Below are 53494 nucleotides of genomic sequence, written 5' to 3'. Positions count from 1 at the left end.
TACGCAATACATCGGAATTGGTCAAGTCGTTAATATGAAAAAGAACATTGCTTTACAAAAAGCTTTTTTACGAACAAAAATGAAAAACACTGCCAAACTCGACCAACTTGATTTTGTCCATGAACCAACTAAAGCCAGTCTCAAATTAACTAAAATGATTGTAGCTTATGGCGGCTCAATCTACGGCGCTAAAAACTACCGTAAATTAATTGGTCCTTTTATATCTGCAATTGGTCCTTTTATATCTGCTAAAGATTATTCTTTTAAAGACTTAATTCATCGTTTGCAAGGCTCGAAGCAATCAATTTAATATTTTTGGGAGGAACTGATGGACGTTAATTTTGAAAATATCCTGCATTTTGCCGTTCCCATCACTTTCTGTGAGGGCAGGCATGACCACCATGTGTCCTCGCAATTGACTGCAGAATATGCTGCTAAAATTACTAGTCCGTGCAATATAATTTGGTTTGACCATTCCGGTCATTTCCCGCAGTGGGAGGAGTCAACTAAATTTAATCAGGAAATTATTGGACTTTTAGAGCCACAAGCAAACTAAAAAACTGGTAAATCACGTTATTCATCACGTAGATTTACCAGTTTTTTTATATTCAATTAGACCTTATTAATTATTCTGAAAATTACTCAAAAACTTGACGGTTTTTTCATTTTGCGGGTGATTGAATAATTGATCTGGCGTGCCTTGTTCAGTGATTACGCCATCGCTGATGAAAAACATTTGATCGGAAATCTCCTTCGCAAACGCCATTTCGTGGGTAACGATAATCATCGTTAAACCAGTAGTAGCCAGATTCTTCATGACGCTTAAAACTTCACCGACCATTTCTGGATCCAAAGCACTAGTAGGCTCATCAAATAACAGAATTTCAGGGTCCATGGAGATAGCACGGGCAATCGCGACCCGTTGTTGCTGTCCACCTGAAAGCTGGCTGGGGCGAGCATTAACATATTGCTCCATACCCACCTTTTTCAAATTTGTCATAGCAATTTTGCGGGCCTCGTCTTTTGACCGTTTTAATACCAATTCCTGACCTACCATGCAATTAGCTAAAACGTTCTTATTTTCAAACAAGTCAAATTGTTGGAAAACCATGCCGACTTTAGCACGGTAGATATTACGATTATAATTTGGTGCCAGGACATTTTTACCATGAAAATCAACCTCGCCAGCGGTAGGCTCCTCAAGCAGATTGATGCAGCGCAATGTAGTTGATTTACCACCACCTGAAGGACCAATAATTGTGGCGATTTCACCTTTATTAATATCAAAAGAAATATCTTTCAAAACTTGGTGTTCACCGAATGTCTTTTTAATGTTCTTTAAACTTAAAATGGTCTCATTAGATTCAGTCATTAGTTATTAGCCTCCATGTCTTTAGGTGTGCCCACTTGAACTTGGTTTGCCATTAAGTTGTAGTTTTTACTACCTTGAAGGTGTTTTTCAATTAAATTGAAGATTCTCGTGATGGTAAAGGTCAAAGCAAGGTAGATAGCAGAAATTGTCAGGTAAGTTGGGAAGAACTTGAATGTCTGACTGGCAATGGTCGAACCGACGAAGAACAATTCTGACACTGAGATAATACTTAGAACAGAAGTATCCTTAATATTAACGATAAATTCGTTGGTAATTGAAGGTAGGCAGTTCTTGATCGCTTGTGGCAGAATAATGTGCCACATTCTTTGATTATGAGTCATTCCCAAGGCACTAGCAGCTTCAAATTGACCTTCTGGTGTAGAAATAATGCCTCCCCGAATAATTTCGGCTAAATATGCACCCGTATTAATAGAAACGATTATTAGTGCGGCGACAGTTCTGTCAATATTCAGGTGCCAGAATTGGGCAATACCATAATAAATAACAGCAGCTTGCACCATCATTGGCGTACCCCGGAAGACTTCAATGTAGACCGAAAGCAGCCAGTTCACAAACTTAAGCAGCCATCTTTTACCGGTAGTGGTTGGTGTAGGAATAGTTCTAACTATACCAACTGCCAGGCCGATAAAGAAACCTACAATAGTACCAACTGAGGCTAGAAGAAGGGTCATACCGATACCGTTTAAAATCATGCCACCATATTGGCGCCACATTGATACCAGCCAAGGTTCTGACTTAGCCTTTTTGCCTTTTTTGTTATTATCAGTTTTAGGTTGCTGCTTAACAGCTTCAGTCATTAGCTTAGTTCTTTTTGCTTCAGGAATAGTAGCTAATATCTGGTTAACGCTCTTAAGCAGAGCTTTGTTGGGCTTAGCGATTCCAATGGCAGTGACAGACTCATCTTTTGTGGCGTGGAAACCAGCCATTTTGCTGACAGGAATTGACTTAATGTCAGGATCAACCATCTTAAAGGAAGTTGATTCAGTGTCTTCGGCAACATAACCATCAATAGTACCTGAAATCAAACTCTGCCGCATAGCCGCAAAATCACGCATAGCTGGCTGACGCTTAGCGCCCTTTAACTGCTTGATCAGGTCATAGTGGAAAGTACCTTGTTGTGCGGTTAATTTAGCACCTTTAAAGTCGGTTAGTTTCTTAGCATTAGCGTATCTGCTGTTAAGCTTGGTAATTACCACAAAAGTGCTGTTTCTGTAAGGCTGAGAGAAATTAATTGCCTTTTCACGCTCAGCAGTCGGACTCATACCAGCAATAATTAAATCAGCTTTGCCACTGGTTAGAGCAGGAAGCAAACCGTCCCATTCGGTCTTAACCACTTCAACTTTTCTATGTAATTTTTGACCAATAATTTTAGCAATTTTAACATCATAACCATTGGCGAATTCTTTTGAGCCTTCAATTGGCACAGCACCGTTGGCATTATTAGTTTGTGTCCAATTGTAAGGCTGGTAATTAGCTTCCATAGCTACTTTTAGTGTGCCGTCATCCTTTTTGGCATCAGCTTCAGTAAGACTAAAATTAGTCGCTATGCTCAAACAAGTGAATAAGGCAACTAGGATAGCCAACCACTTATATCTTGACTTCATTTTGAAAACCTCCATAAAATATGTTTCAAATAAAGCCAATACAATAAAAGCGTAAATAAAAACCCCGCTGTTAATCGAAACAACGAGGTTCATAATCTATTTTTAAAACAAATCATATAGCGCTCCCTGGGGACTAACCAGGACAGTCTGCAAAATATTCTCTTGCAGCCCAACAAGAAAATTGAAACGAACAATATTCTTATTTCGGCGGTAATTCTTACACTAATCTTCACAGTGTTCGCTCACTCAGATCAGTTTTGTAATAACCGCGACCTCTATTGCATTGGAAATTATTTAACTTAGAAAAATAATAGGCTATCAAAAGCAACTTGTCAATAATTTTATTTCAAAAACATTTTATAATTATCTCATTTATTTTCTTTTATTATTTTAAAAGACATGAAAAAGCTTGCCCTTACTGCCAGCCATTGTCTTTTTGATAAGCTCTCTTTTTCATTCTGGAAACATACGGGTTGCCAGCTACATAGTAACGCAGTTTTTTATTGGCCCATTCTAGTTCAGATTGGCTGACCCCAATTCTGGCACTGGTTTTAATTTCCTTAGCTAGCTTTTTGTGACTGTCATCTAAGTCAATTTTAAAAGGGGAGTCAGTTAAGAAATGTAAATTCCATTTTTTACTGTGAATGCCAAAAGCCTGCATCATTTTTGCAGGTCCATTGGTTAAAAGGACACCGTCTTTGCCTCCGCGATTTTTAATCATCTGATCTATACCCCAGGCCGGTTCGATAGCCCTAATTAAAACTCCTTGAGGTTCATTATATTCTTGCGTTGCAACATCAAAAAAGAAATATTGTCTCTGAGCATAAATATAAATAGTTCCACCTTTTCTGTAAAGACCCTCGTTTGCGGGACTGCGATGACCGCCATAAGAATGAGCTGCGCGGTCCTTGACCCCTAAATATGCTTCTACTTCTACAATATAACCACCCATAATATGTTCACCGTCATTGTATGTGAGAGGTCTGCCAATTAAATCTTTAGTAATAGCGGCAGTAGATTTATTAGTAAAATAAGTTGAATAATTCATTTTTCTTTCCGTGTAGTAAACTTAAATTAAAAGGAGATATATAATGACAAAAATAAAATTAGTGCGCATTTACGAACATGAACAACCGCTCGGATACCGCATTTTAGTTGACCGTTTGTGGCCTAGAGGCAAAAGTAAAAAAGATGCAAATTTAGATGAATGGGCAAAAGAAATTGGTCCCAGCACGGAATTGTGTAAATGGTTCAATCATGATGATACTAAATATTCTGAGTTTCGGCAAAAGTACATGAATGAATTGGATCACAATCCTGTAACTGCTGCCTTTATTACCAAAGTTAAAGATAAGCTGGTTGAACAAGATCTTCTTTTTCTTTATGGTGCAAAGAATAAAGAGCACAACCAGGCAGTTGTGCTCAAAGAATACGTTGATCAAAAACTATAATTTGCGTTTACTCTTTTTAACACGTAAAAAGTGAAAAGCAATAGTTAAAATTAGAATACTGAACACGATTAATGCAAAGGTCGTATTAGGTAATTCGTAATTCAGTGGTGGCAATGACAGCAATAGTTTAAAAGCAATGATGCCGATTAAAATATAAGCCATTGGCTGCAATTCAGGAATAATGTCCATTAACTTGATTATTATTTCGGCTACGCCACGCATGCATAAGATACCAATCATGCCGCCAATTAATACTACTACTGGATTGCTGGAAACGGCTAAGGCTGCTAAAACGGAATCAATTGAAAAAACGATATCCATTGCTTCAATTGAAATAACAGTCCGCCAGAAAAGTGACAAAAAATGTTTGCCCTTTTTTGGCGTATGTTTAGTGATCTTTTCTGATTCTGCTTTTTCTTTAAAAGCAGCCTTTTGCGGCTGCCTTTGATTGTAGAAAAACTTAAAGGACAAATAGAAAAGATAGAGACTACCAGCTAATTTAATCTCCCAAAAATTGATTAAGTAAGTACCAATGCCAATCACGATAAAGCGAAAAATATATGCGCCCCAAAGGCCATAGAACAAAGATTTTTCCTGTTGCTTTTTATCAGGCAGAACCTTAGTTTGTGCTGCTAAAACAACCGCATTATCAACGGAAAGTAAACACTCCATTAAAATCAGGGTTAAAATGATGAGCCAATCTTTACCACTGGTTAATACGTGAATCCAGTTGCTTCCACTAAAAAAGGGAGCATACATTTTAAAAATTGCCATTTAAAGGCTCTTTTCTCTTTCAGAATAAATTTAATTACTATGTTGAATTTTAACAAGTAATAACTAGTACTCGGGCGATAAACCAATTTGAATAGCTTAAAGGGCCCTTAAAAAATTTAAAGCTGCTTAAAAACATCTAGAGCATCTGCAATGATGGCAGAAATGCCTTCTGCAGGAATAGCTGTTTTATTAATTGCCCAAACTTTGGCACCGGCTTGTCTATATGACAATAATTGAGCAAAAGGATAGACTACAAAGCTGGTACCTGAAATAATTACTAAGTCAGAGTTTTGCATTGCGTTGACTGATTTTGCCAAGCTGTCGCCATTAATTGCTTCACCGTATAAAACGATTCCAGGTCTAATAATACCGCCACAATTATCATGACGGTATGATTTGGCATATTCATTGTATTCAACTGGTTTGTGACATTTAGTGCAGTAGATGTTATAGAGACAGCCGTGAAATTCAGTGACGTGTTTATTGCCAGCTTTGTTGTCCAAGCCATCAACATTTTGGGTGATTAAATCTCCTTTTTCATTGCAGATAGCGGCAATTTTCTGGTGGATTTCATTAGGCTTAGCTTCAGGAAAGTACATATTATCCATTACGAACTTGTAGAAAAATTCAGGTCGCTGATAAAGTGTTTCTTCACTCAGAATTGTTTCCGGACTTTCAGATACACCATCATAAATACCGTTTTTGGAGCGATAATCAGGAATACCGGAATGAGTTGATACCCCAGCACCTGTCAGAAAAGTAATATGGTGTGCCTGATCAATATCATTTTTTAACTCAGTTATCTTATTAGAATCAATCATAAATTTGCCTTTCTTAAAACTAGATTTTTCTACTGTTAGTTTACTACAAGATTTTGCCTGTGAGATAGGGTTATTGCAATAAAAGCCATGCTATCAGTTTCTGACAGCATGGCATTTTATTTATTAAAGAATTTGAATGTCGTGTTCCCTGCACTTATTAAGCATATCTTGAGGCCAGACGCTTGCTTGAACTTCGCCAATATGGGCTTTACCGAGCAAAAGCATGCATAAACGAGATTGTCCAATCCCACCTCCGATGGTGTAAGGCAGTTCTCCATCAAGCAACATGCGTTGAAATTCCAATTTTTCACGGTCCAGACAATCAGCTTTCTTTAATTGTTCATGGAGACTTTCTGGACTAACACGAATACCCATAGAAGAAATTTCAATTTTTTGTTTTAACGGTTCATACCAGAAAATCAGGTCACCGTTTAGTTCCCAGTCATCATAATCTGGTGCTCGACCATCATGAGGTTTACCACTTTTTTTTAGCTTGTCGCCGATTTTCATAATAAAGACGGCTTTTTCTTTTGCAGTTATCTTGTTTTCCCGTTCTTCAGGACTAATATCCGGCCAGCGGTCTTCTAGTTCTTGCGTGGTGATAAAGTAAAGCTTCTCAGGTAGGTGGTAAGTAGAAGCAGGATAACGGGAAGCGCAACCAGCTTCAATTTCTTTAATTGCTGTAAAAATTTTAGTAACGGTGCTTTTCAGAGTTTCCTCTGTTCTCTCTTCTTTGGCAATGATTTTTTCCCAATCCCACTGATCCACGTAGAGCGAATGGAAGTTGTCTAAATCTTCATCACGGCGAATGGCGTTCATGTTAGTGAAAAGTCCTTCATGCATGTTAAAACCGTATTTTTTAAGTGCCATTCTTTTCCATTTAGCAAGTGAATGAACGACTTCAAGTGTATCATCTGCAGGCAGATCCTTGGCATCAAAGGCTACTGGACGTTCGACCCCATTCAGGTTATCGTTAATTCCAGTATGTTTTTCAACAAAAAGCGGGGCAGACATTCTCTGCAAATTTAATTTTTTAGCTAGAACCCTTTGGAATTCTTCTCGAATAAAGACGATAGCTGCTTCTGTATCACGAATTGTAAGAGTTGGGTGATAACCTTTGGGTAAAATTAAAGTCATTGTTTTGACCTCCTATAAGTTAAGGAAAAGAAAAAGCCCTTTATCCCGTTTTTAATAAAAACAAGGACGAAAGGCTTTTTCCGCGGTACCACCTTAATTGCCCCAAAGGGCCAACTCATGAAGCACTAACATGCTTCACCAGCGTGGTAACGTACTGGAGACGACACAACCTACTTTTACTTGAATTTCAGCGTGCTGCTAAAAGTGTTTTTCAATAACTCAGGGTCTAACGGCTTTCCACTGCCACCGATTCACTTAAAGAGGTAAGTTATTTACTCGTCTTTTTCATTGCATTTAATTTGATAATAATTCAATCATAATTTTAATAAAAATGCAAGTAAAATATCATTAATGTTGATTAACCGCTCTAAAGACTGTGAGTCTGTTATAATAGATAAAAATACAATTGAGGAGAGTCATATGATAGTTTTTTATTTAATTCTGGATGCCTTACTTTTAGGCTACACCTGTTATAGCTGGTACTGGCAGGCAAATATTGATTTAAAGGGACATTATCGCTCCTCTTCAATTATTTGGGCCGTAATTTTTATCTGGATCGGTTTTACCTGGCAGTTAATTGAAAAGGGAGATCCAGGTTTAAGTATATTTTTAGCGATTTTCTTAATGATAGGTATTATTGACGGCTTTACAGGTCTTGCACCAAAAAGGGCCGTAGTTTCAGGTTACTTTCGGCGAACGATTTCATATTCGGAAATTGCAATGGTAACTTTAATTAAAGTACCTAATCCGAAGAAAAAGCAGGTAATTTGTATTTTGACAACCCAAAAGAACAGACAATATTACCTGCGCTTTTCCTATGGCGTTGCGCAAATTGTTGAGGCACTCAAAAATCACATTCATCATGATATTCATATTGAAATTCAGGATATTTTTTAAGTCACGCAAAAGCGTGTCTTTTTTTAATTATTTTTCTTCCCAGTTCATCTCCAAATATTTAGTAAAACCGACCTTAAGAGCGCGTTTTTTATTGACTTGATTCAAAAAAGTGTCCTGGTCAACGTTTTTAAATTTGAGGTAGGCTAAGATAACTTCATAAACGTCACCTAGCTCTTCAATTAAATTAGTTTCGGTTTTAGCGGCAAGAACTTCGTTAGTTTCTTCAATTAATTTTTGCTTTAATGCTGGTTCAATTTCTGCTGGAGCAAGTTTGCGATAAGTAGCATAATGAGCAAATTCGGGAATTTTATCTCTGACTAATTTTTTCATTTTCATAGACCTTTCTTAGCTGTAATAATTTATATATTATTATACTGCTAATAATTATAAATAATATGTGAAGGCGGTAACAAAATGTAGTAAAATTAACAAGTAGAAATATATTTAATAAAGAAAGTGTGACGAAATGCGTAATAACGATTTTAATGATGTGGTTCAAAATCGTCATTCTGTGCGCCATTTTGATAAGAGTGCCAAGATTCCGCGTTCAGAATTTGAAGAAATGTTTGCAGAAACAATTACAGCACCATCAGCTTGTGATTTACAAGCTTGGCATTTTGAAGTAGCTGATACGCCAGAAAGCTTAGCTAAAGTAAAAAAATATATGATGAAATTTAATTATCCTCAGGTCGATAGCTGCTCTGCTGTCGTACAAATATTTGGCTATAGTGATGCTTACAAGTCCTATCATGAAATGTGGAATAAGAATTATGAAGAGGGCCAAATCACTAAAGAAAAATTAAATGAAATTTTAAGTACTTTTTTGCCATTGTATGAAAATGGTAGCTATGAAATGCGTGCAACAGATGCAATAGTTGATAGCTCTTTAGCTGCAATGCAATTTATGCTTGTTGCTCGTAATCATGGTTATGATACTAACCCAATTGCTGGTTATGACGTTTCCAAAGTTTCGCAAACCTTTGGTCTTGATCCTAAACTTTATGTGCCAGTGATGGCAATTGCTATTGGAAAAAGTAAGGAAACTGCAGATTCTTTAATTAAAACAACTCGCTACCCAGCTGAAAGTGTTTATCACTTTGCAGAATAATTAATAATAGCGCATTTTAAAAGCCTTCCACAACGGAAGACTTTTTGTTAATTATAAAATAGGTGAAAGCATCCGTGAGAAACTCTGCAGAATCTTAAACCAGCGACTTTGTTTGGCTATGTCTTCGGGTGTTAATAATGATGAATCTTTCATATCATCTTCAAAAGACTGCGCAACCTCACTGGTGAAATTTTTATCATAAAAAACGGCAACGTCTTCAAAGTTAAGATCATAAGAGCGGTAATCTTGGTTCATAGATCCTACTGTTGAGAAAGTATCGTCAACTACAATCGTTTTGGCATGGATAAACCCCTTGTTATAAATGTAAATCTTGATACCGTAACGGGATAGTTCGTTAGCGTACCACTGCGTTGCGCGGTAAATGAAGGGGTGATCTGGTTTGCAAGGAATCATAATTCTGAGATCTATTCCTGAGCGTGCAATGGTTTGTAAAGTAGCAAACATTGCGTCGTCTGGAATTAGGTAGGGTGTTTGAATCCAAACCCTTTTTTTAGCTAGCGACATGAGCCGCATAATCCCATTGCGCATATTAGCATTATAACTGTCAGGCCCGTCTGAAACTATTTGAATTGCCACGTCGCCACGATGAATGTCGTTTTCATCCAAATTCGGGAACAAAATAGTGTTAAATGTGATTACTTGGCTTTCCTTTTGAATGGAAGCATTCCAATCCATGACAAAGCGCTCTTGCAAGAGCAGAGATGCTGAACCGACAATTCTAACATGACTGTCACGCCAATAACCAAATTTTTTCTTGCGACTGAGATATTGATCACCAATATTAAAGCCACCAGTCCAAGAAGTTTTACCGTCAACTACCACAATTTTGCGGTGCAAGTGGTAGTTAATCCGGTATCGCGTAATCATGTTGCGAGAGGTAATAAAGGGTAGCACAACTCCGCCTGCTTTTCTTAATTGGTCAAACCAGGCTTTAGTTGCTCCCATTGAACCCCAGGCATCATATAGTAAGCGTACAGACACGCCTTCTTGTGCTTTTTGAATAAGCAAGTCGAGAAAATCATTGCCTATTTCATCATTATAAAAGGTGTAAAACTCAACATTCACAGACTGTTTAGCTTTTTTGATGTCACGCATCATGTCATGAAACATGATTTCACCATCGGTGTAAAGCTTAACGTGGTTGTTTTTACTTAATGGTGACTCACCATCGTGATCAAAAAAGTGGATAACCATCTTGGCCTTATTTGACGTATCAGATGTGCTGATCTTTTTAGGTGCAGCAGTAATAGATTTTTGGACGTTCCGCAGCCCAATATGATGTTGTTTGTTAATAGCAAAGATATTTTCCTGTGAAATTCCCCGACCGAAAAAGCCGTAAATAATCATTCCTAAAACTGGAAAAACCAGCAAGATAATCAGCCACGCCCAGGTTGTTAAGACAGACCGTCTTCTGTGAAAGACGATGTAAAAGGCTAATATAGTATTAGTAATAATGATGATGCGTCCTATGTCACGGAGCAGAATCACACTTATTTCCTCCAAAAATCAAATTACTTTTTAAGACCAATAAATTTATCAATAATGTCGATCACAAAGGGATTATCATGCATCCAGCTGTGTTCTGCGTACTTTTTACCCCGAATCTCAACTTCATGATAAGATTTGGCATAAGGTGCTAAAATGTAGCGGATGCTTTTAGCAGAAGTCACGGAAATAAATTTATCGCTGTTGGTGTTGTCTAAAACATTGCCATAAATGTTTAGCACTGAAATATTGGGATTAAATCGTTTGCGTCTGAGTAAAAGATACAAGTAGTGCAAGTTAACTACAGCTGGACGTCCCTTTTGATTGAAAGCATTAACGTTGGGAATATCTCCTAAGTATACTACCCCGTCAAAAGGACCTGCGATAAAAGCACATTTGACCAAATGAGGGAACTGCTTTTTACGGGATTTGCGCATTTCTGTGCGCACGATGCAGGGACAGGCAAGAGAGTGTGCGATTGCCGAATAGTGAGAAAAATGGTACCTTTGAGCTAAGAATGGTAATGTAAAACGCAAATAGTAATCAATTGCATAAACGCCAACGAGTCGCTGGCGAAAAACAACTTGTACAATGGGATTTCGATCACCTGTCCAGGTACCTTCCAACTTGAAATTACCCAGTAAGTCAGTAGTTACTTTGAGATACTTCGAAGTTCCTTTATCTATCAAAGCTTGCTGAATCATTACCTTGGTAGTATAGTCACCGCCACGAAAGCCATGAAAATAAATTATCGGTACTTGTTCAAAGTTACCTTTTTTTGGTTCAATGGTGGCGTCATCTTCAATTCTTTTTTTATGTAAACGCAAAAAAATACGAGTTGGTGCAAAAGTTGCCAAAGCAGCGAGAAAAAGCATACTGAGTCTGCTAGGTTCTTGTGCAAGATCACGCTTGTGGTTTTTTTCCACTTCTTCCTTGTATTTTTTAGTATTGAAGAACATAATACCACCTTAAAAATAGAACTACATCTATTTTAGCATTGACTAGACAAATTAGTGAAAGGGGAACATATGAAATTTTATGCAGTAAAAAAGGGCCGCAAGCCAGGCGTTTATCGCACTTGGGATGAAGCCCGAAAACAGATTGATGGCTATTCTGGAGCTGAGTTTAAATCTTTTAGCAAAATAACGGATGCTACAGAATATTTGGACTGGGACCACGAAACGGTTCAACAGGTCTTTCAAAAAGACGAGGATTCATTAAAAGAGACAATTGCCAAGATTCAAAGAGAAAGCCGTAAAATCAAGGATAATCCTTCTGCTCCAGCAACTTCTTCTAAAAAGAATAGAGCATTAAACGGGACAACTAAAGCAAATCCGTCCAGCTTTTTTGCCACAATCTATACAGATGGCGGTACTCGTAATACCGGCAATTTTAAAGGTGGCCATGTGCGTGCAACGGATAAAGCTGCATGGGCCTATCTAATTGAATGGCAAGAAGATGGCCAACAAAAGTCTGCTTATGATTCAAACGGTGAGTTTGGTGCGACTAATAATAAAATGGAATTAACTGCATTAATTGAAGCTCTCAAAAAATTGCTTGAGTTAAACTTTAACCACCAGCCGCTACTATTTGTACTCGATTCTCAATATGTTCTAAATCCGATTACCAAAGGCTGGCTTAAGGGTTGGAAAAAGCGTGGCTGGACCAAAAGCTCTAAGGGCCCAATTGCAAATCTTGAATGCTGGCAGGAACTGGATCAGCTCTTGGCTGAATTTTCTCAGACTAAATTTGAATGGACTAAAGGCCATGCCAATAATCGCGGTAACGAATTTGTTGACCATACATTAAATAAGTTTATGGACCAAATGTAATTAGTTAAAATGTAGTGACTATTAAACCGCCAAACAAATGACTGAAAAATGAGGTAATATTGTGCCAAATTTGTTCAAACCAATTGCGGTTTTCCGGGGTATTTATTTTATCGAAAATGTCTTTTGCATTCTTTTTAATATTTTTTGATAAAGCATCAGCCTGGTCTCTAAATTTATGATTTTTTAAAGCACCAGAATCACGCACTTCAATTAAGATGTTGATTATTTGCTGTTTCTGATTATTATTAATGACGTCGCCAAGATGATTGATGTTAATTTGATTGTTAACAATGTCATGAATTTGACTGTTTGAAATATTATTACCGATTTTACCCATTTCCTGTTTTGCACCTGCAACAGCGTTGTTCAGTTGCGCATCACTATAGCCGTCTTTATCTTTATTTTCTTTAGTAATTTTACTCAATGTGTTTATTTCGTCTTGAGCTGCATTAACCTGGCTCTGATTTAAGTTTTCTCCGGTTTTGCTATAAGCGGCGTAGACACCAGCTAAAGCACCAGAGCCATCAATAGGAACAGCACTGGTAACGTAAATATTAGCGTCAGAAATACCGGCAGTTAAAGCGGCATTTTTATATTGATCGGATGTGATTGTGGTAATATTATTGCGTCCTTGATAGTCAAGGATGTGGACATTAATACCATTACCAGAAGCAGTCTTTTCAATCATTGCACTAGACCAGACACCAGAATTAGTAGTAAAGTTAGCACCAGATGGGTTAAGGTATTTGACTAAGTCGGCACCCGTGATGGTAATAGTTTGATAGCTAGTGCCCTTTAAAGGTTCGCTGAGTGTTTTTAACGTGCCGTTTTTTTGCGTTTCAGTCAAAGACGTTCCCAGGCAAACTACGGGCAAATCATCTGCTTTAACTGTTTGCTTAACAGTACCACATAAAATGGTACCAAAAAATAACATTGTAATAATAGCTAAAATAGTTTTTGCTTTTTTCATATGTAATTAGCTCCTTTTGACTGTCCTTAATTATACTAAATGATAAACGCAAAAAGTTTAAATTATAGTTATGTACTACTTACTTTACGTTATTTTTAATATTTAAGATGGTATAATAACAAAAGTAAAGGAGGAAGCTATGACTGAGCAACCTGAATTAACTGTCATCATGCCAGTTTACAATGTTGAAAGATACTTGACTCGAGCACTTGATCATTTGGCACAGCAAGATGATCCGAATTTTAAGTTGTTAATTGTCAATGATGGTTCAACGGATAATACTAGAAAAATAGCTGAGAGCTATCGCGCACGATTCCGTTACTTTAAAATAATAAATAAGCATAATGGTGGCCTTTCTGATGCGCGTAATGTTGGTATTGCGAATGTTGATACACCATATTTTACTTTTCATGATGGTGATGACTGGGTAGATTCCGGTTATACAGCTTTTTTTGTAAATGCCTTTCATGATCATCCCGATGCTGCAATGGTTTCCTGTGGCTTTTGGCTTGATTACGAAAATAAGCAAGGCTCAATTCCTGTAACTAAAAAAGTTGTACAGGGAATGAAAGGTAAGGCTAGAACGTACCAGCTAATCAGTAATCCATTTGGCTCTTTATGTGATAACCATTGCTTGGCTACTCCTGTTAAAGGCTATACTTGGAACAAAGGCTACAAACTGTCGGTTATACGCCAGAATCATCTTAGTTTCAAGAAAAACTTGGCCTTTATGGAGGATCAAATATTTAATGTCCAATACTTGGCTTTAACAGAGGGCTTTTATTGTGATAGCAAGCCTTTATATCATTACTGGCAACGCAAAGACAGTATGGTTCATCACTTTAATTCAAAAATGATTCCTGATAATTTTAAAGCGAATTACATAATTGCTAAAATTATTATCCGTAGCTTGTGGCATGAACATAAGAAGGAAAATGGTTCTAATCAGAAGTTGATTGAGGCTAGTGAGAGAGACCAAAGATGAGAGAAAAAGTAAATGGTAATGAACTTTATTACAGTAAATTAGGTAAGGGCGCGCCACTTCTTCTATTACACGGACACCATTTAGATGGAGGCATGTTTGACCAGATAGTGGCTCCTTTGTCTCTTTATTACACGGTTTATGTGCTGGATATGAGGGGTCATGGTCTGAGTCAGGGAGAAGCGGCAGAACACTACCAGACTGAAGTTGAAGACCTTGCGGCTTTTATTAAGCAGGTTCATATCAGAGGCTGCTATTGCTTTGGCTTTGATGCAGGCGGCTTGGTGGCAATGATGCTGGCAAGTCAAGACCAAGATATCTTTAAAAAGCTGATGATAGCAGGTGTTTTTGTTAACGGTAATGGTATCAGGCCTTACCACTATCTGACTGAAGGTTTTCTGCGCTTTTTACGCATGAACCGAGACAGTAAAGTCGAATTATTAGAGAGCTTTATGTCGGTTGACAGCTTAAAGGCAATTAAAATACCTACCTATTGTGTAGTAGGTGAAAAAGACTGGGTTAAAGTAGAACATGTCCGCTGGTATAGTCAGATTATTCCTCAAGGACAGCTTTTGGTCATGCCCAGGCAAAAACATGAAAGTTACGCCGTAAAGAGTTTCAAATTACTAAACTTAATGGAAGACTTTTTCCAATAGGTCATTAAATTTTTAGAATTAAGAGTAAATTCGCATAGTAGAAGCCGAAAGTATCTTCGGCTTTTTGTTTGAATTATTACTTTTCTAGGCACTAAGGACTTTTTTGGTTATAATAGACTTGCAAAGATTGTATTTTTTAAAAAACGAGGTAGCTATGAACAAGGAAGAACTTCTTCAGTTAATGCACCCAATGAAGCTAATTGGGCTGGGCGGAAATCCCGCTTTAAATGAAAAAATTGCGCAAATATTGAAAAAGCCATTAATCGAAACTGCTGTGCAGCATTTTAGCGATGGCGAAATTCAAGTTAATATTGGCGAAAGTGTCAGGGGGTGTGATGTTTTTGTCATTCAGTCAATTCAAGATCCTGTAAATGAAAACTTTATGGAATTAGAAATTGTTTTAGATGCCTTGCATCGTGCTTCAGCGCATAGGGTTAATGTAGTAGTACCATATCTGGCTTATTCACGCTCAGATACCAAAACTCGTTCACGGGAACCAATTACTGCTAAACTCATAGCTAATTTATTACAAATTACTGGTATGGATCATTTAATCGCACTTGATTTGCACGCTTCACAAATCCAAGGCTTTTATAATGTTCCAGTTGATCATTTGCACGCTATGCCATTATTAGCGCAATATTTTATTGATAATGGCATCGCTTCTAAAGACGAAGACGACATTGTCGTTGTTTCACCGGATCATTCTGGTGCTAAACTTGCTCGTAACTTTGGCCAGTGCTTTGATGCTCCCATCGCAATTGTAGATCAGCGCCGTGCCCGTTATGACGCTGATGTACATGATATGATCGGTGATGTTAAAGATAAGAAATGTATTATTGTAGATGACTTAATTGATACAGGATCGCGTATTTCCTCTTCAACCAAGTCAGTTTTAGCAGCAGGCGCTAAAAAAGTATATGTTGCTGCCACACACGTACTGCTCTCACAAAACGCGCTCGAAGTTCTAAATGAATTACCAATTGAACAAATTGTAGTGACTGACACAATTAAGCATAGCCATTATCCGGACAGAATGGTTCGTATTTCTGTTGATTTGCTTTTGGCGCGAGGAATTAATTATGTATATAATGATCGCTCAATGCATTTGTTAAGTGAAAGTGATTTAAAGTAAAGACATATTAAATGGCTTACTGCTAACATTTTTCTCTTTAGTATAAATTATAAGCATATAATATACCGGTGCCTTTTTTGTTTATTTATTCTATATCATTGGTATAATTAAGGCAAAATGTATAGGAGCTGAGAAAACATTATGGCACGACGTAAAAATTATAAAAGAAGACGTACAATTTTAAGTAATACATTTCACTTAATTAGAGAAAATGGAATGGATAGTGTTTCATTTCAAATGATTGCAGAAAAGTCGGGGATTTCCAAATCCTTACTGCAATCATATTATCCCCATAAATCAAACTTGATTACTGATGTAGTGCGCAATATTCTTAATACATTAGATAAGCAGGTGCAAAAATTTGGCGTTAGCAAGGAAGAGGAAGTTTGTGCTCGCACTAAAGCCTTTATTTATGCAATTGAAATGCTGGGGATCAAAGATGAAGGTCTTAAGCGCATTATTACAGAGGTGTTTAAAAGTAACGAGTCGTTAGATTTTTGGAGTAATACCATTAATGATTGGTTAAAGGAGAAACAGCTATTTAACCACGTTGACTTTGATCCGAAAGAAGTACGGCTGGGGATTGCTTTTGCCGTGACAGGTATCAGTCGTCTATATTATGACAATAAAGATTATGACGTTTCTCCTGAGGAAATAGCAGATTATGGTACAAAATCATTTATGTATAGTTTCTTACATTGCTCAGAATCTACTATTGATAAGGCGCTTAAAGAAGGTCATGAAATTATCGAATCTACCGATATTAAGACCATACATCATGCAATAGATACAATGTTTGATGAAGACAAGGAGATTGTCTGTTAGAAAGGAAAAATATGGCAAATGGCGCGCGAGATGGTTTGCACAGAATAAATAAAGAGCAGAACGAGGATTATAAAAAAGTTCTGTCCTTTATTATCTTTCTGATTGTGTCGCTAACCATGATTACCGCTACTTTCCTAAATCCCTTTTTCATGAAAGGGCAAATTAGAAACAATAGCAATGAGGCTGTAGTTGTCAGGCAGATCAACAAGCACTTTGATACTTTAGCAGAAATAATTGGTGCTAATAAAAATGGCAACGCTAATTTGTTGACTACTAAGCAAACACAGCCAATTGCCGACCATATTATTGACTATACATTGGGTATACCATGGTTTAAATTCAGTAATATGAAATTAGCCAAGCAGATTTTGCATGACATTGATTTAAATGTTGATCAAGGCGTATCTAGTGATGCTCAGTTAGTACAAGAAAAACTAAAAGAGCAGGAAAACAATGCCCCATATGACGTAATAGATGCTTTTAATCTGAATACGGTTACACTTGGGGGCAACGTGGCTTTTATTTTATTAATCGTTAATGTAATTATACTGATAATGGCTATTATTAGTTTGCGGTCATTAATAAGTGATATGAAGTTATTTTTAAATTCGAAAATGCTGACCCACGAAGTTACCGCGTCTGGTATGTGGGCAGGGTTTTGGTTAATATTAATTGCGGGCGTATTGGCAGTTATTCCCGTAATTTTTAACGTTGAAAGTTTAGCTGTATTAGGTTATGTATTGGAAATTAGCAGCAGTATTTTCCTAGATTTTGTCATTGTAGGTGTCATTCTTTATATCCTAAGCGCAATTCCGTGGGAAATTAGCTCGCCAAACAATTAGAGTGATTGGCTTAAAGCAACTAATTACTTTTACCAAAGGAAGTTCAAATGAAAATTTATTTTGCAAATGCCTTGTTTTCACAAGCAGAAATCAATTATAACGCGCAATTAGCGACAAAGATTCGGCAAATAGATGATGCCATTGATTTATATTTACCTCAAGAAAACGCGTCAATTAATGATAAACAAGCGTATGCTGATTCTAAAATGATCGCCCAGGCAGATACCGCAAAATTACTCAATAGTGATTTGATGGTAGCGGTTCTTGATGGACTTAGCATTGATAATGGTGTTGCCAGTGAAATAGGTGTGGCTTATGCAAAAGAGATTCCTATAATTGGCTTATACACTGATACACGCCAACAGGGCGCTATTAATCAAAAAAAGCTACATGCTCTAACTCAGATTGCTGAAAACCAATTTCATTATGTTAACTTGTATACTACTGGTTTGATTAAGCTTAATGGAACCATAGTTAATAATGAAAAAGATTTGTTGACTGCTGTTGCGCGCTACCTCTAAAGTTTTACTCAGTTCAAAAAATATCTACTTAAAGATGCAAATAACTCTCTGAAAATAGATATTAATTCGTTTTAATAAGAACCATATTTCACTTATGTTTCGAAATATGGTTTTTATTTATTTAATTTTATCTATATTATACCCCAACATTTTATATAATGGGGTATAATGTAGATAAGAGAATGTGACTAAAATGACTAGAAAATCTGAATTGGAAAATTTGTTGAAACAAAATAACTATGTGCTGTCTAGAAAACAACTCACAAAGAAAAACTTTTCAGGACAACAAATTAAGAGCTATCTTAATAACAATACGTTAATTTTGATTGATAAAGGAATTTATGGTAGTCCAAACCATTTGGAAGATGCTTTTTATACTATTCAGCTTAGGCTCAAGAAGGGAATAATATCGTTGAGGTCTGCACTTTATTTATATGGTTTGAGTGATCGTGTTCCAGATAAAATTGATCTTACCTTTCCGAGAGGATATAAAAATTCAAAGCTAAAAGAACAAATTGTGCCTCATCAACAAGTACTTCAAATGTATAATTTGGGTATAGAAATAGTAAAAACTCCTAGTGGAAATAATGTTAGGGTTTATTCTATTGATCGAACTATGGCAGAAATACTACGACCACAGAATCACATTGATCCTGAAATAATAAATAAGGCTTATAAGCAGTATTTAAAACAGCCGAATAAAAATATTGCCAAATTGCTGTACTTTGCAAGAAAATTCAAAACTGTTAAAAAAGTTCAAGAATACCTAGAAATATTGCTATAAAAATGAATGATAAATTTCGAAGTTTTACTAATAATCAACAAATGATAGCTCATATATGTAAACTGGTAAAGGATAATAATACATCTACACAGGTAATTTTGGAGGAATTTACTTTAGATGATTTTGTAAAAAGAATAGCCAAATCAAAATATAAAAACAATTTAATCTTAAAGGGTGGATTTTTGTTGTCAAGTTTAATTGGCGTTAATAACAGAACAACAGAAGATATTGATACAGATATTAAAGGAAAGAATTTGACTTCTTCCGAAGCAACAAAAATGGTTGATGAAATTTGCAATATTATTCCAAGTAAAAGTGACCCAATTGAAATTAAAAGAGTTGGTAATGTACAAAAGATACATGAAGGAGCTGAATATGTTAGGAACCGAGTTCATTTACTGGGCACTCTATATAAAAAATCTAAGGCCAATATCAAAATAGATATTTCTACCGGTGATATCATAACCCCTAAAGAAATCAAATATGAATATAATTCTTTGATCGATGATAGTTCAATAGAAATTTTTGCTTATAATAATGAAACTATCATTGCCCAAAAACTAGAAACAGTATTTAGTCGCAGTACTGCTAATACTCGAATGAAAGACTTTTATGACATATATATGTTAAACAAGCTTAGAAAACTAACAGATTATAAAAAAATAAAGCTGAACTTACCCATAGCTAGAACTGCTTTAGAAAATACTGCTAATTCAAGGAACAGTTTTAATGAAATTTTTGAAAAAGTAAATAAAGAAAATTATTTATAGCAAATTACATTAAATGACATAAAAAGTAGTAAGGCAATGCGAGATAAATGGGAAAATTATACCCACCAAAAAGCTTATGCCCAAAAGGTAAACTTTCAGGATACTTTGAATGCAATTGAAGAACTTATGTTGGAACTTTTTAAATAGCTGATTGTTTTCATTATTTAATAATGAAAACACATGGTCGTCATAGGACACATCATTTTCCGAGGTTTTTATTATTGAATTAATTCAGAAGGATTTTTAAGTTGAAACAGCTTAAAGGTATAACTGGTCAAACCCGAGATTTTTACTTCATATTCATGACCAACAACTAGCGGGATTGATCCAGGATAATAAGTGATAATAGTTTCAAAATTGCCATAGCCACTCTTACTGTAATTATGGACATTTTTAGCCTGATAAGTTTGGGCAGTATCCTTATCAGTAATGGTAATTATTGGATTGCCTTTAAAGCTTTGATCTGAAAGATAGACAGACCAGGCAATATTTTGACCTTGCAAAAGTTCAATTGGAAAAACATCGCTGCTAGGATAAGTTACCATTTCTTGGCTGGGAATACGAAAAACATCATCAGGATTAAAAACTTTTTGAACAGAATAGCGGTAGCCATTTTTACCATACGCAGCGCCTGCTCCAGTTGATGTTAGGCGTGTTGATAATAGCCATGCTCGGTGACCAGTGTCAGCGCCTGTTAAATTATATTGGTCGGTTAGCAGATCAGTAATAACATCACCAGCTGATTGGTCACTAGTATTGAAATTAAGGTTAGCTTTGCTCGAAATGTTGCGAGCTAGCTGCCAAACGTTTTTATTAATTACTTTCGGGCGCTTTTCAAAAGGCAGGCTATGTTGGTTAATCCTAGGGTTAGCATTAAGTGCGGCCAGTACAGCTGCAGTTTTTTGCGCAGCAATATTATCCTGAAAATTTTCTTTAATAGGGGTCAAGCCAAATAGCTGTCTATAATAGTTGGTGTAGGCTAATTGACTATTGAGGTAAGCAGGAACGAGTGTACCTTGTTTAAATCTGTTTTTAAACTGGGGTTTGCTCAGATAAAGATTATTAAAATTAAAAGTGGTATTATCAAGCTGTGCATATTCCTGTTGTAAATGGGTTACCTTATTTATTTCGTCAGGAGTGAATTCTGCCGCATAAACTTTGGTGTTACTAAATGGAAAAATGAAAAGTAAGCACAAGAGGGCAGTATAAATTTTCTTTATCATTTAAAGAGCTCTCCTTTCTTTAGTATAAATTATAAGGCAAAATTAAATTAACTATTATTAAGATTGAAAAAATAGTGATGTTTAATAATTTGTTGCACAAGGCTTTTATGAGGACAAAGTATTTTGATTAATAATGCAAATATGCAGCTGGCAAAAAATATCAGTATCAGCTTAAGGAGTAACTTAGATGATTGGGATGGGATAACCGGTCCGGTAGATAAGGACTTGCGTCAAGTAGTAGTTCAGAAAACTACTATCAATAATGGCTATGCTTATGCTTTGCAACATGTAGCTGGGGATACTTTTGTTTATCGTGGTCAAAATAACAGTAATGTTTCTTTTAATAAGCAATTACCGGTTTTACATCTAACTGGAACGGCTGCTGGTCATACACAAACTTTGGAGTATGCAGGAAGAAATGGGCAGTGGTTTATTGGCACCAAGCCAAATGATTTGAATTCAGGTTGGTCTAGCTGGTCTAAGCAAATTGCACGTATTGCAATTCCACGATATTTTAAGGTTACTGCAAATACTAAAATGCGGCCGCGATTGTCCAATTTAAATTATGCAGGAGCTGATTTTGGTGTCGGTTGCAGTGGAGATCAATTTGCACGTGTAGAAGTTGCTGTTTCTCCTAATTTAAATTACTTTTTAATAGCTTATGGGGATAATGACTTTACCGGCTATTTTGCACTCTACTATTTAAACGATATTAATAATGCGCTTGATGAAGCAACAACGTTAACTAAACATGTTGATATTACTACAATAAGATGTTTAGCTGCATTTAAAATACCAGATTTGTCTGGTCGCATGGGATTAGTAGGCTCGCTGCAGGGATTTGCCATTGATAATAACTGTAATATCTATATTTCCAGCCAGTTTGCAGACTACAGACTGGGCCAAAACCGCAAAATTGTTAAAATTCTTTGGAATGCAGTCAATCCGTCATATTGGGAACTAATTGATTTGTCTCAGAAAAATGAATTAGAGCTAGCCGGTTATTATACTGAGCTAGAAGGCATACAACTGATTAGCAGTAATGATATCTATTTGACTGTAGCCTACCACCAGTCTTTTGATCCGGTTAATCCTGGCAAGCATCCCACAAAAATAAATAAGCTTTATGAAATAACCTGGGAATAAAAAGGTATTTTTTTAATATAGTATAAATTTTTTGTTGATGATTTTGCCTTATACAAGGCTTTTTGCTTATAATAAAAATAATCCTAAAAAATTGTCTAAATTACAATTCTTCGGGTTTTTCTTGACGTATAATAAAAAGTTAAGAAATAATGCTAAGAGGTAAAAATAATGACTAAGAAAACACAAGTTGGTTTAATTTTTGGTGGAAATTCATCTGAATATGAAGTCTCAATCATGTCAGGCCACAATATTTATAATGCGATTGACCAAAATAAGTTTGATGTTCACCCAATTTGGATAACTAATGATGGCTATTTAGCAAGTGAAGAGGATTCATTTAAAGTTTTAAAATATCCTAAATACACTATTGAGAATCCACATGAAGTGGCCAATATTTCAAACTTAATTCAACTGCAAAATTTGCCGGAAATTGATGTTTTCTTTCCAATTGTGCATGGTAATTTAGGTGAGGACGGTTGTCTGCAAGGACTATTCAGAATCTTGAATAAACCTTTTGTTGGTGATGACGTGTTAGCTTCTGCTGTAACCATGGACAAGGAATTTACCAAAATTTTAGCACAGCGTGTTGGCGTTCCTGTTGCTAACTGGATTGCGATTAAACGCTTTGAATATGAAGATGCTGCTAATGCCAAACGCGATTATGATAAAGTCAGTGAGAAACTAGGCTCTGACCTATTTGTTAAGCCGTCAAACCAAGGCTCTTCAGTTGGCGTTCATCATGTTACCAATAAAGAAGAATTTGATGATGCTTTAGCTGACGCTTTTAGATATGATGACAAGGTCTTAATTGAAGAAACCATTCATGGTACGGAAGTTGAAACTGCTGTTTTAGGTAATGACAAGCCGATTGTTTCAGGCGTAGGCCAAATTATCAATGCGGCTGGGACTTTTTACAGTTATGAAAATAAGTATGATGCTGATTCCACTACTACCTTGCAAATTCCGGCAAAATTACCTCAAGAAATTGTAGATAAAGTTAGAGCAAACGCTTTAAAAGTATATCAAGTTACAGAATGCAGTGGCTTGGCTCGGGTTGATTCGACATTACGTGCCAGTGATAATAAAGTTATTTTGACAGAAGTTAATGCACTGCCCGGTTTCACTAATATTAGTATGTATCCTAAGCTGTTTGAAGAAGCAGGTATTTCGTATTCTGAACTGATTACCCGTTTAATTGGAAAAGCGCAGGAGCGTTTTGACCATAAGAAAAGCCTGTTACATAAAATTGGTTAATTAATTGTGCTAGGGAGTATATCTGATGAGTGAAGATAAGCATAATTTTGAAGAATTAACCGCACCTTCGGCAACAGCTAAACACCTGCACATTAGTGTTGCTACATTACGTAAATATTCTTTAATTGTGGAAAAAGTTACTAGTAAGCCTGATTATTATGCCAGAACAAAGCAAAATGCGCGTTTGTATAGCAAGCAGGATGTGCAGGACCTGGAAGATTTTCACAAATTGGCGCAGGATAACGGTTTAACCTTACAGGAAGCTGCTCAACAGGTTTTTGCGGTTACTGCTAAAAAAGATAAGCCTAAAAAAACAGAAGATGACAAAAAGCAGGAAGTAATGTCTACTTCTCAGATGGTGAAACTACTGAATGCTTTACAGCAAACAATTGGCCAGCAGAATACGGCACTGAGTAATCTGCAAAAACAGTTGGATCATATCGAAATGCAGAATAAACAGTTATTGGAAAAGCAAAAAGAGTTGGAAAAGCCTGTTCCTAAAACTACTAGTTCAACAGATGATTTTAGCGTTTTGCCTGATATTTCAGGAATCGTGACTAATGATGATATAACAGATGTTGACGAGATGCCTGATACTAAGCCACTAACTGCAGCTGCAAAGCGAGCTCAGGTTGCACAAGACGAAGAAAAGTCAAGCCAGCAAATGCATGAAGAAATTTTGGCTAAAGCTAAAGAAAACGCTGAGAAAGGTGCTAGTGCCAATACTCACCGGACATTAGCAGACATGCAGGTTGAGCCGGAAAAAACACATTGGTGGCAACGGTTTCTCGATATGTAGGTATAGAAGAAACGACTTTTAGTTAAAAGCCGTTTTTATAATATTTAAATTTTGCAAACTTAGCTTAAAATTTATGTTTAATGGCTGCTTTTAAGTTACAGTAGGTAAGTATAAATCGATTGGAATGATTTGGTTGAAAAAAATAAAAAAGCGCTACTTATTTGCGGTATTAATTGCAGCTATAGGCTTGATTCTAACAGCTTGTACCTATTTTGCGACAGATATTTATTCTAAAAATGATGTGGCTGTAATTACCGATACTAAGATTAAGGATACTTTAGAAGAAAAAAGTACAGATGTCTATGGCAATAAAGATGAAACCAGAAAGCAGGTCCTTCATTTAAAAGTTTTGTCAGGTAAGTTTAAGGGTCAAACCTATAAAACTATTAATATGTATTACCCCTCGCAATTAGTTACACAAAAATTTCGCGCGGGTCAAAGAGTGTTGGTCAATGTTAAACATGGTGAACCGGTTATTCAGGATCCCAAACGAGACTGGGTTTTGGTTTTAGCTTTGACTGTAATGTCAACGCTAATGGTTGCAGTTGCCGGTAAAAAATCATTTAACTTAATCGCGTCAATGATACTCAGCTGGATGATTTTTTATATTGTTATCATGCTGGATATCAAACTTAACGGCTCTTATATTGTCCTGCTGTTTGGTTTGGCTGATATTGTTTTTTCATTCTTTAGTTTATTGGTTGTTCAAGGCTTTAATCGTAAAATGCTGACAACGTGGCTGGCAACAATTTTAGGTACTTTTGTTTCTTTTGCACTGTGTTACTTGATTATGCGCCTGACTGGTGAATCGGAGATCAAATACGAAATGGGAGATTACGCCACCCAAGATCCTCGCGGCATCTTTTTAGCACAAACCTTGCTAGGCATTTTAGGGGCTGTAATGGATGAAGCTACTGATATTATTTCCAGTCTTTATGAATTAATTCAGACTAAAGCAGATTTAACTGCTAAGCAATTAATTAAAAGTGGACGTACTATGGGTCAGGAAATCATGGGACCTCTGATTAATGTTTTGGTGTTAATCTTTATGTCTGAAGAATTGCCAATGACAATTATCTATTTGCGCGATAATAACAGTTTGCGTTCCACCTTTGGTTTTACTCTTTCACTTGGTGTCACGCAGAGTATTATCTCAGCGATTGGTATAGTTTTAACAGTTGTCTTTGCCACTGGCTGCAGTCTGCTGTTTTTAGAAGAAAAAAAGCGGAAAGTGGGGACTGAAGAATGAGTACATTAACGGCCTTACTGATCGTGCTGGCAATCTTAATGACGATTGTAGGTGGAGAAACGGGAATTCGCAGTTTCTTTAGCGTTTTGATCAACACTTTATTACTAATCTTAGTCGCCATCTTGATTTCTTGGGGTATCAACATTCCTCTTTTGATTTTGATTTTTGTTCCTTTAAAATTGGTAACTATTATTTTCTTAGGCACGCATGATTATCAGGTTGCTAAAAATTCATTTTATTCTTCTCTGGTTGTTTGTTTAGCAGCCAGCTTGATCGTTCTGGGTTTTGAATGGCTGGCGCAAGCTGCCGGACTTGGACCAGAAGCTGGTGAAATTTTGGTTGGCTTGTCGCAAATGCCGGGCTTAAGTTATCCCTTAATTGCAGTAGCAGTTGCCATCTTTTCCACACTTGGCGCAGTGGCAGAAGCTGCTGTATCAATGAGTTCAGGTTTGCTGGAAATCAAAAAACATAATCCAGCAATTTCGTATGAAGATCTGAGAGCTAGCGGAGCCAAAATTGGTAATGACGTCTTGGGCACAGCAATGAATACTATTTTATTTGGAATGTTTGGCAGCTTCCTTTCATTATTTTTATGGTACATTCGTTTGAATTACACTTTAGGCGAAGTACTAAATGAAAAAATGTTTGTTAATGAAGCTTTAATTATAATGTATTCTTTAATTGGTGTATTATTAACAGTACCATTAGCAACAACCTTTTTAGCAAAAAACATGGTAAAAGTGGGGGAGAAAAATGAAAGTAAATGATTTAACATTAACTAATTTTAACCAGCGCAAGTTCAACGTGCACACATACACTTTGGGGTCAATTGGCGAGCTGGTAACACCAGAACACCCCCTGGCAATTGTTGTTCCTGGAGGTAGCTTCGATCATTTATCCCAAAGAGAAAGTGAACCTGTAGCGCTGGCTTTTAATAACCGTGGTTTTAACAGTGTGGTTATGGAATATAACCTCGTGCAAGATGAAGGCGATATTTACCCGGATGCAGGTCTGGACGTATTAACTACTGTTAAGTACTTTCGCGATCATGCGCAAGAATATCAGATTGATCCCAACAAAATAGTCACGATTGGCTTTTCCGCTGGTGGTCACGTAACTAGTTTTGCCAACAGCATGGCTAATTCTTCAAAGTATCAGAAAGAGTTTGGCTTTAAGAGTGAAGAAGTTTTGCCTAATAAAACTATTTTGGGTTATCCTTTAATTAACTTGACCAAAATTGGCTTTGATATCCCAGAAGATGAGCAGGATAAAGTTCCGCAAGATGAATTTATCAAGGATAGTTCTTTAGGCGTAACCACTAATACGCCAGCAACATTTATTTTTCATGCCTGGGATGATCCGGTGGTTCTTGTCACTAATACGTTTGAGTATGCAGCAGCTTTACATGATAATAAAGTTCCATGTGAAGTTCATATTTTCAATCGTGGTGGTCACGGTTTTTCTTTAGCACGAAAAGATATGGTAGTTAAAGGCAGGGAATGGCAAGAAAATCCGCACGCTGCCCATTGGTTTGAACTGGCACAGGAATGGTTAACAAGTGAATGGCAATAAAAGGGAGTACAGATTCTGTACTTCTTTTTGTTCGGATTTAGAAGTTTTAATTATAAAATTATAATAATACTCATATTAGAAATAAAAAATTTAAATTATTTTAAGCAAAGGCCTTGCATTTATTTCCAGAGGGTATATAATACCGATATTTAAATCGAAAGAAAGGACATGATTTTTTGAAGCTAACGAAGATAAAAATTTTAACGGCAGTTAATGGCTTACTAACTCTAAGTAGTCTAATCATGTTATTCTTTGGATTATGCAATCAAGTTAATGAGTCAAAGAATCTGCTAGAAGAAGAGCAAGCAATTTCGCTGGACAATAATAATATGATTATTTTGGCGGCTGTAGTTGCTTTAATGGTCTTCGGCTATGCATTCTTTGCTACTTGGTTAAAAGGTGAACCCGCAAAAGTTCATTTATTAAGACACAGAGCATAAGATGATTAGAAAAACTGAGCTGTACTTCAATGGTTGAGGTACAGCTCAGTTTTTTTTATGAAAATAATTTAATATTGTTGTTTTAATTTTCTTTTAAATATCCAGCTGCTGAGTAGTTTGCTATAAACTACCAGATAACTTCAATTTGGTTTTTGTTACAGTACTTGATTGTATCCTTTGGAGGCTTCTTGTCAGAAATGATTGCTTTAAAAACCTTTAAATTGCTAGCTTTAATAAAATCACTCTGTTCAAATTTACTGCTGTCCATTAAAAGTATACTTTCTTTTGCATTGGCAATCATCGCTAAACGAAAGTTAGCTTGTTCTTTGTCAGTTATGTAAACACTGTGATTTAGTAAGCTACCAAAAGAAACAATTGCTAGATTTGTATTATAGTTATTAATTTGATCAATTGTGTCGCTACCAACTGTTCCACCAAAGTTTCTCGGATTATGACCACCTAAAGTATATAACGTCACGTTTTCTAATTTGCTTAATTTATAGGCATGTAAAAGACCATTTGTGATAAATACTAATTTGTTTTTTCTAAATAAATAATCAGGAATAAAGCTGGTCGTAGAACTTGAATCTAAAAAGACAGCCATATTGTTGGTGATAAAGGAAGTTGCTTTTTCACAAATGTATTTCTTACCTTTTATATTTTCTTGCTCTCGTACTGAATAAGGAAACTCTAAATTTGCTTTTCCTAGTAAGCTGACATAGCCAAATTTTCTGCTAATCATATTTTGCTTTTCTAATAACACTAAGTCTCGCCGCAGGGTTGACGGACTGACGTAAACCTTAGTAGCTAATTCTGATGTTTTGATTTTTCCAACAGAATTTAAAATGTTCATAATTTGTTGTAATCTACTATCCTTATACAAAATATATCCTCCTTTTATAGCTAACTTACAATTTTTGTGACTAAGTATGAATAAAATCAATGGAAAAATTGAACAAAATTCATAATAAGTGAAACGTATTGCTTATATAAGATATTGAATTTACAATTAAATTTGAAACCGATTTCTAGAAGAATTATATAGAAAAATTAACGTTAATGAAAGGAAAAGAAAATTGATAAATTTTGTAAAAGCACTTAATGATCTTTTTTTGGGCAATTTGGGGAAAGGAATTATTCAAAACATTTCAACAAACAAGATAGTTTATGTAATTGGCTTTTTAATTTACGGCTTTTTACTAATGTATGCTCACATTATTTATCTTTTTTATGTTCCTAAAAAGATTAAGAAAGTTGTATTAAAGAATAAAAATTTGGCTCTTGGGCAAATTTATGAATTGTGGCTCAAGCGAAAAAAAACACTGGGTTTTTGGTTGCTAGTACCGACTAAAAATGAGATTTGGGTTCAAAGACTTAGTGCTTCAAATGGCATTTATGATGTTTTATTTTATAACAAAAATAATAGTTATCAGTCTGAATATGATTTATTAACTACTATTTATCAGAAACTTTAATAAAGTAAATTTTTAGCCAAATTAAATACTGAGGAGAACAATATGAATAAAAAATTATTATATGTTTGTTGTGGTACGGGTATTGCCACATCAACAATACTAAATAAGAAAGTAACTGATATAGTGTCAGCACTGAAGGTTCCCTTTGAGATAGTTCAATGTACCGTTGCTGATATACCAGCTAAAGTAGCTAGTAGGAAGCCAGACTTGATAGTGTCTTCAACTATGATTTCTGCTGATATAGGAAATGTACCTGTAATTTTAGGACAATCACTTTTAACTGGCATTAGTAAGGAAAAGACAATTTCTAAAATTCAAGAAATACTAAAGGATTAAAGCGGGGGAGTACATTATGGAACTAATTCTCAATTTTTTTCAATATATCGTAAATTTAGGTGTTAGTGTCATGATGCCAATAATAATTACCGTATTAGGTCTCATTTTTGGCAAAAAAATTGGTGTAGCATTTAAGGCGGGCCTAACTGTAGGAATAGGATTTGTCGGTATCAATGTAATGTCTGGAATGATGATGGACTCAATTTCGCCAGTAGTCAAAGCCCTCGTGAAGCAGTATCACTTTCATCTGACAGCAACTGATACTGGGTGGCCGGTGGCCTCATCAATTGCTTGGGGCACTCCAGTAGTACCATTTGTTTTCTTAGCAATTATTCTGACTAATGTCATTATGATTGCGTTTAATTGGACAAAAACGATGGATATTGATATCTGGAATTATTGGCAACCCTTATTTACAGCTAGTGCACTTTATTTAACTACGAAAAATATGTTTATAGCAGTATTAAGTGCAGTAATTAATATGGCTATTATATTTAAATTGGCAGATTATACGCAAAAGGATGTGGAAGAAAATTTAGGTTTGGAAGGAGTTTCTTTTCCAGGATTACAAACTACTAACTGGGCAGTTATAGGCTACCCCTTAAATTGGTTGCTTGACCAAATACCAGGTGTTAAGAAAATAAGTTGGACACCAGAAAAATTACAACAGCATCTTGGAATTTTTGGTGAGCCAATGATGATGGGCTTAATTATTGGTGGAGTTATGGCTGCAGTCGCAAGAATGTCTGTTGCCAAAATATTAACTACAGCTGTAGCAATTTCAGCCAGTTTAGTTCTTATTCCCAGAATGGTTGCTATCTTAATGGATGGATTGTCAACAATTTCTGAAGCTGCACAGGAATTTATGCAGAAAAGGTTTAACGGTAAAAAGCTCTATATTGGTATGGATGCAGCTTTAGGAATTGGTAATCCATATGTTTTAACTTTGGGCTTAATTATGGTACCAATTACGGTGGTTTTAGCTTTTATACTTCCGGGTAATAAAGCAATGCCACTCGCAGATCTTACTGCCTTACCGTTTTACGTGATTTTTGCCATCGTGCCCTCAAAAGGCAATTTGTTCCGTGGAATAATAATTTCTGTATTTATTTGTAGTATTACGCTTTATATGTCTAGCTTCGCCGCACCTCTATTAACTAATTTGGCATCTTCAATAGGCTATCATGTACCATCTGGAATAACACAAATAACTTCCTTGGCAATTGGTACACAATGGTATTCTTGGATAACATATTATTTACTTAAACTGTTAGCCGGAATTTTTTAGATAAGAGGTAAAAATAGTTATGATTCATTTGATTTGCCCTAATCCTGCAATTGATAGGACTTTACTTTTTAAAAAAATAGTACGAGATAAACCTAATCGTCCAATAGAAATGAAAGAAGTCCCAGGTGGAAAAGGCTTTAATGTGGCATATGCACTGAGTTTTAATAACGATGTGGACTTTAAGATTCATACAATTCTTGGTGGTAAATATGGTGAACATTTTATTCAGTTAGCTGATTACTATCACTATCCGATAGTTAAAACGGATGTTGATACTAATACTAGGTTATGCCATATTTTGGTTGATGAAAGTGACAGGTCACTTGTTTTATCACAAGAATATGGCTTTAAGCTGAATAAACATTTATTTGACAGCTTTACTAATACACTTCTTGATAGTGTAAAAAATGGCGATTATGTGGTTTTCTCAGGTTCATTGATGAAGGGAATGCCAGAAACTTATATAAGCGATGTATACGAGGAACTTCTTTACAGAGGAGTAAAAATAAAACTGGTAGTTGATACCAGTGGTGTCCCTCTAAGACAGGCATATAAATTAGTTCCTTATATGATTAAGATTAACAACGAAGAAATTTTAGACATATTCCCAGATAAAAAATTAGAAACCATTCAGGACTATTTTCATCTTTTACAATTTGATGTTAATCCCGCAATTACTAATTTTATTATAACTTTGGGAGGAAAAGGGGCAATCGGCAGAATTGGTAATAAATACCTTTATGGTTATTCACAACCGGTAGATGTTAAAAATCCTAATGCTTGTGGTGATTTCTTTTTGGGACAATTTATGCATGGACTGGCAAAAAAGAAGACAACAACGTCGACCTTACGAGATGCCTTGGCTTTTTCAACTAGTAATGTTGAAAACTGGTTTCCAGAAGTTACCCAAAAGCAATTATCAAAAACAAGAGAAAAGATACAAATAAAAGATTTAGTATAGGAGAAAACTAAGTAATGAAAGCATTAGTAATTACTGCCAAAAATAAAATGGAGTTAAAGGATATCTCTATTCCAGCAATTGATAATGAACAGGTACTTATTCATGTAGCTTATGCGGGTATTTGTGGATCAGACTTGCCGCGCTACTACGAAGGCAAAGTTCATCATTTTCCTCAAATTCCAGGACATGAATTTTCAGGCACTATAGAAAAAATAGGCAGTGATGTTAAAGGGTTAAATATTGGCGATAAAGTTAGCGTAGCTCCACTTATACCATGTGGAAAATGTAATGAATGTAAAGCAGGATTTCCATCTATGTGTACAAATTATACTTTCATTGGATCAAGTGTTCCAGGTGCATTAGCTGAGTATGTTGCAGTTCCAGCACAAAATTGTCTAGTCTTACCAGATAATCTCTCTTTGGCAGAAGCAGCAACTGTGGAGCCACTTACGGTAGCGATTCATGGTATTGAACGGGTCAATATCAGAGCGGGAGCAAATGTACTTGTTTTGGGTGTAGGCTCAGTTGGTTTATTGACTGTTATGGCACTTAAAGCTAGAGGTGCGGGAAAAATTACGGTTGTTGATATTAAAGATTCTAGTTTAAAAGTTGCACAAGAATGTGGTGCAAATGTAGTGATAAATTCTGCTAAAGTTGATTTAGTTGATTTAAATGAATATTTTAAAGCTCATAGCTTATTTGACGCAGTTTTTGAAACTGCAGGAAACCCAATTACTCAAGTTCAAGCAATCAAATATGCTGGTAAACATGCAAAAGTAGTTTTTATCGGTAAGACTACTAGGCCTACAACCTTTCAGTATCAAGAATTTGAGCAGATTTTGCGCAAAGAGCTTGAGATTACAGGTTCTTGGCTATCGTTCTCAGCACCATTTCCAGGATATGAATGGCATGCAGCAATTGATTATCTGTCATCAGGTAGAATCAACACCCAGAGGCTTATTACTGGAATTTATAAATTAGAGGATAAAGATAAACCGTTTGCTGTACTTAATGATAAAAATTCGGGTGCAATAAAGGTAATGTATAAAATTGGCTAAATAGGGGGAAAATAAAACATTATGTTATATCAAAGTGAACGTGAAAAACTGGTCAAATTTGTAAAAAATATGTACGAACGAAAAGTAACTAACTCAGCTGGTGGTAATGTCAGTGTAAGAGTAGATGAAAATCACTACATTATGACACCTAGGCTAATGTCAGAAGACTTTCATTGTAATTTGCGTCCAGATCAAATTCTAGTTTTGGATAAAGACGAGAACGTTATTGAAGGAGACGGTCAAGTAACCAGAGAAGTAAATATGCACATGGCTTGCTATGAAGAAAATCCAGAAATTGGTGCTGTTGTTCATGCCCATGCTCTTGAATCAATGACTTTTTCAACTTTAGGAATTGATATGCCTAACTTAACTGAGGCAACACAAAAAATAGGAACTATTAAATGTTTCAAATATCATAAGGCAATGACAATGGACCTTGCAAATACTGTGCGGGCACAAGTTCGTGCTGACCAGCAAGCTACTAAGGCATATCTGCTTAATCGGCACGGTATTTTAGTAACAGGACCTACTCTTGAAAAAGCTTATGATATGGCTGAAAGATTGGAATGGAATGCCAAGATTGCTAAAGAGAGCTTTGTTTACCAAAAACTTTCTTAAGAGATAGAAAGAGAGCTGACTGATGAGTTTTAAAGATGTTTTTAAAACTGATTTGATAGATGTAGATATTAAGGTTAATAACGAAATTGAATTGTTTAATTATGCATCTAAAAAGTTATTAGAAAAAAGATTAGTTAAACCAGGATATGCGGCAGCTTTAGCAAAAAGAGAAAAAGAATTCCCTACTGGATTAATGACTAAAAATTTTAATATTGCAATTCCGCATGCAGATCCCGAAAATATAAACTTACCTTTTATTTATATTTTGCGTTTGACTAAGCCAATTACTGTGCAGCAAATGGCAGACAAAGAAAAGATCAAGGTTAAAGATGTTTTTATTTTGGGAATTAAAGATGGTCAAAAGCAAGTTAATGTTCTGGCAGCACTCATGAATTTATTTGTGAATGATGTCTTTGCTAAAGATTTCTTAGCTGCGATTACTTCCAAAGAAATATATTCTAGTGTGATTCGACATCTGGAGGATGATTAGGAAAGTGCATTAATAAATTGATTAAAATTGAAAATGACAAATATCAAGTAGAAATAAACGAAATTGGTGCAGAATTAACACATTTTGTGCTTAAAAATGTTGATTATGACTTGATTTGGAATGATCCGGATGGCTCAATTTGGAAGCGCCATCACCTATCCTTTTCCCAGCTATTGGCCGATCAAATAATGGTAAATATATACTAAACAACAAATACTATAATATGAAACAACATGGTTTTGCTCGTGATTATCAGTTTGATGAAATTAAGAAATATGGTAATAATAAAGTAGAGCTGGTACAACATGCGACTTCTGCCACTATGAAGGTTTTCCCTTTTAATTATGAGTTGCATGTCATGTATGAGTTGGTTAATCAAGGCTTGAAAATTAATTTTACTGTTGAAAACCCCAATCAGACTATAATGCCATTCGCGTTGGGTTTCCATCCAGGATGGAATATTAGAGGTTTTCTTGAAGAATATAGTATAGAACTTAAAGGCAGCGATACCCCTATTTCGGTATATGGTGTAGGACCAGTACCTTTTCGTAATGGCACAGTTTTTCCTTTAGTCAAAGCAAATTTCTTTGAAATTCCGCTTAGTCGCAGTTTATTAGATCATGGCTTGGTAATTTTAGACGTTCATAACGCTAATTCTATATTATTGAAACGTAAGCCTGATACTAAAATTCTGAAAATTAATCTTAAAGATTTTCCATATTTAACATTATGGAGTCCAGAAGGCAAGAATGCGCCATTTGTCTGTATAGAACCTTTTGCGGGTTTGCCAGATGAAGCTGGCAAAACTAGCAATTGGTATCAAAAATTAGGTAACATTTTGCTTAATCCGGGGGAAAGCAAATGTTTTGCAACTTTAATTGAACCTTTTAAAATCATGTAATACTTAAAAATTAGACGACTAATTTTGGCTTCTGTCGAATTTAGTTAATAATTTTACAAAACCTTGAGCACTAAGTTACTAAATGGCTTAGTGTTTTTTGTTTTGCAAAAAACTCATGCTGTTGTGCTGAGCTCCAAAAGTTGGACAACTTTCGTCATGTAAGTCTTTTTACAAGGTTGCTTGTTTAACTAAACATATTTATAATGGGAATAAGTATCAAAAAGTTAGTAACAAAGAAAGATATTATTGATAATGTGTACAATAAAAGATGAAGTTTATGATCCGTTTTTACCTACTTTATTATTATCTCTGCATGAGGAATACGTAAAAGAAATTGTAACGGGACAAAAAATAATTGAATACCGCAAGAGTTTTTTTAAAGATAGTTTTCAGGCTTTTGTTTATACTACCGGCAGTAATGGTGGAATACAACTATTTATCAAATGTGCTCCTTTGATTCGCAGTAATGCTGCTACTTTAGCTCAGATAGGCCAAGAAATTCAAAAAGACGATTATGGAGAAATATATGACTATTTTATGCCTAAAGATGATGGCTGCATTATCCCTATTTTAAACTCATGTGCTATTAAAAAAATTTCTCTCAAACATTTGCGAGCAGTTATGCCTGAAATCGTTGTTCCACAAAAATATTTGTTTTTAGATCGACCTGATAAAAAGGACTTGCTCGACTTTTTATTAAAACAGAAATACGATAACTTAATCATTAATAAATGGGATGAGCGGTATGCAAAAGTTAGGCAAATAGTTGAAGAGAATAAGTAACTTTAAAAGAAATTGTTTCAAACAAAAACGCAACCTAACAAATTAGTCAGGCTGCGTTTTTTAATGGGATAGTGCATTAAAGAGATACTTATTAATACCAGTGGTGGGCTAACCAAAAGTTCTTAGCGTTAACCCATGAACCATAACGACCGTAAACATATCTGTCAGCGGTTCTTTCTTGATTCTTTTTAGAATAATTGCCGTTTAGGTAAGCAATGTTTAATTGGTATTTGCCATAACAAACACCATTACGTGCGTAATAATTACCACCCGATTCACGCATTGCAATCCATCTCTTGGCTGCACGTTCTGCTTTTGACATCTTGGCAGCCTGTACTGTTTGCGTACATGAATTATTATTAGTAGTTTCCAAAGCAGTGACGAAACTAAATGATAGCGCCAGTGCTGTAATTAACTTAAGTATTAAACTTTTACTTTTCTTCAATATATTCAATCCCCACAATTAACTGTATTAATTCTATGGATAATAGTACACAGTCAATGTGTCATTGTTGTTACAGAAATAACACGCAACTCTTACAAAATTTTTTAAAAATTTAATAATTCTACTAGTTTTGAAAAAATTTATTTTGATAAAGCCAATTATTACTTACATGAATGTTTTAATGTCATTTTTATTTATGTCTGTTAAAATTGGTAGTAATTAGTATTTTAGGAGGTAAATATGGCTGCTAAACATTTTTATGAAACTTTTCACCCTGAACACTATGATTTATTCATAGACATCAATCGGGAGCAGAAAAGTATTAATGGTACTTCGACAATTACCGGTGAAGCAATTGAGGATACTATTTTAATTAATCAGAAGTATATGAAGATTGCTTCAGTAACAAGTGAAGGTAAAAAAGTACCGTTCACTGTAAATGACGAAAAAGAAGCAATTGAAATCGAACTGGGTCAGACCGGCAAAGTCACAGTTGAGATTAAGTATTCGGCACCGCTGACTGATTCTATGATGGGAATTTATCCGTCATACTATCAAGTTGATGGTGTGCAAAAACAGATTATCGGTACTCAATTTGAAACAACAGCTGCACGTCAGGCTTTCCCATGTGTTGATGAACCGGAAGCCAAAGCTACTTTTTCTTTAGCACTTAAGTATGATGAGCATGAAGGTGAAACTACGATTGCCAACATGCCGGAAGTTAAAGTTGAAGATGGCGTTCACTACTTCGAACAAACCGTTAGAATGTCCAGCTACTTGATTGCCTTTTCCTTTGGTGAATTACAATCAAAGCTTACCGAAACCAAAGACGGCGTTCAAGTGGGAGTTTTTGCGACTAAAGCACATCAAGCTAAGGAATTAGACTTTGCTTTGGATATCGCAAAACGGGCAATTGAATTTTACGAAGAATTTTACCAAACCAAGTACCCGCTGCCACATTCTTGGCAATTAGCGCTGTCTGACTTTTCTGCCGGAGCAATGGAAAACTGGGGACTAGTCACATACCGTGAAGTCGCAATTTTGCTTGATCCTGATAATGCAACACCGTACCAAAAAGCTTATGTGGCAACGGTTATCGCTCACGAATTGGCGCACCAATGGTTTGGCGACTTAGTTACTATGAAGTGGTGGGACGATTTGTGGCTCAATGAAAGTTTTGCCAACATGATGGAATATGTTTCAGTTGATGCTTTAGAGCCAAACTGGCATGTTTGGGATAATCTTTACCAAATTTCGGAAGTACCAGCAGCTTTAAAACGTGATGCCACTGATGGTGTCCAATCCGTTCACGTTGATGTGGAACATCCAGCTGATATTGATTCAATTTTTGATAGTGCAATTGTTTACGCTAAAGGTTCAAGGATGCTGGTTATGGTACGGGCACTCTTAGGAGATGATGCTTTGCGTAAGGGACTTAAGTATTACTTTGAGCAACACCATTATGGCAACGCCACCGGTGATGATTTATGGAACGCCCTTTCAACTGCTACTGATTTAGATATTGGCAAGATCATGCATACTTGGCTTGATCAACCGGGTTACCCAGTAGTTTCCGCCAAAGTAAACTCAGCTGGTCACTTGATTTTGAGCCAAAAGCAATTCTTCATTGGTGAAGGCAAAGATGTTGGACGTAAGTGGGCTATTCCATTGAATGCAAACTTTAAGGCACCACAAATTATGTCTGAAAGAGAACTGGATCTAGGAGATTATCAAGAGTTGCGCAGTGCTGCCGGTCACGCTTTACGTGTAAATGTAGGCAATAGTTCGCACTTCATTGTTAATTATGATGAAACCTTAATGAATGATGTTATGGCTGAATTTACTAAGTTGAAGCCGGTTGATCAATTACAATTACTGCAAGACTTGGGACTTTTAGCAGAAAGTAAACAAATTTCATACGCTGAGATTGTCCCGTTACTGCCAAAATTTGCAGATTCTAAGTCATATATTGTCATTAGTGCGTTATCTTCCAGTGTTCGTTCATTGCGTAAATTTGTTATTCCGAATTCACCTGCAGAAAAAGATTTAAAGGCATTCGTTAATAAATTGACCCAAAAGCAAGTCGAACGGTTGGGCTGGCAGGCACAAGCTTCCGATACAGATGATGATAAGAGAATTCGTCCATTAGAAATAGCTTTGTCGTTGTATGCCGATAATTCTGCTGTGATAAAAGATGGTCACCAAATTTTTACTGAGCACGATCAAAACTTAAACGAAATTGATGCTTCAGTTAGACCGTATGTTTTAATGAATGAAGTTAAAAACTATAATAAAGCGGGTCTAGTTGATCGTTTGCTGAAAGAATATCAAGCTGCCATCGATCCTAACTATAAGGACGATCTTACTGCTGGTATTACCAACACCAAGGATCCCGCTGAAATCAAGGAACTTATTGAGAATTTTGAAAATGCTGCAGTCGTTAAGCCACAAGATTTGCGTTCTTGGTTTGCGAATGTCTTAGCTAATCCAAAAGGCGAACAATTTGCTTGGGACTGGTTACGGGACCAATGGTCATGGCTGGAAAAAACAGTCGGTGGTGATATGGAATTTACCACTTATATTACTGTGGCTTCAAACATTTTCCATACTGAAAAGAGATTGGAAGAATTCAAAGAATTCTTTGAGCCAAAGGTTGATCAGCCGGGTTTTGGTCGTGAGATCAGAATGGATACCAAGAATATCGAGTCCAAGGTTGACGTGATTAATGCTGAAAAGGATGCTGTCAATCAAGCTGTTAAGGCAGCTTTATAACTAAAATTGTTTAATTTTTAATGTCATATTAATAAGTGTTAAAAAAGAAGCTGGTAAATTAATGTTTAAAAGCATAATTACCAGCTTCTTTATGCTCATATTGATATGCAAATTTCTTAAAAATAAGACTTTGCAATATGGCGCTCTCAATCTAGGGTAAGTGAAGTGCTCCAGAATAGTTAGATAGATAATCTAATTATTGGAGCGCTTTTTTCTATAATTAAATATTTAAGCAAATATATTCTTTACCAGTCGGATTATAATTAATCTTTGTGAAAAATTAGCTTAATTCTAAGAAAACTAAGTTAAAGTCATTGATACTAAAAGCAAAAATAAATATCATACATAAATTTATTATTTTTTGTAATTAATTATAAATACTGACTAACAATATTTTCAATTAAATTAATAGTATTACCATAAAAATAGTTTAGGCTGGTGTTCTCAGGATCGGGCACACCGCTGCCACTTTCTACGACAAAAGCTAAATCACCAATGTTGGCATAAGTGCTGTGTGGTGTAGCAGTGATCGTAATAATATCGCCGCCATCTTTCTTACAACCTGCAATTTTGATCAAACCATTTTTATTTTCTCCAGATTGTGAGAACGTAATCAAAGTATGAGGCGATTGATCAGATGCAATTGAGATTTCAACGCCATCCAAGTCTACACCATAAATTTTTTTAAGCAATAATTTGCGATAAGTGTAATTTACTAGAATTTTGCAAAAGCCCTCACCAAATAAATAAGTTCTTTTTTCCAGCTTAATTTTATTGAAGAAATCAGCAACTACCTCAGCGTTTAAATTACAGTGGACAAATGGCAGGTTGGCAAAGGTCCTTAGCGGCTGAGTTTTGTAACGGGAAGAAAGGAAAAAGATAAATTCTTTAAAGTTAGCAAAACCTGCCCTCTTTACTAGCCTGCTGATTGAAGCAGTTGACAGATAATTTTTCTTAGCTATGTAGCGAATGTCTAAGCTATCGTTGGTGATGATGGAGTCAATAATCGACTCAATCACTTTAATATCTTGATGACGCAAATGATTATTAGGGAACAAACGGTCAATTTGAAAGATTTTTGTCATTTAACACACTACCTTGCTATTTTGAAAATATTTTCCTATTTTGAAAATCACACCATAATTTGTGTGTTTTGTTGTTATTGCCCTTTCATTATACTATATTAACTTTGTTTAAAGAAAGCGTTTTAAATGATTTGAAAGGTGTGTGTGAATGAAGCAAGTTGTTATTAATGCCGATGATTTTGGCTATTCACTGGCCGTAAATCGAGGAGTTATTAAAGCGTATAAAGATGGGATGGTTTCTTCTACAACGCTTATGGCAAATATGCCAGGTTGTTTAGAGGCAATCAATTTAGCAAATGAAAACAAAGACTTAGGAGTTGGTTGTCACCTTAACATTACGACTGGTAAACCAATGACGGATGCCAAAACGCTGGTTGATACTAATGGTGAATTCTACCATTTAGCTGGTTATAAAAAACACCGCAGTGAAATGGACCCGGAAGAAATTTACCGTGAGTGGTGCGCACAAGTTGATTTCCTGATAAGTAAAGGAATGAAGCTAACTCATTTAGATAGTCATCATCATGTTCATTCTTTTTCTGAGAACTTAGCTCTTACTCAGCGTATTTCTGATAAGTATCAGTTACCGGTTAGAAATTGCTACGGTATCGAAGATCAAGTTAAGTTGTCTTATCAAAGAGGAATTGCCGGTTTTGATGATCTGATGAATTACTCGCATATTCGCAGTTTGGATAAATCTTATCATGCGGATCAAGAACAATGTTTAACAGAAATACAAGCTGTTCTTGACCGTCTGCAGGATAACCAAATAACTGAGTTTATGGTTCATCCCGCATTTGTGGATGAAACACTTTACTTTGGTTCTTCATTTAATATACCCCGAATTAAAGAAGTGACAATTCTTTGTGATTCGGCTTTTAAAAAGAAGCTGCAGGAAAATCAGGTAGAAGTGATTCCATATCCTAATTCTTAAATAAAAAATGTAAGGAGGCAAAATTATGAAGGGTAAGTTTATGAAGTCCGCGAATGTTTTTTCACGGGCAATAATTCAACCCGTTATGTTTATGGCCGTAACTGGTATTATCTTATCAGTTTGTGCCATTTTGAAGCTAGACTTAATGCCGACTATTTTGAAAGATACTGGTAATTTTATTTACAATATCCTGTCAAGCGGTATGATCGGGCAATTAAGTTGTATTTTCTGTGTGGGTATAGCTACGGCTTTGGCTAAACCTAAATATAAAACTGATGCCGCAATTTTAGGTATCGTTACTTATTTAATCTTTTTGTTCGCCAACAATTCATGGCTGCAATTAACCCACCGTTTGGCTAAGCCAAATTCTCAAGGACTATTTGGTACTGGTCAAAACATGGTTTTCGGTATCCAAGTCACTGATATGGGAGTTTTTCTCGGAATTATTTTAGGAATCCTAGTGGGCTGGATGGTAAATAAATGGGGAAATATTAAGCTCCATAAATATTTATCACCATATGCAGGAACAAAATCCGTTTACATTATTTTAGTATTTGTCACAATTCTGTTTGCAATTGCTATTACTTATGTTTGGCCTGCAGTTAACTGGGTTATTGAAAATATTGTTAAGGTAATGTCAACTACGGGCTCCATTGGGTTCTTCTTCTATGGCTTTTTAAACCGTATGCTTTTACCAGTTGGACTGCACCACTTCTTATGGATGCCTTTGTTCTACACTCCACTTGGTGGTACTGCCAGAATTGCCGGCAAGCTGTACACTGGTGCGTTTAACATTTGGTTAGCCGAGCTAGGCAACCCTAGTCATATTACTGCAATGCACCAATCCATTGGTTATCTGTCTAATTTTGGTTCAATTTCGTTACCAATCGGTATTGCTTTTGCTTTCTGGAAGATGTCAGAACCAAAGAATAGGCAAAAAGTTGCGGCTATTTTAATTCCAACTGTTACTACTGCCTTCTTAGCAGGTGTTACTGAGCCTTTGGAATTTATGTTCCTGTTCTTATCACCATTACTATGGCTAGCTCACTCAGTTGTTTACGGGATTAGTCTATTTTTGACAAATATAGTTGGTATCGATATTCAGTTTGATACCGGTATTAATATGATTATTAACAGTTTTGCCTTTCCAGCAAGGCTGGGACACCAGTATCTCATCCCAATAATGTTTGTTGTCACCGGTTTACTTGAATATTTTGTCTTCGTCTTTATGATCAAACGCTTCAACATTCCAACTATTGGACGTGCTAACGCTGACGAGACACTCCTTAATGGTGCAGAAAGTGAAGATGAATCTGTTGAGCAGGCAGAAGAAGAACTTGCTCAAACTGGCAGTGGAGCAGAAACTGCAGATACTGCAAAATTTGATAATCAAACTAAAAATATTGTAGCTGGTCTAGGTGGTCCAGAAAACATTGATGAAATGATTAATTGTTATACTCGGCTTCGCGTTGACGTTAAAGATACAAATAAATTAGATATGGATCTGTTGAAACATAAGACAGGTACTAAAGGCGTAATGCAAGATGGTCATAATATCCAAATAGTATTTGGAGTTGATGTAGAAAGTATTCATGATAAAGTTGATGAATATCTTGATTATCTGAAAAAACACCCATCACAAAGTGGAAAGTAATTTAGGAGGATTATTGAAATGGCAAATAAATTCGTAATCATTGGTGGCGGATCAACCCAGTCACCAAGTATCTTGGAAGTTTTACGTCAACGATCTGCTGACTTAGATATGAACCAGCTAGTTCTTTATGATATTGATGAAGAAAGAGTGTCTCTTTTAGGGCAGTACACCAAAATGTATTACGAAGAAACAGGCTCACCGGTTCATGTTTCTTACACGACTAACCTAGAAGAAGCTCTACAAGATGCAAACTTTTTATTCATGCAGATTCGTCCGGGTCTGAACAAACAACGGGCTATTGATGAAAAAATTTGTATTCGCAATGGCGTTATTGGTCAGGAAACTTGTGGACTTGGCGGCTTTTCTTTTGCAATGAGGGTAATACCGGATATTATCGCTATCATTAAGAAGGTTAAGCAGATTTGTCCTGATGCATGGATTTTAAATTACACTAACCCAGAAGCAATTTTGTCAGAGGCAATTTACCGGGAATTTCCTGAAGCAAAGGTAATTTGTATCTGTGATATGCCAATTTCAATTGAGGGTGCAATCGCACAATACTTCCACAAGGATTTAAAAGATATTACTTTCAAATACTTTGGCATGAATCACTTTGGTTGGTGGACGTCGATGATTGATGAGACCGGTAAGGATCTATTGCCACAACTGCGTGAGGACGTTCAGTCTGGCAAGATTGATACCCTTGCTCAATGGAATGACGAAACTCTTGATGACCAGTACTGGATTGATACATACAAGCGCATGATTACTATTTTCAAGCGCTTTCCTGAATATTTCCCTAACTGCTACCTGCAGTATTACCTGATGCCTGATGTAATGATGGCTGAATCGGATGCTAACTTCACACGTGGTGACTGGGTAATGCAGGGACGTGAAAAGAGAATCTTCACAGAATGTCGGCGGGTTTTAAAAGCCGGCACAGCTAAAGGTTCTTCACTTAACTCCGGCGTTCACGGCAACTACATTGTTGATATTGCCAACGCAATTATTCATAATACCCACGAACGTTTCACCGTTAACCAAAAGAACAATGGTGCAATATCTAATTTTGATACTGATGCCGTAGTAGAAGTGCCAGCATACATTGGCAGTATGGGTGCAGAAACCATTAGTATTGGTAAGATCCCAACTTTCCATAAAGGACTAATGGAATTGCAAAAAGCTTACGAGAAACGAACTGTGGATGCAGCGCTATCTGGCTCATATCAAGTTGCTTTGGAAGCAGTTGTCCTCAATAAGACCATTCCAGATTACCATGTAGGTAAAAAGGTTTTGGATGAGTTATATGAGGCTAATAAACAATACTGGCCAGAATTGCAATAATATATTTGAAATAAAAATATCATTACTAAAAAGATTAGCTTTAACTACAGTTATTGCTAGTCTTTTTTGTGTGGGTAATAAGTTTAGTGGGTAAGAAAAAAGACTAACTTTGAGATGGAAGTTAGTCTTTTACATACTATTTGACTTACTTGATTAAATTTTAGTCATATACAATAACCGGCTCACGTTTGCTTACATTGTGCCAGACCTGCTTAATTTCCTGGGGCTTAATATTAACGCAGCCGTGTGAACCGCCTCTTAAATAGGCTTTTTTACTCCAGTCACCGCGCCAGCCAGCATCGTGAAAACCGCAACCAGTCAAGGTAAACGGCATCCAGTATCTGACAGGTGAAGCATATTTAGAGCCATCATTGTTGCGTCCACGCAGTACCGCATGGCGTTGCTTATAATGAATATACCAGACTCCTTGAGGGGTACGGTTATTTTTATTACCGTCCTTTGTTCCGGTAACAACATCGTTAAGGTAAACAACCACCTTGCCTTTGCGCACAATCCACATTTCCTGCCTCTGCAGAGAAACTACAATATAGTCATTGCCTATGCCATGATTATTTTTACCATAGCCTAAACCATAAGTGCTGTAGCCAAGACCATAGATATAATTTTTGCCGTCCAGATTTTTAGTTCCATTCAAAAATGCCTGTTCAACAGCTGTTTGTGCCCTTTTGACGTGTACGCCCCAGCCATAGCTTTGGTTTTTAATAGTAATTTTCTTTCCTGCAACTTTATTACCCTTTGGCACCGCAAAACTATAGCTTTGATGAATTGTTGAAACATCCTGGTCAATTTTATTAAGCTTTGCCGCTAAATTTTCGCTGTTAAGAAAAGTGTACTTGCCTTTTCTATAAACTGCCTGGTTAATTAATTTTTGTGCTTTGAGTTTATAAACTTTGCCTGCAACATGGTAATTAACTACGGCGTGACTCATCGCCTGCATTTTTTTGTTAGCAGCATCTAGATCAGTGTTGCGGTATTCGTAGCTTTGCTTATTGGGCATAGTTGTATGTTGCTTTTTAAAATAAGTGGCAACTTCCTGCTTCTTAATGGTGTTGCAACTAGGATCATATTCAAGTGCAACTTTACCATTTTCCAGTGAGACAATGTTGTTCGCTTTCCGATTGATTTTGGTAGTTGCTTTATTAATTGTTAAGTTTCCAACTTCTACGCCATAAATGTTAACATTAGGGTTAAAATGATTTGTAGCAAATGCTTTAGCCTGCTTTTGCGCTTCGACGTGATTGTTATACAACACCACGCCAAATACAACTGCTAAAATCAGAACTATTCCGATAATAATCAGAAGCAAGTTATTGCGGTTATTGTATTTTTTTAAATTTCTTTTTGATTGCATAAGTTCTACCACCGTTGGGATTTTCAAAAAAATAATTGCGGTTACAGTTTACCATCTATTGTGGCTCTAGTAAAATGCAAGATTTAAGAATGTTTTTGGGAGGGATTGCTCAATGGAAAATGACCCATTAGTGTTTGATGTTAACATAGCTAAAGAAAAGCCTAATTCTTATCGTAAAGTTAAAAATAATTCTGGCTGTCCCTTTTGTGATGTGGCGGGATTGACTCATATCTTAAAAAAACAGGGTGGGATGATTTGGCTTGATAATAAATACCATACGTTACGTGATACGGTTCAGACTGTTTTGATTGAGTCCAATAAGCATCAAGGAGATATTACCACTTATTCACTTGATTATAATCGTTCTTTGATGCGTTTTTCATTATCATGCTTTAAACAGATAAACGATTCACACAAGTTCAGATCTGTTTTATGGTATAAAAATTATGGCGAAAATTCTGGTGGATCTCTTGCACACCCCCACATGCAAATAGTCGGTCTGGAAAAGATGGATGGTTATAAGTACATTCAACCCAATAATTTTGAAGGCATAAGTCTTTTCAATAAAGATGGAGTTGAAGTCAACGTAAGCACACATCCGATTCAGGGCTACATTGAACTTAATTTTAATCTTCTTGATGAAAACAATATTGATGACTGGTCGGACTGGATTCAAAGCGGAGCAAAATACATGCTAAAAGTTTTGTCAAAGGGTCGTAATAACTCCTATAACTTGTTTTTCTATCCGTGCTTTGATCAGGGTATTTGTGCTAAATTGATCTTGCGTTATACGGCATCACCGTATTTTGTCGGTTATAAGCTCTCACAGGTAGATAATAGGGAAAAATTGCTGGCCGAAGCCGATAGTTTTAAGCGCTTTTTTGAATCCGGATCAGTTTTAGAATAAAAAATTTTTATAGTTTTAGAGTATTAAGTATTATTAAAACTAATCCATAACGGAGAAATTATTTGCGACTAATAAGATCAAGCAATATAATAGCATGGTGCTTTTTTAAGGAGGATGCAAATGCACAGAAAAGAAACAAAAAACCTGGCTATTACTGCTATATTTGTCGCAATCTTTTTATTGCAAACTCTCATACCCAATATTGGTTATATTCGCATACTACCAACCTTGCCGGCTATAACAACTATTCCGTTGACTGTTGCCGTTTATTCTTTGCTTATGGGGCCAATTGCTGGGACTTTCTTTGGCATTTTCTGGGGCATTGCCCGCATGGTGCAGGCATATACTCAGCCTGGCGATATTGTCAGCCTGATGCTTTTCCAGAACTTTCTGATTGCCGTAGTTCCCAGCGTCCTAGCAGGCTTTTTCCCAGGAATGATTGGAAAATTCACGGCTAAAAGGAAAAGCAGTGTTAAAGAAATAAGCTACACGATTGCAGGCGCAGTGACTTCTTTAACTAACACTATTTTTGTAATACTATTAACCAGTCTGGTTTTCATGGGTAATTCCGCTAAATTACTAGGACATTTAGGCAGTTTTAGTCAAGGCACACCTTTAATTACAGCTTTAATAGTTGCTCTCGGCTTGAATGGACTTGTGGAAGCAGTATTTACAGCTATTGTGACACCAATTATTGTTACTCCACTCGACAAAGTTTTACGTAGATTGGGTTAAAAATGATATTTTTAATAAAAAGTTAACATTTTATACTAGCCACTATTATTAGGAAAATAACATTGATATAAGTCTTTCAATTTCTGAAAGGCTTATTTTTTTATTGACATTCTTGTTTTCTTTCATTAGTGTATTAGATAAATAGTACAGAAGTATTACAACGAGGACTTTACAAATGACTGAAATTTTACGAGTAGATCAAGTTACTAAAACGTACGGCAAGCGGGGCGAAAAGCAATGCCAGGCTTTAAAAGGAGTTAATTTTGCAGTTAATTCGGGTGAATTTGTAGCCATTATGGGAGCTTCGGGTTCTGGTAAAACAACTTTGCTTAATATTTTGTCAACTTTAGACAAGCCAACAACTGGTAATGTTTTTATTAATCACCAAGACAACAGTACTTTAAACGCTAATCAGTTGGCGGATTTTAGAAGTAAGCAAATTGGCTTTATTTTTCAGGATTTTAATCTCTTGGAGAATTTAACTAATCGTGAAAACATTGCCTTGCCTTTAAGTTTAAGGGGCATCTCTCCCAGGAAAATCGATCCCTTAGTTGATAAAATTGCAACTAGGTTAGGGATTAAAGAGATATTGCCCAAGTATCCTGCTGAGGTATCCGGTGGGCAAAAGCAAAGGGTAGCAGCAGCTAGGGCCTTAGTGCATGAACCGGCAATCTTACTTGCAGACGAGCCGACGGGGGCCTTGGATTCTAAAAGTGCCCGTGAATTGCTCTTTACTATGGCAGATTTGAATCAAAACGATGATATTACTACTCTCATGGTTACCCATGACCCGTTTGCTGCCAGCTTTGCCAGTCGCATTTTATTTATTAAAGATGGCAAGATTGGCGAGCAAATGTTAAAAAAGGGGCAGTCCAGACAAGAATTTTACCATCTACTAATTGATCACTTAGACACTGATGAATAAGGAGAACAAAAATGATTTGGAAGTTGTCCTTAACTGGAATCAAAAGTCGTTTTAAAGATTACGCGGTTTTGTTTTCCGGCTTGGTTGTTGCCAGCATGATTTTTTACATGTTCCTCACAATCACTATTAATCCCACTTTTATTAAAAATGATATTGTAGCACCAAGTAATTATGTTCGGTTCACCTTTGGCTTTGGTATTGTCTTGCTGGTAATTATTACTGCTATTTATCTGGTTTATGCTAATTCTTTTTTATTGAGCATGCGCAAACACGATTATGGCATGTACATGATGCTGGGAGCTAAAAGCACTAAAATCGGTGCACTAATTTTTTTGGAAACTCTGATAACTGGTATTTTGGCCACAATAGTGGGTATTTTGCTAGGCTTTGGTCTGACTGCCATTGTATCTCAGCTCCTGATTTCGCGCTTGGATTTGACCGTGAAGCATTTTGCTGTTGTTTTGCCTAATGCTGTTATCTGGACAATCATTTTCTTCATTTTGATTTTCTTATTTGGCGCTTTAAAAAATGTCCGCAAATTAACTAGAACACCGGTAATTGAACTATTGCGCGATGATCAAAAGCCGGTCGCATACAAGCGTCAGCCAGTCTTGCACTGGATTCAAGGAACGCTGGGACTAGTGCTTTTAGCTGTAGGCTACTTTATTTTGGGTCTTCCCGGTGGCGCTATTTTATTCATTATTCCAGCAGCACTGGTAACGATAGTTGCCGGCTCATATTTCACATTTAATGCCTTTTTCAGTGCGCTGATTGGGTTCTTACTTAACCGCAGAAGCTTTTCTTATCATGGCATTCGGATTTTTACCTTAGGCCAATTGAAGTTTCGGCTGCATGATTATACGCGGATTTTAACCGTGGTTTCACTGCTTTTTGCCTTGGCGCTTGGAGCTATCACTGTGGGACTTAATTTCAGCACCCTCAGTGAGCAGCTTAAAGGCAATTTCTATTATGACACTACTATTATCAGTAACTCACCCAAAGTAATGCAGGCTGAAAATAAACTGACCATCACCCGTCAGCAAACTTTTCATTATAAGGAACAAGGCAAGTATTTATACTTTAATCGCAGTGAATTTACTAATAATCCAGTTAAAAACGTTAAGTTTTATATGAAAAATGGCCAGCCTGCCTACAAGACGATCGACTTGCCTACTAAAAAATTAGATGTGCCAGCAACATACGCTAACAACGCTTTTGGCGCTATGGTTCCTAATGGTATCGCTAAAATTATTCGCTTGGTTTCACCTGAAAAATGGGCGGCAAAAACGGGCCAAAAGAAGTTTGTCAGCTTCGTAAATGTGAAAAACTTTGATCAAGATTACTTTACCATCTTGAAATTGCAAAAACAGCAATTAAAAGAAAATCCTGCTTATGCGGATATTTATACCTCCAGTAAGGCTGGCAGTTACCAGTTAATCAAAAATTTCAGCAGCGGTTTTGAATTTATGGGCTTCTTTTTAGGTTTTGCCTTCCTAACCATGCTGGCTTCAACCTTAATGTTCAAGGTTTTAAGTGGAGCAGCTAGTGACAAGGTACGTTACCAAATGCTATTTGAAATTGGCACAAGGGTGAAAATATTGCGCCAATCCATTAGAAATGAGATAGGAGTTTTGTTTCTTTTGCCCGGTGTGTTGGGCGTGATCGACGTTCTCTTTGGCTTAAGATTATTTAAACTACTCTTACCGCATCCCTACCAGAACTTGTGGATTCCCTTTACGATTTTTATCGTGCTTTATCTGATTTATTACTTATTAACGGTGAAATTATATGAAAAAATCGTGCTTGCACATGAATAAAATTGAGGCAGTAATTAATACAAGTTTGTTTTTAGTAAAAGAAAAGGAGCAGTAATGATTTGGAAACTGTCCGTGACGGGTATTAAGAATAGTCTGAAAGACTATCTGGTGTTGTTTTCTGGCTTGATTGTTGCCAGCATGATTTTCTACATGTTTTTGTCAATTGCTACTAACCCTGTGTTTATTAGTAAAGATGTTTATGGTAGAGAAGCATACCTGAATTATATTTTTACCTTTGGTATTATTCTGTTAGTGATCATTACCTCGGTTTATCTTGTTTATGCCAATTCATTTTTGTTAAGTATGCGTAAGCATGACTATGGCATGTATATGATGCTCGGGGCCAAAAGCACGCGAATTGGCTTACTCATTTTTTGTGAAACTCTGTTAACTGGTTTCTTGGCTGTGTTGTTGGGAATAACACTGGGTCTAGGGTTGACCACAGTAGTTACCAAAGTGCTGGTAGGTAAGTTAGGGCTGGAAATTACTCACTATAAGGCAATATTGCCGAGTGCCATAATAGGAACATTGCTTTTCTTTGTTATTATCTTTCTCTTGGGTGCACTGGGCAATATGCGCAAGCTTACTCGTACCCCAATAATCGACCTATTACATGAGGATCAAACTCCCATTAATCTTAATCATCATCCAGTTTTGCGGGGAATTGAAGCAATTTGCGGTGTGCTTTTGCTGGCAGTCGGTTACTATGTAATGACTTTGTCCACCAGATATATTTACTTTCTTATTCCCACCGCCTTAGTAACAATTATTGCTGGTTCTTTCTTTGTCTTTAATGGCGTCTTCACGGCTATTATTAATTATTTACTTAATAAAAAATCTTTTTCATATCGTGGCATTAATGAATTTACTCTGGGCCAATTAAAATTTCGCTTGCAAAGTTACACCAAGGTATTAACTATGATTTCAATTCTGTTTGCCTTGGCTTTAGGTGCAATTACCGTGGGACTTAATTTTGGCTCCATGAAGGATGAAGCGCAAAAAGGGATTTATTATGATGCTACAATTATCAGTCAGACGCCAGCAGTTAAAAAAGCAGAAGCCAAGTTAACTATTACTAATAAGCAAACATATCATTACAAAGAAAAGGGGATGCACCTCTACTTTAACCGCGCGGAATTTAACAAGCAGCCGTTGAAAGAAATGGCAGTTTATTTTCATGACAATCAAGACAATTCCCCCACTTATAAAGTAAAAACGCTGGCTACTGCTAAACTGGATAAACCGCAAACAACGGAAAACAGTATTTTTAGCCAATGGTGCCAAATGGTCTTCCTAAGAAGATACATCTAGTTTCACCAAAAAGGTGGCTGAGTATTGATGGTCAGGAAAAATTTGTCAGTTATATTAATGTGAAAGACTTTGTCCACGATTTTCCGGTGATCAATCAAATTCAAAAGCAGCAATTGAGGGAAAATCGTGATTACAAAGATACTTACCTTAATTCAAAGCCATACTATTATAGTAATGTGCTCGGCTTTACCAGTGCGTTTGAATTTATGGGCTTTTTCTTAGGAATAGCATTTCTGACTATGCTCGCTTCGACGTTAATGTTTAAAGTTTTAAGCGGTGCCGCCAGTGACAAGGTGCGCTACCAGATGTTACATGAAATTGGAGCTAGACCACATTTATTGCGCAGTTCAATCAGAAAAGAGATTGGTACTTTGTTCACCATGCCTGCTATTTTAGGCATAGTAGATGTTTTGTGTGGTTTACAACTGTTTAAAACACTGCTGATGTCCCCCTACCATAATATCTGGATTCCATTCACAATTTTTATTGTTCTCTATTTAGGATACTATTTGTTAACAGTTACTCTATATGAAAAAAATGTGCTGAAAACTGAATAATTTTAAAGTGAGGTATCAAAGCTGGACTAATATATTTTAATAATTATTTTGTTAAGGCTTGACGCCATTCAATCGGCGCCAAGTCTTTTAGTCTGCTTTTGATTCTTTTATTGATGTAATACCTAATGCAATCAAGCGAACGGTTGCTATCGCTTTAGAAAAAAAGATTTTTGCAGAGTGATATCCGCTATGATTATACAACTACATCAAAAACACCTAGAGAACTGCTTTACGATGAGTAAACCAACTGAAAAATATTTTTTCTTTGCGGAGTTGCGACCCAAGCTTTCTTTTAAAAAACAAAAAAGCGATCCAGTTGGACGGAATTGACACTAACAAAAACCCATTATTCAAAAAATAATGTTTTAAAAATTAATTATTAAAATATGTTCAAGAAAAAAGTTAACTCATTTAAAAATTAGTAGCGCTAACTATAATTAAGTCAAAAGGTGGTCTACTTGAGGGAGCTAACCAGAAAGTTTGGTGATCTTGATGCAAAGATTAAAGAACATGCGCATTGGACTTGTAGAACTTTGTGCGACCCTCATTATTAGCAGTCTGATGATCATAGCTGGTATTATTTTGGGCTTGGATCTAGCGTCCTTAATTATTAAGTTGTTTAGCGGTTTGATAAAACCGGATATGCCGAATTTTAACGTCATTATTAGTTTTCTGAGGATAAATTCGGGCATGCAAGTCGTTATGTTACTGGCAGCCTTAATAATGTTGGGCGGTATTGTAATAACTTTGAGGTTAACCAGATCCACTTTAAGTAATCTAGCTGAAAAAGAAGATGCACCTGCAATTTTTCAAAAACATTCAGGGCTAAAAATAATTGAAGTAGTTTTAGGGTTGACGGCAGTAGTTGCAGGCTACTTTATGTTAAATCTACCTAGTCAAAGCCTGTTTGACACTGTATTGCCGGCATTTATCACAATTGTGTCAGGTACTTATTTGCTTTGTCACTCGTTATTAAGCTTGGTGCCAGCAAATTGGTTTGCCAAAATTAATTTAACTAAAGGAAAAACGCAGCAGGGACTTTACCATTATGCCAGCGTTTTTACTATCATTTCACTACTCTTCGCTTTGACTATGGGCGCTCTGGCTTTAAGTCATGACTTTAATGCTTTTCCTCAAGTTATTAAAAGGGGCACATATTATGATGGGGTAATTGTTAGCAACACCGCTAATATTAAAAACGATGTTGCTCAACTAAAAATTAAAAAGCAGCAAACTTACCATTATAAAGAAACAAAAAGGCACTTTTATTTTGTTCGTAATGAGCTGGCAAATAATCCAATTAAGTATGTCAAAAATACCGGCAGAAGCAATTTTCAAGTCAAATCTATCAAGTTAGGCCAATTGAATAAAAATTCTCTAGCAGGTAACAGTTTCCGCGAACTCGTTCCTAATAGCAGTCAAAAAGAGAAAACAATTGCACTTTGTTCAACTGCAGAATTAAATAAGGTTAAGGGTAAAACTAAATATCTGACTTTGGTGCAGCTAAACAGTTTTGATAGAGATTGGCCATTTTTACTAAAAATTGAACATAAGCAGGCTCAAAGTAATCTTGCCTATAGTCACTTCTATAGCAACTCTAAGGCGGCTACTTATCAGCTGATTTTGGGGATGAGTAAAGAAATGAAGATCTTGGGCTATTCAGTGGCATTTGTGTTTGGCGTAAGTCTGATTACTGTTTTAATGATAGTAGTAAAAGCTGCTAAAAGAAAACAGAAGTTAGCGAATGAGAGGCTGGCTCAAAGAGCATGGCAGAGCAAAACAGGACTTTTGTTCTTTGTTCCTGCAACATTTGGTGTCTTTGATGTTTTGTTTGGCTTAAAATTTTTTGATCAGGTTTTGCCAACAGCATATTATAAAGTTTGGCTACCAATAGTATTGATGTTACTAGTTTATTTTGTTATTTATCTGATAACAGTTCGGAGATATCACAATGCTGAATTTTAAAAAATTTAGACAATAAAAAAGCGCGCTCCTGATGATGTGAACCCCAAAATTAGGACACTTTATATTAGCT

General features: G+C 36.1%; 56 protein-coding genes, 1 pseudogene and 1 other annotated feature. Of the genes and pseudogenes, 41 read left to right on the top strand and 16 right to left on the bottom strand.

Annotated elements, in window-relative coordinates; genetic code table 11:
- The coding region (locus Q0K80_RS02095) for a hypothetical protein (protein WP_294602457.1) at nucleotides 1-310 on the top strand (310 nt) is incomplete at its 5' end.
- A gap of 18 nt (nucleotides 311-328) precedes the next feature.
- On the top strand, nucleotides 329-556 hold the full coding sequence (locus Q0K80_RS02090; protein ID WP_294602455.1) for an alpha/beta hydrolase: 228 nt from the start codon (nucleotides 329-331) through the stop codon (nucleotides 554-556).
- A 66-nt stretch (nucleotides 557-622) separates the two neighbouring features.
- Here Q0K80_RS02090 and Q0K80_RS02085 read toward each other — a convergent pair whose 3' ends face one another.
- The 3 genes from Q0K80_RS02085 to Q0K80_RS02075 all read right to left on the bottom strand — a co-directional run bounded on the left by Q0K80_RS02085 (nucleotide 623) and on the right by Q0K80_RS02075 (nucleotide 4045).
- Entirely contained in the window at nucleotides 623-1372 is a 750-nt protein-coding gene (locus Q0K80_RS02085; RefSeq protein ID WP_294602452.1) for an amino acid ABC transporter ATP-binding protein, read from the bottom strand.
- Nucleotides 1372-2997: an ABC transporter substrate-binding protein/permease gene (locus tag Q0K80_RS02080; RefSeq protein WP_294602450.1), complete on the bottom strand. Its 1626-nt coding sequence runs from the start codon at nucleotides 2995-2997 to the stop codon at nucleotides 1372-1374. Before Q0K80_RS02080 ends, Q0K80_RS02085 begins: the two co-directional genes overlap by 1 nt.
- 415 nt (nucleotides 2998-3412) lie before the next feature.
- Nucleotides 3413-4045, bottom strand: a complete 633-nt coding sequence (locus tag Q0K80_RS02075) for a DNA-3-methyladenine glycosylase (protein WP_294602446.1) — start codon at nucleotides 4043-4045, stop codon at nucleotides 3413-3415.
- Between the two features lie 43 nt (nucleotides 4046-4088).
- On the opposite strand from Q0K80_RS02075, the gene Q0K80_RS02070 reads away from it, so the two are divergent.
- Nucleotides 4089-4448 carry a DUF488 domain-containing protein gene (locus Q0K80_RS02070; RefSeq protein WP_294602444.1) on the top strand — a complete coding sequence of 120 codons (360 nt, stop codon included), beginning with the start codon at nucleotides 4089-4091 and terminating at the stop codon, nucleotides 4446-4448.
- Here the strand turns inward: Q0K80_RS02070 and Q0K80_RS02065 are convergent.
- The 3 genes from Q0K80_RS02065 to asnA all read right to left on the bottom strand — a co-directional run bounded on the left by Q0K80_RS02065 (nucleotide 4443) and on the right by asnA (nucleotide 7180).
- Nucleotides 4443-5222 carry a TerC family protein gene (locus Q0K80_RS02065; RefSeq protein ID WP_294602442.1) on the bottom strand — a complete coding sequence of 260 codons (780 nt, stop codon included), beginning with the start codon at nucleotides 5220-5222 and terminating at the stop codon, nucleotides 4443-4445. The two genes, Q0K80_RS02070 and Q0K80_RS02065, sit on opposite strands and share 6 nt — an antisense overlap.
- A gap of 116 nt (nucleotides 5223-5338) precedes the next feature.
- Complete coding sequence (locus Q0K80_RS02060; RefSeq protein WP_294602439.1) at nucleotides 5339-6043, bottom strand: NAD-dependent protein deacylase; 705 nt, start codon at nucleotides 6041-6043, stop codon at nucleotides 5339-5341.
- A 123-nt stretch (nucleotides 6044-6166) separates the two neighbouring features.
- Nucleotides 6167-7180, bottom strand: coding sequence for an aspartate--ammonia ligase (gene asnA, locus Q0K80_RS02055; RefSeq protein ID WP_294602437.1), 1014 nt, complete (start codon nucleotides 7178-7180; stop codon nucleotides 6167-6169).
- A 59-nt stretch (nucleotides 7181-7239) separates the two neighbouring features.
- Nucleotides 7240-7478: a binding site (T-box leader), on the bottom strand.
- Between the two features lie 122 nt (nucleotides 7479-7600).
- On the opposite strand from asnA, the gene Q0K80_RS02050 reads away from it, so the two are divergent.
- Nucleotides 7601-8077, top strand: coding sequence for a hypothetical protein (locus tag Q0K80_RS02050; RefSeq protein WP_122025537.1), 477 nt, complete (start codon nucleotides 7601-7603; stop codon nucleotides 8075-8077).
- Between the two features lie 27 nt (nucleotides 8078-8104).
- Here Q0K80_RS02050 and Q0K80_RS02045 read toward each other — a convergent pair whose 3' ends face one another.
- On the bottom strand, nucleotides 8105-8407 hold the full coding sequence (locus tag Q0K80_RS02045; RefSeq protein ID WP_294602433.1) for a nucleoside triphosphate pyrophosphohydrolase: 303 nt from the start codon (nucleotides 8405-8407) through the stop codon (nucleotides 8105-8107).
- Nucleotides 8408-8543: 136 nt separating this feature from the next.
- On the opposite strand from Q0K80_RS02045, the gene Q0K80_RS02040 reads away from it, so the two are divergent.
- Complete coding sequence (locus Q0K80_RS02040) at nucleotides 8544-9185, top strand: nitroreductase family protein (RefSeq protein ID WP_294602431.1); 642 nt, start codon at nucleotides 8544-8546, stop codon at nucleotides 9183-9185.
- A 51-nt stretch (nucleotides 9186-9236) separates the two neighbouring features.
- Here the strand turns inward: Q0K80_RS02040 and cls are convergent, their stop codons facing one another.
- On the bottom strand, nucleotides 9237-10694 hold the full coding sequence (cls, locus tag Q0K80_RS02035) for a cardiolipin synthase (protein ID WP_294602429.1): 1458 nt from the start codon (nucleotides 10692-10694) through the stop codon (nucleotides 9237-9239).
- Between the two features lie 23 nt (nucleotides 10695-10717).
- Nucleotides 10718-11650, bottom strand: coding sequence for an alpha/beta hydrolase (locus Q0K80_RS02030; protein ID WP_294602426.1), 933 nt, complete (start codon nucleotides 11648-11650; stop codon nucleotides 10718-10720).
- A gap of 69 nt (nucleotides 11651-11719) precedes the next feature.
- Between Q0K80_RS02030 and Q0K80_RS02025 the strand changes: the two genes are divergently transcribed.
- The gene (locus Q0K80_RS02025; RefSeq protein ID WP_294602423.1) at nucleotides 11720-12523 is read left to right on the top strand and encodes a ribonuclease H family protein; all 804 of its coding nucleotides are present in this window, start codon (nucleotides 11720-11722) and stop codon (nucleotides 12521-12523) included.
- A 4-nt stretch (nucleotides 12524-12527) separates the two neighbouring features.
- On the opposite strand, the gene Q0K80_RS02020 is transcribed toward Q0K80_RS02025, so the two are convergent.
- A complete protein-coding gene (locus tag Q0K80_RS02020; RefSeq protein WP_294602462.1) occupies nucleotides 12528-13457 on the bottom strand; it encodes a DUF1002 domain-containing protein in 930 nt (309 codons plus the stop codon).
- Between the two features lie 175 nt (nucleotides 13458-13632).
- On the opposite strand from Q0K80_RS02020, the gene Q0K80_RS02015 reads away from it, so the two are divergent.
- From Q0K80_RS02015 to Q0K80_RS01980, 8 genes are all read left to right on the top strand, one after another.
- On the top strand, nucleotides 13633-14478 hold the full coding sequence (locus tag Q0K80_RS02015) for a glycosyltransferase family A protein (protein ID WP_294602421.1): 846 nt from the start codon (nucleotides 13633-13635) through the stop codon (nucleotides 14476-14478).
- On the top strand, nucleotides 14475-15131 hold the full coding sequence (locus tag Q0K80_RS02010; RefSeq protein ID WP_294602419.1) for an alpha/beta hydrolase: 657 nt from the start codon (nucleotides 14475-14477) through the stop codon (nucleotides 15129-15131). The genes Q0K80_RS02015 and Q0K80_RS02010 overlap by 4 nt, the downstream gene beginning before the upstream one ends.
- A gap of 154 nt (nucleotides 15132-15285) precedes the next feature.
- A complete protein-coding gene (locus Q0K80_RS02005; protein ID WP_294602414.1) occupies nucleotides 15286-16266 on the top strand; it encodes a ribose-phosphate diphosphokinase in 981 nt (326 codons plus the stop codon).
- A 141-nt stretch (nucleotides 16267-16407) separates the two neighbouring features.
- Nucleotides 16408-17091, top strand: a complete 684-nt coding sequence (locus Q0K80_RS02000) for a TetR/AcrR family transcriptional regulator (protein ID WP_294602413.1) — start codon at nucleotides 16408-16410, stop codon at nucleotides 17089-17091.
- 11 nt (nucleotides 17092-17102) lie between these two features.
- Nucleotides 17103-17933 carry a hypothetical protein gene (locus Q0K80_RS01995; RefSeq protein ID WP_174794794.1) on the top strand — a complete coding sequence of 277 codons (831 nt, stop codon included), beginning with the start codon at nucleotides 17103-17105 and terminating at the stop codon, nucleotides 17931-17933.
- Nucleotides 17934-17980: 47 nt separating this feature from the next.
- A complete protein-coding gene (locus tag Q0K80_RS01990; protein ID WP_294602405.1) occupies nucleotides 17981-18454 on the top strand; it encodes a nucleoside 2-deoxyribosyltransferase in 474 nt (157 codons plus the stop codon).
- A 193-nt stretch (nucleotides 18455-18647) separates the two neighbouring features.
- Nucleotides 18648-19238: a hypothetical protein gene (locus Q0K80_RS01985; protein WP_187156886.1), complete on the top strand. Its 591-nt coding sequence runs from the start codon at nucleotides 18648-18650 to the stop codon at nucleotides 19236-19238.
- Between the two features lie 2 nt (nucleotides 19239-19240).
- On the top strand, nucleotides 19241-20008 hold the full coding sequence (locus tag Q0K80_RS01980; RefSeq protein WP_294602365.1) for a nucleotidyl transferase AbiEii/AbiGii toxin family protein: 768 nt from the start codon (nucleotides 19241-19243) through the stop codon (nucleotides 20006-20008).
- Nucleotides 20009-20226: 218 nt separating this feature from the next.
- Here Q0K80_RS01980 and Q0K80_RS01975 read toward each other — a convergent pair whose 3' ends face one another.
- Nucleotides 20227-21231 carry a CAP domain-containing protein gene (locus tag Q0K80_RS01975; protein WP_294602363.1) on the bottom strand — a complete coding sequence of 335 codons (1005 nt, stop codon included), beginning with the start codon at nucleotides 21229-21231 and terminating at the stop codon, nucleotides 20227-20229.
- A 123-nt stretch (nucleotides 21232-21354) separates the two neighbouring features.
- Between Q0K80_RS01975 and Q0K80_RS01970 the strand changes: the two genes are divergently transcribed.
- From Q0K80_RS01970 to Q0K80_RS01940, 7 genes are all read left to right on the top strand, one after another.
- Entirely contained in the window at nucleotides 21355-22377 is a 1023-nt protein-coding gene (locus tag Q0K80_RS01970) for a helveticin J family class III bacteriocin (protein WP_294602361.1), read from the top strand.
- 168 nt (nucleotides 22378-22545) lie between these two features.
- A complete protein-coding gene (locus tag Q0K80_RS01965; protein ID WP_294602359.1) occupies nucleotides 22546-23631 on the top strand; it encodes a D-alanine--D-alanine ligase family protein in 1086 nt (361 codons plus the stop codon).
- Between the two features lie 25 nt (nucleotides 23632-23656).
- Nucleotides 23657-24430, top strand: coding sequence for a transcriptional regulator (locus Q0K80_RS01960; RefSeq protein WP_294602355.1), 774 nt, complete (start codon nucleotides 23657-23659; stop codon nucleotides 24428-24430).
- A gap of 133 nt (nucleotides 24431-24563) precedes the next feature.
- Nucleotides 24564-25679: a YibE/F family protein gene (locus tag Q0K80_RS01955; protein WP_294602353.1), complete on the top strand. Its 1116-nt coding sequence runs from the start codon at nucleotides 24564-24566 to the stop codon at nucleotides 25677-25679.
- A complete protein-coding gene (locus Q0K80_RS01950) occupies nucleotides 25676-26446 on the top strand; it encodes a YibE/F family protein (RefSeq protein WP_294602350.1) in 771 nt (256 codons plus the stop codon). The genes Q0K80_RS01955 and Q0K80_RS01950 overlap by 4 nt, the downstream gene beginning before the upstream one ends.
- A complete protein-coding gene (locus Q0K80_RS01945; protein WP_294602347.1) occupies nucleotides 26433-27251 on the top strand; it encodes an alpha/beta hydrolase in 819 nt (272 codons plus the stop codon). Before Q0K80_RS01950 ends, Q0K80_RS01945 begins: the two co-directional genes overlap by 14 nt.
- A 176-nt stretch (nucleotides 27252-27427) precedes the next feature.
- A complete protein-coding gene (locus Q0K80_RS01940; protein ID WP_046324173.1) occupies nucleotides 27428-27691 on the top strand; it encodes a hypothetical protein in 264 nt (87 codons plus the stop codon).
- 127 nt (nucleotides 27692-27818) lie between these two features.
- Here the strand turns inward: Q0K80_RS01940 and Q0K80_RS01935 are convergent, their stop codons facing one another.
- The gene (locus tag Q0K80_RS01935; RefSeq protein ID WP_294602344.1) at nucleotides 27819-28574 is read right to left on the bottom strand and encodes a DeoR/GlpR family DNA-binding transcription regulator; all 756 of its coding nucleotides are present in this window, start codon (nucleotides 28572-28574) and stop codon (nucleotides 27819-27821) included.
- A gap of 193 nt (nucleotides 28575-28767) precedes the next feature.
- Here Q0K80_RS01935 and Q0K80_RS01930 point away from each other — a divergent pair, with 193 nt between their 5' ends.
- The 10 genes from Q0K80_RS01930 (at nucleotide 28768) to Q0K80_RS01885 (ending at nucleotide 35601) form a co-directional block, all read left to right on the top strand.
- Complete coding sequence (locus Q0K80_RS01930; protein WP_294602341.1) at nucleotides 28768-29166, top strand: hypothetical protein; 399 nt, start codon at nucleotides 28768-28770, stop codon at nucleotides 29164-29166.
- Between the two features lie 42 nt (nucleotides 29167-29208).
- On the top strand, nucleotides 29209-29502 hold the full coding sequence (locus Q0K80_RS01925; protein ID WP_294602339.1) for a PTS galactitol transporter subunit IIB: 294 nt from the start codon (nucleotides 29209-29211) through the stop codon (nucleotides 29500-29502).
- Between the two features lie 16 nt (nucleotides 29503-29518).
- On the top strand, nucleotides 29519-30790 hold the full coding sequence (locus Q0K80_RS01920; RefSeq protein WP_294602338.1) for a PTS transporter subunit IIC: 1272 nt from the start codon (nucleotides 29519-29521) through the stop codon (nucleotides 30788-30790).
- A gap of 19 nt (nucleotides 30791-30809) precedes the next feature.
- Nucleotides 30810-31751 (top strand): PfkB family carbohydrate kinase, encoded by a 942-nt coding sequence (locus tag Q0K80_RS01915; RefSeq protein WP_294602336.1) that lies wholly within the window; start codon nucleotides 30810-30812, stop codon nucleotides 31749-31751.
- A 14-nt stretch (nucleotides 31752-31765) separates the two neighbouring features.
- A complete protein-coding gene (locus Q0K80_RS01910) occupies nucleotides 31766-32809 on the top strand; it encodes a galactitol-1-phosphate 5-dehydrogenase (protein ID WP_294602334.1) in 1044 nt (347 codons plus the stop codon).
- Between the two features lie 21 nt (nucleotides 32810-32830).
- Nucleotides 32831-33427 carry a class II aldolase/adducin family protein gene (locus tag Q0K80_RS01905; protein ID WP_294602331.1) on the top strand — a complete coding sequence of 199 codons (597 nt, stop codon included), beginning with the start codon at nucleotides 32831-32833 and terminating at the stop codon, nucleotides 33425-33427.
- Between the two features lie 22 nt (nucleotides 33428-33449).
- Entirely contained in the window at nucleotides 33450-33917 is a 468-nt protein-coding gene (locus tag Q0K80_RS01900) for a PTS sugar transporter subunit IIA (RefSeq protein WP_294602328.1), read from the top strand.
- Nucleotides 33918-33934: 17 nt separating this feature from the next.
- A complete protein-coding gene (locus Q0K80_RS01895) occupies nucleotides 33935-34123 on the top strand; it encodes a hypothetical protein (RefSeq protein WP_294602326.1) in 189 nt (62 codons plus the stop codon).
- Complete coding sequence (locus Q0K80_RS01890) at nucleotides 34057-34818, top strand: aldose 1-epimerase family protein (protein WP_294602323.1); 762 nt, start codon at nucleotides 34057-34059, stop codon at nucleotides 34816-34818. The genes Q0K80_RS01895 and Q0K80_RS01890 overlap by 67 nt, the downstream gene beginning before the upstream one ends.
- A gap of 252 nt (nucleotides 34819-35070) precedes the next feature.
- Entirely contained in the window at nucleotides 35071-35601 is a 531-nt protein-coding gene (locus Q0K80_RS01885) for a hypothetical protein (RefSeq protein WP_294602320.1), read from the top strand.
- Between the two features lie 91 nt (nucleotides 35602-35692).
- Here the strand turns inward: Q0K80_RS01885 and Q0K80_RS01880 are convergent, their stop codons facing one another.
- A complete protein-coding gene (locus Q0K80_RS01880) occupies nucleotides 35693-36049 on the bottom strand; it encodes an aggregation promoting factor surface protein (protein WP_294602459.1) in 357 nt (118 codons plus the stop codon).
- A gap of 237 nt (nucleotides 36050-36286) precedes the next feature.
- On the opposite strand from Q0K80_RS01880, the gene Q0K80_RS01875 reads away from it, so the two are divergent.
- Nucleotides 36287-38818 carry a M1 family metallopeptidase gene (locus tag Q0K80_RS01875; RefSeq protein WP_294602317.1) on the top strand — a complete coding sequence of 844 codons (2532 nt, stop codon included), beginning with the start codon at nucleotides 36287-36289 and terminating at the stop codon, nucleotides 38816-38818.
- Between the two features lie 371 nt (nucleotides 38819-39189).
- Here Q0K80_RS01875 and Q0K80_RS01870 read toward each other — a convergent pair whose 3' ends face one another.
- Nucleotides 39190-39903 carry a MurR/RpiR family transcriptional regulator gene (locus Q0K80_RS01870; protein WP_294602314.1) on the bottom strand — a complete coding sequence of 238 codons (714 nt, stop codon included), beginning with the start codon at nucleotides 39901-39903 and terminating at the stop codon, nucleotides 39190-39192.
- A gap of 148 nt (nucleotides 39904-40051) precedes the next feature.
- On the opposite strand from Q0K80_RS01870, the gene Q0K80_RS01865 reads away from it, so the two are divergent.
- Genes Q0K80_RS01865 through Q0K80_RS01855 form a run of 3 tightly spaced genes read left to right on the top strand, consistent with a single transcriptional unit; the run spans nucleotide 40052 to nucleotide 43835 of the window.
- On the top strand, nucleotides 40052-40837 hold the full coding sequence (locus tag Q0K80_RS01865; protein WP_294602311.1) for a carbohydrate deacetylase: 786 nt from the start codon (nucleotides 40052-40054) through the stop codon (nucleotides 40835-40837).
- Between the two features lie 25 nt (nucleotides 40838-40862).
- Nucleotides 40863-42491, top strand: coding sequence for a PTS transporter subunit EIIC (locus Q0K80_RS01860; RefSeq protein ID WP_294602309.1), 1629 nt, complete (start codon nucleotides 40863-40865; stop codon nucleotides 42489-42491).
- Between the two features lie 18 nt (nucleotides 42492-42509).
- Nucleotides 42510-43835 (top strand): 6-phospho-alpha-glucosidase, encoded by a 1326-nt coding sequence (locus Q0K80_RS01855; protein ID WP_294602307.1) that lies wholly within the window; start codon nucleotides 42510-42512, stop codon nucleotides 43833-43835.
- Between the two features lie 160 nt (nucleotides 43836-43995).
- On the opposite strand, the gene Q0K80_RS01850 is transcribed toward Q0K80_RS01855, so the two are convergent.
- Complete coding sequence (locus tag Q0K80_RS01850) at nucleotides 43996-45207, bottom strand: L,D-transpeptidase family protein (RefSeq protein WP_294602304.1); 1212 nt, start codon at nucleotides 45205-45207, stop codon at nucleotides 43996-43998.
- A gap of 112 nt (nucleotides 45208-45319) precedes the next feature.
- On the opposite strand from Q0K80_RS01850, the gene Q0K80_RS01845 reads away from it, so the two are divergent.
- From Q0K80_RS01845 to Q0K80_RS01825, 5 genes and pseudogenes are all read left to right on the top strand, one after another.
- The gene (locus tag Q0K80_RS01845) at nucleotides 45320-46114 is read left to right on the top strand and encodes a DUF4931 domain-containing protein (protein WP_294602302.1); all 795 of its coding nucleotides are present in this window, start codon (nucleotides 45320-45322) and stop codon (nucleotides 46112-46114) included.
- Between the two features lie 120 nt (nucleotides 46115-46234).
- The gene (locus tag Q0K80_RS01840) at nucleotides 46235-46849 is read left to right on the top strand and encodes an ECF transporter S component (protein ID WP_294602299.1); all 615 of its coding nucleotides are present in this window, start codon (nucleotides 46235-46237) and stop codon (nucleotides 46847-46849) included.
- Between the two features lie 175 nt (nucleotides 46850-47024).
- On the top strand, nucleotides 47025-47774 hold the full coding sequence (locus Q0K80_RS01835; RefSeq protein ID WP_294602296.1) for an ABC transporter ATP-binding protein: 750 nt from the start codon (nucleotides 47025-47027) through the stop codon (nucleotides 47772-47774).
- Nucleotides 47775-47785: 11 nt separating this feature from the next.
- Nucleotides 47786-49591: an ABC transporter permease gene (locus Q0K80_RS01830; RefSeq protein WP_294602294.1), complete on the top strand. Its 1806-nt coding sequence runs from the start codon at nucleotides 47786-47788 to the stop codon at nucleotides 49589-49591.
- A 54-nt stretch (nucleotides 49592-49645) separates the two neighbouring features.
- Nucleotides 49646-51459, top strand: a pseudogene (locus tag Q0K80_RS01825) (FtsX-like permease family protein).
- Between the two features lie 43 nt (nucleotides 51460-51502).
- Here the strand turns inward: Q0K80_RS01825 and Q0K80_RS10355 are convergent.
- On the bottom strand, nucleotides 51503-51586 hold the full coding sequence (locus tag Q0K80_RS10355; protein WP_365934821.1) for a hypothetical protein: 84 nt from the start codon (nucleotides 51584-51586) through the stop codon (nucleotides 51503-51505).
- Nucleotides 51587-51951: 365 nt separating this feature from the next.
- Between Q0K80_RS10355 and Q0K80_RS01815 the strand changes: the two genes are divergently transcribed.
- Entirely contained in the window at nucleotides 51952-53424 is a 1473-nt protein-coding gene (locus Q0K80_RS01815; RefSeq protein WP_294602289.1) for a hypothetical protein, read from the top strand.
- Nucleotides 53425-53494: the final 70 nt, after the last annotated feature.

The sequence above is a fragment of the uncultured Lactobacillus sp. genome (assembly GCF_945290125.1).
GTDB classification, from domain to species: Bacteria; Bacillota; Bacilli; order Lactobacillales; family Lactobacillaceae; genus Lactobacillus; species Lactobacillus rizhaonensis.
This window is presented reverse-complemented; position numbering and strand designations above follow the sequence as displayed.

Bases quoted from the DNA above. Each gene is read 5' to 3' on its own strand.
- Q0K80_RS01885 (WP_294602320.1), top strand. From the start codon at position 35,071: ATGTGTACAATAAAAGATGAAGTTTATGATCCGTTTTTACCTACTTTA.
- Q0K80_RS02020 (WP_294602462.1), bottom strand. From the start codon at position 13,457: ATGTTATTTTTTGGTACCATTTTATGTGGTACTGTTAAGCAAACAGTT.
- Q0K80_RS01960 (WP_294602355.1), top strand. From the start codon at position 23,657: ATGAGTGAAGATAAGCATAATTTTGAAGAATTAACCGCACCTTCGGCA.
- Q0K80_RS02065 (WP_294602442.1), bottom strand. From the start codon at position 5,222: ATGGCAATTTTTAAAATGTATGCTCCCTTTTTTAGTGGAAGCAACTGG.
- Q0K80_RS01975 (WP_294602363.1), bottom strand. From the start codon at position 21,231: ATGATAAAGAAAATTTATACTGCCCTCTTGTGCTTACTTTTCATTTTT.
- Q0K80_RS02005 (WP_294602414.1), top strand. From the start codon at position 15,286: ATGAACAAGGAAGAACTTCTTCAGTTAATGCACCCAATGAAGCTAATT.
- Q0K80_RS01945 (WP_294602347.1), top strand. From the start codon at position 26,433: ATGAAAGTAAATGATTTAACATTAACTAATTTTAACCAGCGCAAGTTC.
- Q0K80_RS01845 (WP_294602302.1), top strand. From the start codon at position 45,320: ATGGAAAATGACCCATTAGTGTTTGATGTTAACATAGCTAAAGAAAAG.
- Q0K80_RS01840 (WP_294602299.1), top strand. From the start codon at position 46,235: ATGCACAGAAAAGAAACAAAAAACCTGGCTATTACTGCTATATTTGTC.
- asnA (WP_294602437.1), bottom strand. From the start codon at position 7,180: ATGACTTTAATTTTACCCAAAGGTTATCACCCAACTCTTACAATTCGT.
- Q0K80_RS02045 (WP_294602433.1), bottom strand. From the start codon at position 8,407: ATGAAAAAATTAGTCAGAGATAAAATTCCCGAATTTGCTCATTATGCT.
- Q0K80_RS02070 (WP_294602444.1), top strand. From the start codon at position 4,089: ATGACAAAAATAAAATTAGTGCGCATTTACGAACATGAACAACCGCTC.
- Q0K80_RS01950 (WP_294602350.1), top strand. From the start codon at position 25,676: ATGAGTACATTAACGGCCTTACTGATCGTGCTGGCAATCTTAATGACG.
- Q0K80_RS02080 (WP_294602450.1), bottom strand. From the start codon at position 2,997: ATGAAGTCAAGATATAAGTGGTTGGCTATCCTAGTTGCCTTATTCACT.
- Q0K80_RS01980 (WP_294602365.1), top strand. From the start codon at position 19,241: ATGAATGATAAATTTCGAAGTTTTACTAATAATCAACAAATGATAGCT.
- Q0K80_RS01865 (WP_294602311.1), top strand. From the start codon at position 40,052: ATGAAGCAAGTTGTTATTAATGCCGATGATTTTGGCTATTCACTGGCC.
- Q0K80_RS02050 (WP_122025537.1), top strand. From the start codon at position 7,601: ATGATAGTTTTTTATTTAATTCTGGATGCCTTACTTTTAGGCTACACC.
- Q0K80_RS01925 (WP_294602339.1), top strand. From the start codon at position 29,209: ATGAATAAAAAATTATTATATGTTTGTTGTGGTACGGGTATTGCCACA.
- Q0K80_RS02040 (WP_294602431.1), top strand. From the start codon at position 8,544: ATGCGTAATAACGATTTTAATGATGTGGTTCAAAATCGTCATTCTGTG.
- Q0K80_RS01905 (WP_294602331.1), top strand. From the start codon at position 32,831: ATGTTATATCAAAGTGAACGTGAAAAACTGGTCAAATTTGTAAAAAAT.
- Q0K80_RS01860 (WP_294602309.1), top strand. From the start codon at position 40,863: ATGAAGGGTAAGTTTATGAAGTCCGCGAATGTTTTTTCACGGGCAATA.
- Q0K80_RS02010 (WP_294602419.1), top strand. From the start codon at position 14,475: ATGAGAGAAAAAGTAAATGGTAATGAACTTTATTACAGTAAATTAGGT.
- Q0K80_RS01875 (WP_294602317.1), top strand. From the start codon at position 36,287: ATGGCTGCTAAACATTTTTATGAAACTTTTCACCCTGAACACTATGAT.
- Q0K80_RS01920 (WP_294602338.1), top strand. From the start codon at position 29,519: ATGGAACTAATTCTCAATTTTTTTCAATATATCGTAAATTTAGGTGTT.
- Q0K80_RS02090 (WP_294602455.1), top strand. From the start codon at position 329: ATGGACGTTAATTTTGAAAATATCCTGCATTTTGCCGTTCCCATCACT.
- Q0K80_RS02025 (WP_294602423.1), top strand. From the start codon at position 11,720: ATGAAATTTTATGCAGTAAAAAAGGGCCGCAAGCCAGGCGTTTATCGC.
- Q0K80_RS01995 (WP_174794794.1), top strand. From the start codon at position 17,103: ATGGCAAATGGCGCGCGAGATGGTTTGCACAGAATAAATAAAGAGCAG.
- Q0K80_RS02000 (WP_294602413.1), top strand. From the start codon at position 16,408: ATGGCACGACGTAAAAATTATAAAAGAAGACGTACAATTTTAAGTAAT.
- Q0K80_RS02030 (WP_294602426.1), bottom strand. From the start codon at position 11,650: ATGTTCTTCAATACTAAAAAATACAAGGAAGAAGTGGAAAAAAACCAC.
- Q0K80_RS01910 (WP_294602334.1), top strand. From the start codon at position 31,766: ATGAAAGCATTAGTAATTACTGCCAAAAATAAAATGGAGTTAAAGGAT.
- Q0K80_RS01985 (WP_187156886.1), top strand. From the start codon at position 18,648: ATGACTAGAAAATCTGAATTGGAAAATTTGTTGAAACAAAATAACTAT.
- Q0K80_RS01835 (WP_294602296.1), top strand. From the start codon at position 47,025: ATGACTGAAATTTTACGAGTAGATCAAGTTACTAAAACGTACGGCAAG.
- Q0K80_RS01830 (WP_294602294.1), top strand. From the start codon at position 47,786: ATGATTTGGAAGTTGTCCTTAACTGGAATCAAAAGTCGTTTTAAAGAT.
- Q0K80_RS02060 (WP_294602439.1), bottom strand. From the start codon at position 6,043: ATGATTGATTCTAATAAGATAACTGAGTTAAAAAATGATATTGATCAG.
- Q0K80_RS01965 (WP_294602359.1), top strand. From the start codon at position 22,546: ATGACTAAGAAAACACAAGTTGGTTTAATTTTTGGTGGAAATTCATCT.
- Q0K80_RS02075 (WP_294602446.1), bottom strand. From the start codon at position 4,045: ATGAATTATTCAACTTATTTTACTAATAAATCTACTGCCGCTATTACT.
- Q0K80_RS01850 (WP_294602304.1), bottom strand. From the start codon at position 45,207: ATGCAATCAAAAAGAAATTTAAAAAAATACAATAACCGCAATAACTTG.
- Q0K80_RS01855 (WP_294602307.1), top strand. From the start codon at position 42,510: ATGGCAAATAAATTCGTAATCATTGGTGGCGGATCAACCCAGTCACCA.
- Q0K80_RS01915 (WP_294602336.1), top strand. From the start codon at position 30,810: ATGATTCATTTGATTTGCCCTAATCCTGCAATTGATAGGACTTTACTT.
- Q0K80_RS01990 (WP_294602405.1), top strand. From the start codon at position 17,981: ATGAAAATTTATTTTGCAAATGCCTTGTTTTCACAAGCAGAAATCAAT.
- Q0K80_RS01900 (WP_294602328.1), top strand. From the start codon at position 33,450: ATGAGTTTTAAAGATGTTTTTAAAACTGATTTGATAGATGTAGATATT.
- Q0K80_RS01870 (WP_294602314.1), bottom strand. From the start codon at position 39,903: ATGACAAAAATCTTTCAAATTGACCGTTTGTTCCCTAATAATCATTTG.
- Q0K80_RS01815 (WP_294602289.1), top strand. From the start codon at position 51,952: ATGCAAAGATTAAAGAACATGCGCATTGGACTTGTAGAACTTTGTGCG.
- Q0K80_RS02015 (WP_294602421.1), top strand. From the start codon at position 13,633: ATGACTGAGCAACCTGAATTAACTGTCATCATGCCAGTTTACAATGTT.
- Q0K80_RS02085 (WP_294602452.1), bottom strand. From the start codon at position 1,372: ATGACTGAATCTAATGAGACCATTTTAAGTTTAAAGAACATTAAAAAG.